The following is a 57,671-nucleotide window of genomic DNA, read 5'->3' as shown; positions in this document are numbered from 1 at the left end:
CCGCCGAGTACGGCAGTGATGGTGGGGATCAACCAGAACCACAGTCTCAAGGAGGGCGGGTAGTCCCGCCAGCTCTGGATGCTGCCAATGAGCCGCGCACGCAGGGCCTCGGCGGTGAACGCCTCGCGGGGCCGTGTCAACCAGGTTTGCGGTGCGGGGCGCACGGAGGTATCGATCACTCGGCCCATGCTACCTTTTTCCTCCGATAGCTCCCTGGAAGTGGCACGGGGCCGGTCGCAGAGCCCGGGAAGCCAGTCCTATGCAGGGCGCGGGTCGCGCTCATCGAAAGCGGAGTTAGGCTGGACGGGTGACTGAACAGCTGAGCTCCCCGGATGAAGCCCTCGATCCTGCCCCTGCGGAGCCCGTGGAAACCCTCGCGGAGCCCGTGGAAACCCTCGCGGAGCCCGTTGAGCCACAGCCCCTTCCCGCGCTTCCCGACGGCGTGGGCCGGATCGTTCTGGCCGCCACCCCCATCGGGAACGTCGGCGATGCCTCCAGCCGGCTCATCGAGTTGCTGCAGACCGCCGACATCGTCGCGGCGGAGGACACCCGACGCTTGCATCGGCTGGTCCAGTCGCTCGGTATCACCGTGTCTGGCCGTGTGATTAGTTACCACGAGCACAATGAGGCCGCCAAGACTGAGGAACTGCTGGATCACGTCAGGGCCGGCAAGACCATCATTATGGTCAGCGACGCCGGGATGCCGGCCGTCTCCGACCCCGGCTTCCGCCTCGTCGAGGGAGCCGTGGCAGCGGGGCTCTTCGTCACCGCCTTTCCGGGACCGTCCGCCGTGCTGACTGCGCTGGCGCTTTCGGGGCTGCCCACGGACCGTTTCTGCTTTGAAGGATTCCTGCCGCGCAAAGCCGGTGAACGCAGCTCACGGCTTGCGGACCTTGGCAACGAACGCCGCACAATGGTGTTCTTCGAGGCACCACACCGGCTTGAGCCCATGCTCCGCGCCCTGCACGAGCGGTTCGGTTCGGACCGACGCATCGCCGTGTGCCGCGAATTGACCAAGACCTATGAGGAAGTCATCCGGGGAACCGTCCGGGAATTGCTCGAATGGGCTGAAAACAACGAGGTTCGGGGCGAGATTGCCGTAGTGGTGGCAGGCGCACCCGAACAGGCGCCGGGCAAGCCGGAAGACCACGTCGCCGCGGTCAACGAACTCATGGCCAAGGGCGTCAGGTTCAAGGAAGCGGTGGCTGCCGTTGCCGAAGAGGCCCGCATCAGCAAGCGTGAGTTGTACTCTGCTGTGCTCGCGGCGCGTTAGGGCTGTGCTCGCGGCGCGTTAGGGCTGTGCTCGCGGCGCGTTAGGGCTGTGCTCGCGGCGCGTTAGGGCTGTGCTCGCGCGTTGGAGAGGGGCTCGCGCGTTGGAGAGGGGCTCTCCGCGTGCTAGTCCGCGCTTCAAGCCCATGGCTGTGCAACTGCACAAACTCTTGCTCCCGCGGCAGTGCGCGAAGGCGTAGACACTGCTTCGCGGGGGGCAGTACCGTGACAGTAATTCCACAAAATCAAGTGTTGGTGCATCTCTACAACGTGCCCCAACTGACGAAGGAGTCACTGTGACTGTTACCGCCGATCGCGAAAGCGAACTTCTCGCCTCCGTTCCCACGGGGCTGCTCATCAACGGCCAGTGGCTGCCTGCGGCATCCGGCAAGACGTTCGACGTCGAGGATCCCGCCACGGGCAAGGTGCTCGTGAGCATCTCCGACGCCGGAGCAGAGGATGGCGCCGCCGCACTGGACGCTGCTGCCGCCGCGCAAGCCTCCTGGGCGCGCACCGCTCCGCGCGAGCGTGGCGAAATCCTGCGCCGTGCCTTCGAACTGGTCACGGCACGGGCCGAAGACTTCGCGCTGCTCATGACTTTGGAAATGGGTAAGCCCTTGGCCGAGGCCCGCGGCGAAGTAGCCTACGGAGCCGAGTTCCTCCGCTGGTTCTCTGAAGAAGCCGTTCGCGTCAGCGGTCGCTACTCTGCCGCCCCGGACGGGAAGAACCGCATCCTGGTCCAAAAGAAGCCGGTTGGACCCTGCCTGCTGATCACCCCGTGGAACTTCCCGCTGGCCATGGCTACCCGCAAGATCGCCCCCGCCGTCGCAGCAGGCTGCACCATGGTGCTCAAGCCCGCCAACTTGACCCCGCTGACCAGCCTGCTCTTCGCTCAGGTCATGCAGGAAGCCGGCCTCCCGGCTGGCGTGCTCAACGTCATCCAGACCTCCACGGCAGGCGCCGTCACCGGGCCCCTCATCAAGGACGACCGCCTGCGCAAGATCTCCTTCACAGGTTCCACCGCCGTCGGCCAGGCCCTCATGCGCGAAGCCGCGGACAAGGTCCTGCGCAGTTCCATGGAACTCGGCGGCAACGCACCGTTCGTGGTCTTCGAGGACGCTGACCTGGACAAGGCCGTTGAAGGCGCCGTCGCGGCCAAGATGCGCAACATGGGCGAGGCCTGCACGGCAGCCAACCGCTTCATCGTGCACGACTCCATCGCCGATTCCTTTGCCGACAAATTCGCCGCCAAGATCTCGGCACTTAACACAGCGCGCGGTACCGAGCCGGACTCCACAGTCGGTCCACTGATCGACGGCAAGGCCCGGAACGGCGTGCACGCCCTCGTGTCCGACGCCGTTGCCAACGGCGCGATCGCCGTCACCGGCGGTGCCCCGGTGGACGGCCCGGGATACTTCTACCAGCCCACCGTGCTCAAGAATGTCTCCGCGGACGCCCGCATCCTGAAGGAAGAGATCTTCGGACCGGTGGCCCCGATCATCACGTTCAAGAGCGAAGACGAAGCCATCAAGCTGGCCAACAACACCGAATACGGGCTGGTCGCCTACGTCTACACTAAGGACCTCAATCGGGGCCTGCGCGTGAGCGAAAAGATCGAGACCGGCATGCTCGGCCTCAACGCCGGCGTCATTTCCAACGCCGCGGCACCCTTCGGTGGCGTCAAGCAGTCGGGTCTGGGCCGTGAAGGCGGCTTCGAAGGCATCGAGGAATACCTCACCACGCAGTACGTCGGCATCGCTGATCCTTACGCTGACTAACAAAGCCTTCGGCAGACCTCTCGCAACGGGGACCTGCCGCTGAGTGAGGGCAGGGCACCGGAACCCAGGGTTTCGGTGCCCTGCCTTTGCCGTTCCAAACCCAACTGACTCACAGTTGTTGTCGTTTTCGGGGCCCAGAACGACATCATGCGGGGGCCCACGCCGCCAGGGTTCCCTGGCCGTGGGACCCGCCGGCAAGGGTCCCTGCCTGAGCTTGCGAAGGCTTGGAGCCGGTGGGGACTAGTTGGGTTAGCGCCGCCAGCGGATGGAGCCGAAAAGCCTTTGCGAGGATGCTGCCACCCGGCGTGCTGCCGCCGCCAAAATGCCACCCAGCCAGTGGAAGGGCGACCACAGCAGCTGGAACCACCTGGACATCAAGGACGGCGGGAACCAATCGGCACGGAGGACCGCGATCCAGGAGGCGTTGCGCCGGAACGCGGCACGGACCGCCACGATCCGGGCTGCGGCCGCGTTCGCTTGCTCCGCTGCGCCATTCGCTGCGGGATCGCCCGGGGGACCGTAACGCTGCCGTTCGAAATCGCCGGCGAGTGATGCAACCGCCTGCTGCCCGGCGTTGTCGGCGGCAGTCTCGTCAGCAGCTCCCGCCAGCGCAGCGGCCGATGCCCCAAGCACAGCCGAGTTGCGCAATCGTGCCGCGAAGTGCCGCGGCGTTTCGCTGGGCACGGGAGGTATGCCGTAGTCGGTGGCGAGATCCTGAAGCTCGGCCCAGGCCAGGGCAGGGCCGTCCCCGGATGGGGCCGGCCCGGCGCCGCCTCCGGAACGGATCTGCCCGGCCCGTGGCGGCTTCAGGCGCCGCGCCCTGATGGCGGAGCGGACCAGCCGCGGGGAGGCTGCCATCACGGCGAGGAGGAGCGCCCCGGCGACGACGTACAAGACAGTTCCGAAGCCGGTGGACGTGCCCGTTCCGACGCCAGGCCCCGCAAGCGGCGGGACCGCCGAAGCGCTCGGTTGCGGGGTCGAGGATCCCGGGGTCAGGTTTTCGTCGTGCAGGTTGGTGCTCGGACTGCCCGCCGACGCCGGTTCGGATGCATAGGGCGGGACCACGCCGCGTGAAGGGGTCGGTTCAAACGCGACCCAACCCACTCCTTCGAAATAGAGTTCAGGCCAGGCATGGGCGTCACGGGCATCCACCTCGAACTCCGGCAGGGGTTCCTGTCCTGCGACGGCAACGGTAACCCCGGTGGAGTGGCCTGGCGCGTAGCCGACGGCGATGCGGCTCGGGATTCCCGCGAGCCGCGCCATGACGGCCATGGCAGAGGCGAAGTGGACGCAGTAGCCGCTCTTCTGTTCGAGGAAATCCGCGAGCACGGACATACCGTTGCCGTCATAGCCGCCTTGGACCGGAGCCTGCAGGGAGTAGCTGAACTGGGACGAGCGCAGATAGTCCTGGATCGCCATCGCCTTGGCATAGTTACCATTGGCGCCTGCAGTGACGGTCTTGGCGGTGTTCTTCACAATGTCAGGCACATTGCTTGGCAACTGGATGAAATCCTGCGAAATGGAGGTGGGCCGGGCATTGTCCTGGCTGAGCAACGCCGACGTCAGCGTGGGCAGCGCCGAATACACCGTGTACTGCTGGTTCCTCGTGTTGGTGTCCTCGGCGCGGATGCTGAGGGTTTCGGGATCCCAGGACCAGCGTCCGCTCAGTCCGTTCACGGCCGTTGGGGCATACGGAACCGGCAGATAAGGGCTGGTGAACTGCCCGGTATCGACCACCGTCAGTTGGCGCACCAAATCGGAGGGGAGCGGGTAGTCCGGTGCCATGCGGCCTGGTCCGAGGCGCCGGGAAGCTTCACGGTCGTCCGGCGCCCAGGTATCGCCGTCGAACCTGTCAATGGTGACGGAGCGCAAGTACACGGGGGCCGTGGAACTCGTGGCGTAGGTGATGCGGCCATCGCCAGTGGGGTTCCGCAGGCTGTTGCCGAGCGTGATCATCGGGTTCAAGCCGTTGGAGACGCCCCAGGGGTTCAGGCGCGAGCCCACCGGAAACGTTCCGCGCTCGAAGCCTGGAATCGCAAGAGGCAACAGGAGCCCGAGGACCAGGGCCACGGCACCGATCACCATCGATCGTTTGAGCTGCCCTGTGCCGCGCGCGTTGTCCGTCGGTAACCGCGAATCTGGTGCGAACCACTGGCTGCACCCCAGGATCAAGATAAATCCGATGGCCGCGGCAAGGAATCCGAGCAACCCCGCGCCTTGCGGCTTGATCGTGGCCGGGAAAACGAGGACGGCCAGGAGGCCCAAACCGCTCGTGGCAGGCATCCCTAGCGGCACCGCCAAAGCATCGATGAGGACAACCACCAGGCCAAGGCTCGCGCACGCGACAAACACGATTCCGGCGTTCGGGGCCACGGGGGCAGTTTCCGAGACGAGCGTTTCGCCCGCGCGTTTCAGGAACTTGCCGAACTGGTCAAATGTCTCACCGGCGGGGACGAAGCCCGCGATGCTCTGTTGCCGGAAGAAGGTGAAGGCCAGGATGAACGCCAAGGAGACGAGCCCGCCCAACGTGGTGAGCAGCGAATGCGCCCTCAATGCACGGAGAGCAGCCAACGTCATTGCGACGGTGCACACCGTGGTGATTGCCGGAACAAGCCATGCCCAGCCCCTGAAGACTCCATTGAGTGAGAGCGCCGTCCCGAGCACGGCGATGGCGATGGCTGCGGACATCGCCCACGGGTAGGCTCCCGGCCCCGGCTTTCGTGTGCGGGGCGCCTGTCCTGGGCCACGGCGCGAAGCGTCACCGGTGCTCGCCGACGCCGCGCTCGGGGTCCGTCCTGGCGTCTCGTGCCGGGATGTGGTGGTCATCGCGGTACCGCCGCTCCGCGCCTGACGTCCATCGCTGCGGCAGCCGCGGCGAGGATCTCTCCTTGATCGAAACCGGCCCATGCGGCGGGAAGGTCGGTTCTCGAGTTGACGGCGACTGCCCGCCAGCCGCCCAGCTTCAAGGCGTCGATGATCGGCTGGGCATGGCGGGGATGGTCTGTGACCACCAGTGCAAAGGCATTGGCTCCGTAGCCAGCGGCGGGCGCCAACGCCCGGGCCTCGGCGAGCGGCATATTGCCGAGCAAAGCGAGAATGGGGCCACGCAAGCGGTGTGCTGCCAGTTTGTCCATCAGGTGGTCGTCGAAGGGCGCCTCAGCACCGTCAACGACGCCGGAGGCTTCCTTGCGGTGCTCACCATGGACGTGCCGTGCGCCAGTGAGCTGAATTGCTGCAAGGCTCTCGCCAATGGACTGCAGGCCGCCCAATCCGCTGAATTCCTCGGTTTCGGGGTCCGGCGCAGAGTGGGAACTACGGAACGCAGGATTACCCGCTGCATCGAGGAACCTCAGCGAGTAGTTCCGATCGGCAAGGTGGGCGCTGATCGACATGGCCGCCGTCACTACCCACTCGAAGTTGTCGCTGCTGACCAGTTCAAAGGCGTCTTCGTGGGCCGGACCGAACGTGGCCCCGGAACCCGACACAAAGGCGGAATAGCGCTGGTCCAGGATGATGGTCGCCTCGGGCGTAGTAACGGATTCTTCCTGCCGCACCATGAGTTCTCCATGCCGCGCGGTCGCTGCCCAGTGGACGCGCCGCATAGGGTCGCCATGACGGTATTCGCGGGTCATGACGTCGTCGTCGCTGGGATTCGCGCGGATTCGGGTGGCAGTCACCCCGTCGTTTCCGCGCGCGCCCGCGAGGCCCGTGGCGGGGAGCTCGACGGCGGCAGGCGTCACGGTGAGGATGTCGCCGTCGTCGATCGCGTGCCGGTGCAGCGACAAGCCGAAGGGATCGCAGAACTCAGCCGTGACCGGGCCGATCCTGAACTGGCCGCGCTTGCCGGAGCGCAAATGGTACTCATAGCGGCTGGTGCCGCCGGAAGCGGCACGGGCCGGAAACCGAAAGGCCGGAGGTTCACCGAAGCGCGGCGGCAACTGCTCCTCCATGATCACCGGCCCCGTGGCTGCGCCCGTCCGTGCCACGGCAAGCCGCACCGTTGCCGTGGAGGACGTTTCAACGGAAGACGGGTTGAATTCGCGGAAAACCTGAAAGCGCGGCTTGAGGACGCGAACCCCGGCAAGGGATACAAGCGGCAGCACTATCAGCAGGATGCCGAGGGCCAGGAGGTCGCGCCTGCCCATGATTTGGGCCAGGAGCAGGGAACCCACCCCGCTGGCCAGCAGCCCCCAGCCACGGGTGGTGAACAGATGCTTGGGAAGTAGATCCATCAGTGCCATGTGTGCCCCCTCTGGACGCCCGCTTAGTTGCCGCGGTGTTCCGCGCCAGCATCCTGGCTGACGGGGAGGGAGCCCAGGATCGCCCGGATGATGCTCTGTGGTGTGTCACCGGAACTCGCGGCCTTGCGGTCAAGGATAATGCGGTGCGCCAACACCGATTCGGCCACGGACATGACATCGTCCGGAAGGACGAAATCCCGTCCGTCAAGAGCGGCAGTCGCCTTGGCCGCCCGCAGTAGTTGCAAGAGGGAGCGCGGGCTGGCTCCGAGACGGAGGCGGGCGCTGTCCCGTGTCGCCCGGCCCAAGGCAACCGTATATTCCTTGACGGATTGGGAGACGAAGACCTGCTGCACCGAGGCGATCATTGCGGCGACATCCGAAGAAGTGACCACGGGAGTGACTTTCGCGAGGGGTGAGACCGCCTGATGCGTCTCGAGCATCTCGATCTCGGAAAGCTTGTCAGGGTAGCCCATGGAAATTCGAGCCATGAACCGGTCTCGCTGTGCTTCAGGCAAGGGATACGTCCCTTCCATCTCAATGGGGTTCTGCGTCGCAACCACCATGAACGGCTCAGCCAACTGGTAGGAGTGCCCGTCCACCGTCACCTGGTGCTCTTCCATGCATTCGAGTAGGGCGGACTGGGTCTTGGCCGAGGCCCGATTGATCTCGTCTCCGATCACGATGTTGGCGAACACCGCGCCCATCCGGAACTCGAACTGCCGTGATGACTGGTTGTAGATGGAGACGCCCGTGACGTCTGAAGGAAGAAGGTCCGGGGTGAACTGGATCCGGCTGACTTTGCAATCGATGGTGCGCGCGAGGGTTTTGGCGAGCAGGGTCTTGCCGACCCCCGGAACGTCCTCCACGAGCAGGTGGCCTTGGGCCAAGAGCACGGTCAAGGCAAGTTTGGCGGCTTCGGCTTTGCCGTCGATGACTTTGTTGATTGCCGCCAAGATTTTCTCGCTGGCAGCGTGGAATTGCGCAGGATCCATGACCGGCGGCTTGTGACCGTTGAACGTCTCGCGTTCGGGCGGCAAGGCAACAACAGCCTCGTCCCGCAGCAATGGCTCATCAACGGTACCGTGTCGCTTTGAATCCATGGACAACCCCTCAGCCATGACAGAACCCCTGCCGGGCCGCGGTGCCCTGGCCGGGAAATACCGCCTTTTGTACCAGACTACCCAGCCTAGGCCCGCCGCAGACAGAGGTAGATCCCGCAGGGAGGGTCGCGAAGGGATATGAGCCGGGTCAGGAAGGGATACAGGGGGGATCCGGAGGGTTTCAGGAAGGAAAGATAGGGTGGGAGCATGTGCAATTCCCTCCCACCGGCTCCCTACCGCGCGCCTGAAACCGGCGAATCCCGCAAGGAATACCCGCCGGCTCCCGAGCCGTTGCCGGTCCCGGTGATGGACAACCACACGCATCTCGACTTCCGGCACGGTCTGCTGGAAATAGCGGTCGCGGATGCCTTGGACGCCGCCGAGGCCGTGGGTGTCCAAGGGGCGGTGCAGGTGGGCTGCGACCTTGAGTCATCGCGGTTCACGGTCCGAGCGCTGGACGCGGACCGGCGTCTCCTCGGTGCAGTCGCCATTCACCCCAACGACGCCCCTGTCTACGCGGGCCGTGGAGAGCTGGAATCAGCGCTCGCCGAGATCGAAGAACTGGCGGCCCATCCCAGGGTCCGCGCGATCGGCGAAACCGGGCTTGATTTCTTTCGCACGCACGGCGACGGCCTGGTGCACCAGCGCCATTCTTTCCGCCGCCACATCGACATCGCGAAGAGGCTCGATCTCACCCTCCAGATCCACGACCGTGATGCCCACGACGACGTCGTCCAAGTTCTCCGGGAAGAGGGCGCCCCGGAGCGGGTAGTGTTCCATTGCTTCTCGGGTGATGCGGAACTGGCACGGATCTGCAATATGAACGGCTGGTACATGTCCTTTGCCGGCACCATGACCTTCAAGAACGCTGCAAACCTGCGGGGCGCGCTCGCCATCGCAGATCCGGAACTCGTGCTCGTCGAAACCGACTCCCCGTTCCTGACGCCGCATCCCCATCGGGGCCGCCCCAACGCGAGTTACATGGTGCCTTACACCGTTCGTTCCATGGCTGAGGTGACAGGAACCGAGCTCTCCACGTTATGTTCCCAACTGGCTCAAAACACTGTGGCAACTTACGGATCATGGGACTGAGCTGCAATCGACCTGCATACTCAGTATGTAAAAATCTTGGTCACTTTATAACGCTTCGGTTACAGTGGGTAACAAGTAGCCGGGGTCGGGGAAGGCCTTCGGACAACTAACTCCGTTCGCAATGGGTGTTTTCAGTTGAATTGAGTGTGGCGGCGCACAACTCCGCTGCAGTCCTCGTGCATGGCTTCGGCCTGTACTCAAGGACCGCGGCAGGAGGCCCCTGTGCGCTTTTCCCCGTGCCCGGATGGTCCAAAAGTTACGGGCAAACATGGTTAAGTTCTTCACCACGGACGGCAAGTTCAGTTTCGTCAAAGTCGGTGCGCAGCTGCTGGTGCTTTCGGCATTGGTGCTCGGAGTGGTTGCTTTCACAGGCAACAACAAGTCAGTCACCCTCAACGTCGACGGCAAAGTGAGTTCCGTCCAGACCTTCGGCAACACCGTTGACCAAGTGGTCAAGGCAGCCAAGGTCGATCTGAAGGCCGAAGACCGGGTTTCCCCGGCTTTGGATACCTCGGTGCAGAACGGCTCCATCATCAACGTCAACCTGGCCAAGGCCGTCACTGTCAGCCTTGACGGGGCACAGCGGACGGTCAACACAACCGCCCCCAACGTCGAGGGGCTCGTTTCCGAGCTAGGCGTCGCGAGCGCTTCGGCCGTCTCCCAGCCAAAAGACACCCAGCTGGCAGTTTCCGGATCGTTCGTCTCGATCATGACGCCCAAGACCGTCAGCCTGATCGTGGACGGGCAGAGCTCCGCAAAGACCACGACGGCGGCCGACGTCGCCACCGTCCTCGGCGATGCCGGCGTCGTGCTCGGCCCCAACGACCGTGTTTCTCAGCCCAACTCGGCCCCCGTTGTCCAGAACATGGTGATCAAGGTTTCCCGTGTGGACACCAGCAAGACCGCCACTGAGACGGAAAACGTTCCATTCGATACCGTCACCACGGAAGACCCGGCCCAGTTCACTGACCAGAAAACCGTGACCCAGGAAGGCGTCCTCGGGTTGCTCAGCAAGAAGTTCAAGCTTGTCCTGGTCGATGGTCGTGAAGCATCCCGGACCCTGGTCTCCTCGGACGTCACGGTCAACCCCGTTTCCGCGAAGGTGACCGTCGGTACCAAGGAGCGCCCCAAGCCCGCCGCGGCAGTCGCCTCCGGACCAACCGGCGCGCCGAACGAGGCCATGTGGGACAAGATCGCCCAGTGTGAGTCCGGTGGAAACTGGGCCATCAACACCGGCAACGGCTACTACGGCGGCCTGCAGTTCGACATCCAGACCTGGATCGGCTCCGGCGGTGGCGCGTATGCTCCCAACGCAAGCCAGGCCAGCAAGGCCCAGCAGATCGACATCGCCAACCGCGTCTACGCGCAGCGCGGCCTTTCTCCCTGGGGCTGCGGTTGGGCAGCTTCCCGCTAAAGCGTCGGTGAAATTGGCCGGGTCCGGAATCTCCGGGCCCGGCCTTTTCGCAAGCGAAGATGGCGGAACGGCGCTGCCGCGAGTCGGGCAGACGATACGATACCTAGGTGACTGAACCGAATTCCGAACACGCCGCCGTCGCACCCCTCCTGGGAGCTGCGGACATCCGACGGCTCGCCGAAGAAATCGGTGTCCGCCCAACCAAAACACTGGGCCAGAACTTTGTCATTGACGGCAACACCATCCGGAGAATCGTCTCGGCCGCCGGTATTGACCCCCAGGAAACCGTCTTGGAAGTCGGGCCAGGACTGGGCTCTTTGACGCTAGGCCTGCTTGACGCCGCCAAAGCTGTTGTCGCCGTCGAAATTGATCCGGTACTCGCCGGCAAGTTGCCGGAGACGGTGCGCGCCTGGCGCCCGGACGCCGTGGATGATTTCCACCTTGTCCTCTCCGATGCCATGAAGGTCACGGAACTTCCTGTACAACCCACCGCCCTCGTGGCCAATCTGCCCTACAACGTGGCGGTGCCCGTGGTCCTCCACCTGCTCCAGCATTTCCCGAGCCTGCAACACGGGCTCGTCATGGTCCAGGACGAGGTGGCGGACCGGCTGGCCGCGGGCCCGGGTTCCAAAATCTACGGCGTCCCTTCGGTCAAGGCTGCGTGGTACGGCCACATGCGCAAGGCCGGAGTGATTGGCATGAATGTCTTCTGGCCGGCCCCGAAGATCCACTCCGGACTGGTGTCCTTCACGCGTGGCGCCCCTCCGGCGACGCACGCCACCCGCGAGCAGGTTTTCGCGGTCATCGATGCCGCGTTTGCCCAGCGCCGTAAGACGCTCCGGGCGGCCTTGGCAAGTTGGGCTGGAAGCGCCGCCGAGGCCGAACGTTTCATCGTGGCCGCCGGCGTTGATCCAACTGCCCGCGGAGAGGTCCTCGATATCAACGCGTTTGTCCGGATCGCCGAGGCCCGCCACCCCCTGGACGCATGAATCCGGCAATCAGCGGTGTGAACCGCGGCCGCTTCGTCGCACGGACTGTACGGGTCCGTGCGCCCGGCAAGGTGAACGTCTCCCTCAACGTTGGCCCGTTGCGGCCCGACGGCTACCACTCGGTCGCCAGCGTGTATCTCGCGGTGTCCCTGTACGAGGAAGTAGCCGCTACGAGTACTGAGGGGCCGGGAATCACGGTCAGCATTAGTCCGGCAAGCACTTTGGACCTCGATGGGGTGGACATTCCCCTGGATGAGCGGAACCTGGCCCACAAGGCTGCCGCCATCATGAGGGACGTCTCGGAGAAGGCCACGGGCGTGCATTTGGAAATCACCAAGCGCGTCCCGGTGGCGGGAGGCATGGGAGGTGGCTCCGCTGATGCAGCGGCGACCCTCTTGGCCTGCGACGCCCTCTGGAACAGTGGCTTGTCACGCGAAGAACTGGCCCATCTTGCGGCTGAGTTGGGCGCGGACGTGCCGTTCTCGCTGCTTGGAGGCACCGCCGTCGGGCTTGGCGTCGGCGACGACCTGTCCCCGGCCCTCGCAAAAGCGCAGATGGACTGGGTCCTCGTCTGCGCCGACTACGGACTCTCCACGCCCGAGGTCTTCCATACCCTGGACAGGCTCCGGAATGCGGAAGGACTCGACATCCCCGAACCGGTGGAGGTCGATGCCAAGATCCTGCAGGCACTGCGCAACGGAGATCCGGACGCCCTGAGCAAGGTCCTCATCAACGACCTCCAGCGCGCCTCGATCGAGCTGGCACCGCAATTGCGGGACACTATCGGGCTAGGGGAGTCGAACGGCGCCCTCGCCGGGATTGTTTCCGGCTCCGGCCCCACTGTGGCCCTGCTGGCGCACAACCCTTCCGCGGCCCAGGGCCTCGCTGACGACCTGCGGCATCTGGGGCACAACGCCCTTGCTGTTCACGGCCCGGTTCCTGGCGCCCGGATTATCTCCGATACCCTCCTATGACAACTCGCGCTGGCGATTCGACCAGTAGCAATTCCCCTGATTATTCACACTAGAAAGTAGTACCCAGTGGCCCACCTGCTCGGCGGTGAAAACCTCACCGTTTCGTTCGCAACCCGCACCATCCTCGACGGCGTAACCCTTGGTTTGGAGGACGGCGACAGGATCGGCATGGTCGGGCGCAACGGTGACGGTAAATCCACGCTCATGCGCTTGCTGGCATTGCGCTCGACGCCGGATTCCGGCCGCGTGACCAAACGTGGCGACGTCAATGTCGGCTACCTCGACCAGTCCGACGTGCTCGACGGCGACCTCACGGTCGGGGCCGCGATCGTCGGTGACCAAGCCGACCACGAATGGGCCGCCAATCCCAAAATCCGCGAAATCATGGGCGGCCTCGTGGCCGACGTCGACTGGCACGCAAACGTGCATGCCCTCTCTGGCGGACAAAAGCGCCGGGTCGCCCTGGCCAAGCTGCTCATCGAAGACCACGACGTGATCATGCTCGACGAGCCCACCAACCACCTCGACGTGGAAGGCGTCGCCTGGCTCTCTCGGCACTTGAAGACCCGCTGGCGGGCCAACCAGGGCGCGTTCCTTGTGGTGACCCACGACCGTTGGTTCCTGGACGAAGTTTGCAACCGAACCTGGGAAGTGCACGACGCCATGGTTGACCCGTTCGACGGCGGCTACGCGGCCTACGTACTGGCCCGCGCCGAGCGCGACCGCAGCGCATCCGTCGTCGAGAGCAAACGGCAGCAGCTCGTCAAGAAGGAGCTGGCGTGGCTGCGTCGTGGCGCCCCGGCCCGCACGTCGAAGCCCAAGTTCCGCATCGAAGCCGCCAACGAGCTGATCGCCGATGTTCCGGATCCGCGCGACTCCGTGGCCTTGAGCAAGATGGCAACCGCGCGGCTCGGCAAGGATGTACTGGACCTTGAAGGCGTCTCCCTGGATTTTCTGGGCGGCGACGCCGGCCAGAAGCTCTTCGACAACGTCACCCTGCGCTTGGCGCCGGGGCAGCGGCTCGGGCTGGTGGGTGTCAACGGTGCCGGGAAGTCCACACTTTTGCGGCTGCTCAACGGCGAGATCGCCCCGACTTCCGGCAAGGTCAAGCGCGGCAAGACTGTTGTCACCGCCGTCCTCAGCCAGGATGTTAAGGAGCTCGACGACGTCTCGGACCTTCGCGTGATCGAGGTCATCGAACGCGAGAAGCGCTCCTTCAGCGTGGGTGGCAAGGAATTCACGGCTGGCCAGCTAGTGGAGCAGCTCGGCTTCACGAAGGAAAAGCAGTGGACGCCAGTGACCGACCTTTCCGGTGGGGAGCGGCGCCGGCTCCAACTCCTGCGCCTGCTGGTGGGCGAACCCAACGTCCTCATGCTCGACGAACCCACTAACGACCTCGACACCGACACTCTGGCAGCCGTCGAGGACGTCCTGGATGGCTGGCCAGGCACGCTCGTCGTCGTCAGCCACGACCGCTACCTGCTGGAGCGCGTCACGGACTCCCAAATGGCACTCCTGGGCGACGGCAAGCTGCGCGGGCTTCCGGGGGGAGTGGACCAGTACTTGGAGTTGCGCGAAGCTGCGCTTGCGAGCGGCGCGGTGACCGGCGGCACGTCGAGCGGAAGCGGTGGCGCGGGCGGTGGCAGTAGCCCGACGGCGGCTAGCGGCTCGGCTGCTCCCGTTTCCGGCCCGAGCGAGGCAGAGAAGCGCGAAGCGCGGAAGGACCTGAACAGGATCGACCGGCAGCTAAGCAAAATCGCCCAGCAAGAAGAGAAACTCCACGTTCAGATGGCGGCCAAGTCCCAATCCGGCGATTTCGACGCCCTTGGCGAACTCAACGCCAAGCTCCAGGAGCTCCTCGAAGAAAAAGAAGGCTTGGAGCTCGAATGGCTCGAGGCGGCCGAGGTGCTGGGGGAGTGAGCGGCCCAGTTAACCCGGACTGTGTCGCTCACCTTGCGTGCCGGAGCCGGCCCTTCCGCGTCGCTTAGACACAACGCAAGGGGCCCGGTCGCTCGCTGAGCGAGCTCCTCGGCCCGTTGCGCTGCGATGCGCTCCTTTCGGAAGAACCGCCTCCGGCGGTTAAGGGGCGGCGGACTGCCGCCGTCGTCCGCCAGACGTGAGATGGGGACGGGGTCCGTGGAACTCAAGGCGGTGAAACTTCGGCAATTCTCGACTCCCAAATGTTCTGGCGACTCGGGACGTGTAATTCGATGCGCGGATTCCGGTGTCGACAGGAATTTTGCGCGTCGGCGGGGCATCCGGCGTCGAGACTAAGGCGCGCCGAACGGAAGATTGGCACGAGCGGTGCTGCGGGCCTTCGGGTAGGAGCGCATCGCGAGGCATCGGGCACTGGAGGTCGCTCAGCGACCGCAGGTGCCCATTTGCCTTGTGTCTAAGCGACGGCGAAGGGCCGCTGCTCCGCGTAGGCGACTACGGACACGCGCGAAAGTGCCGCTGCGCCGCGTGGGCGACAACGGAAACGTTCGAAGGGTCGCTGCACTGCGGAGGCGACCAAGGACACGCGCGAAAGTGCCGCTGCGCCGCGTGGGCGACAACGGAAACGTTCGAAGGGTCGCTGCACTGCGTAGGTGACCACGGAAACCCGCGAAGGGACGTTGCACTGCGGAGGCGACCGAGATGCAGCAAGCCAAGGCAACCAGAACCCCTAGCCCTCGCTCCGCAGCTCCGGCTCCTTTTGTAGGCCAGTCAGGCCGTTCCATGCCAGGTTGACCAGGTGGGCGGCGACTGCGCGTTTGTCGGGCTCGCGGTGGTCCAGCCACCATTGGCCGGTCATGGCCACCATGCCTACCAGCATTTGGGCGTACATGGCGCCGTCGGCAGAGCTGAATCCGCGCCGGGAGAATTCGTCGGCGAGCAGGTTTTCCACGCGGTCTGCCACGTGGGCGAGCAAGGTGGAGAAGGCGCCTTCGGGTTGGGATGGTGGGGCATCCCGCATGAGGATCCGGAAGCCGTCGCTCCGCTCTTCGATGTAGCCGAGCAAGGCGAGGGCCGCCTGTTCAACGAGGACGCGTGGTTTGGCTTCGGCGGCGAGGGACTCGTTGATGGCGTCGAGCAGGATCCGGAATTCGAACTCCACAACCTGCGTGTAGAGGCCTTCCTTCGAGCCGAAGTGCTCGTAAATTACCGGCTTGGATACTCCTGCGGCGGCTGCGATTTCGTCAATCGTGGTTGCATCGAGGCCGCGGGCCGCGAAGAGGCCCCGGCCAATCTCGATGAGCTGGGAACGGCGCTGCGATCCAGTCATCCGGGCACGTACAGCCTGGCCTGAGGGCGGGTGGTTGATCACCCTGGAACCCGTCGAGCGCGGAGGAAGTCCTGTGCTGTTGCTCACGCATCCATCATGCCTTATGTCAATCGTGAAGCGGCTCCTGGAGGGCAGGTCGGCACCCGCAGAAAGGACTCGGTGATGCGCCAAGTCGCGAACATCGCAACGGTCATGGCAAACTAGATTCTTGTGTGTGCGACCCGGTCAATCGGGAACCCCGCGGGCCTCGTGTCCGCAAGGGCCCGCGCACACGGTCCGCTCTGGTGTAATGGCAGCACCCCGGCCTTTGGAGCCGTGGAGTATAGGTTCGAATCCTATGGGCGGAACTTGTCGGTGGTCTGCCGGCACCGCCTCTGAAGGCACTGTCTCTCCCGAAGCCGTCCCTTGGCTGCGCGGAAGGCTGTGAATCGGCAAGAGTAGGATAGAGCAGATGCCGCAGCCGGGTTCGCCCGGACGTTACCGAGCAAGGAGAGCGACTTCGTGAGCCCCGATACTACTGGCCCCGCTGCTGTAATCGTCCTAGCTGCCGGAGCCGGTACGCGCATGAAGTCGCGAACTCCCAAAATTCTCCACGAAATCGGTGGACGTTCCATGGTGGCACACGCCATCCTTGCCGCACGTTCCATCGACCCCCAGCAGCTGGCGTTGGTAGTCCGCCACGAGCGGGACCTCGTCGCCGCGCACATTGAACTGATCGACCCCGACGCCGTCATTGTGGACCAGGACGACGTTCCCGGAACCGGACGTGCCGTCGAGGTAGCCCTTAACGCCCTGGACGCGAAGGCCGAACTCATCGGGACGGTAGTGGTCACGTACGGCGATGTTCCGTTGCTGACCGGCTCCCTTCTCTCCGAGCTTGTCGCAACGCACGAGTCCCAGGGCAACGCAGTGACGGTCTTGACTGCGATCCTCGACGACGCCAATGGGTACGGCCGCATCCTTCGTGCCGAAGACGCCACTGTGCTGGGCATCCGCGAACACAAAGACGCCAGCGACGCCGAGCGCTCCATCCGCGAGGTCAACTCCGGTATCTACGCTTTTGACGCACGGGTTCTCCGTGACCAGCTGCACAAGGTGACCACCGAGAATATCCAAGGTGAAAAGTACCTTACTGACGTCCTCGAACTGGCGCGCGACGCCGGCGGCCGGGTTTCCGCCGTCGTCACCGAAGACCGCTGGCAGGTGGAAGGTGCCAACGACCGCGTCCAGCTGGCCGCGCTCGGAGCCGAGCATAACCGCCGGATCGTCGAAGCCTGGATGCGTGCCGGCGTCACCGTGGTTGACCCCGCCACCACGTGGATCGATGCCACCGTGACCCTGGACGAAGACGTCCGCCTCCTGCCGAACACGCAGCTTCACGGCGCAACCACGGTGGCGCGCGACGCCGTCGTCGGCCCCGACACGACCCTCACCGACGTTTCGGTTGGCGAAGGCGCGAAGGTTATCCGCACCCACGGCTCAGGCTCAACGATCGGTGCCCGGGCCAGTGTGGGCCCGTTCACGTACCTGCGCCCGGGCACGGTCCTGGGGGAGACCGGTAAGATCGGCGCCTTCTATGAAACCAAGAACGTGACCATCGGCCGGGGCTCCAAACTGTCCCACCTCGGCTATGCCGGCGACGCCGAGATCGGCGAGGACACCAACATCGGCTGCGGCAACATCACGGCCAACTACGACGGCGAGAAGAAGCACCGCACGGTGATCGGTTCCGGAGTGCGGACTGGCTCCAACACCGTCTTCGTGGCCCCCGTGACGATTGGCGACGGCGCGTACAGCGGCGCTGGCGCCATTATCCGCAAAGACGTTCCCGCCGGAGCCCTCACCCTGAGTGTTGCTCCTCAGCGGAACTCTGAAGGCTGGGTCATCGCCAACCGGCAGGGCAGCAACTCGGCCCGGCTGGCGCAGGCTGCGCAAGCCGCGCAGGGCTCCTCTGCCATCCCCGATTCCTCAAGTACTCCGGCAACCACAGAACAGGGCACAAAGGCATGAGCGAAATTACCGCACGCGGCGAGAAGAAACTGGTTCTCGCCGCCGGACGGGCGCACCCCGAGCTGGCGCAGGAAATCGCCAAGGAGCTGGAAACGGAACTCCTGCCTATCGACGCCTACGACTTCGCCAACGGTGAAATCTATGTGCGTTCCGCGGAGAGCGTCCGGGGCACCGATGCCTTCGTCATCCAGGCGCACCCTGCCCCGCTGAACAACTGGCTCATGGAGCAGTTGATCATGATCGACTCCCTCAAGCGCGCTTCTGCCAAGCGGATCACCGTAGTCTCGCCGTTCTACCCCTACGCCCGCCAGGACAAGAAGGGCCGCGGCCGTGAGCCGATTTCCGCCCGCCTCGTGGCGGACCTCTACAAGACTGCCGGTGCGGACCGGATCATGTCGGTTGACTTGCACACGTCCCAGATCCAGGGGTTCTTTGATGGCCCGGTGGATCACCTCATGGCGATCCCGCTGCTGGCCGACTACATCCGCACCAAGGTCGAAGCAGACAACATCACCGTTGTTTCACCCGATACCGGCCGCGTCCGTGTGGCCGAGCAGTGGGCCGAGCGCTTGGGCGGCGCGCCGCTGGCGTTCGTCCACAAGAGCCGCGACCTCACGGTACCGAACCAGGCTGTCTCGAAGACCGTCGTCGGGCAGATCGAAGGACGCACGTGCGTCCTGATCGACGACATGATCGACACCGGTGGAACGATCTCCGGCGCCGTCCAAGTCCTGAAGAACGCCGGTGCCAAGGACGTCATCATCGCCTGCACGCACGCAGTGTTCTCCGAACCGGCGGCGCAGCGCTTGGCAGATTCCGGCGCCCGCGAGGTTGTTGTCACCAATACGCTGCCGATTCCGGCTGACAAGCGCTTCCCCCAGCTCACCGTGCTGTCGATCGCGCCGTTGATTGCACGCGCCATCCGCGAAGTGTTCGACGACGGCTCGGTCACCAGCCTCTTCGACGGCAAGGCCTAACGGCTTCTTCGGTTTTCGGCAATCGCGGGCGCGACTGCTAAACTCTTGGGGATACCTTGGCGAGGGAGAGCACATCCGGGTTAATGCCGGATTGCGGGTCTCCGTTATCGACTGGGTCTGAATCTCCTTCAACGAAGGCGGACTGGCTGCTCTTGTAGCTGGCATTCCGTCGGGCGTGGAAGGTCACCACAGACCTCCGCCCTTGCTGATCGACTTGCCTGGCATTTTGCCGGCGCCACAGTAATCAAGGAGTACACATGTCTGAGCAGAAGCTCGCAGCAGAACTGCGCACCGAATTCGGCAAGGGTTTCGCCCGCCGCGCCCGTTCAGCCGGCCAGATCCCGGCTGTCATCTACGGTCACGGCGCAGAGCCCATCCACATCAACCTGCCGGGCCGCGCTACCACCTTGGCCGTCCGCGTTTCCAACGCCCTCCTGTCCCTGGACATCAACGGCGAAGAGCACCTGGCCCTGGTCAAGGACATCCAGCGCGATCCGATCAAGCAGATCATCGAGCACATCGACCTCCTGACCGTCCGCAAGGGCGAAAAGGTCACCGTTGACGTTTCCGTCCACGTTATTGGTGACGCTGCCATCGGCGCCGTGGCCAACCAGGAAGCCACCACGGTTTCCCTCGAAGCCGAGGCTACCCACCTGCCGACCTTCGTTGAAATCAGCATCGAAGGCCGCAAGGCCGGCGAGCACGTCCACGCTTCGGACATCGTCCTTCCGAGCGGTTCGGCACTGCTGACGGATCCCGAGACGCTCATCATCAACATCTCGGAGGCCGCTTCGGAGGCCGAAGAAGAGGCCGCTCCTGCCGCTGAGTAGTCGTGACGTTGAGTAGTCGTTTCGACTAGACGCGGCGTAAGCCGTTGCGAGTGGCCGGGTCCCTTTGGGTCCCGGCCACTTCTCTTTCGTTCAACCCTCTTTGATTCCCTAGGATGACTCCATGACAGACACTTGGCTGATTGTCGGCCTTGGCAATCCCGGCAATGAATACAGCCACAACCGCCACAACGTCGGCCAGATGGTCCTGGACGAACTTGCTTCGCGCATGGGCGGAAGGTTCAAGGCCCACAAGTCGCGGGCCCAAGTCGTAGAGGGCAGGCTCGGAATAGGGGGCCCGCGGGTGGTGCTCGCGAAGCCAATGAGCTACATGAACGTTTCCGGCGGGCCGGTTTCCGGCCTTGCCAAGTTCTTTGATATCGCTCCGGACCACGTGATTGCGGTGCACGACGAAATTGATATTCCCTTCAACACCGTCAAGTTGAAGATCGGCGGTGGCGAAGGTGGCCACAACGGCCTGCGGGATATCTCCAAGGCTTTGGCAACTAAGGACTACTTACGGGTCCGCGTGGGCGTCGGCAGGCCGCCGGGCCGGATGGACACCGCGGATTACGTCCTCAGGGATTTTGGATCCACGGAAAAGAAGGAGTTGCCATTCCTCCTTGATGAAGCGGCGGACGCAGTTGAAGTATTGATGACGGAGGGGCTGCTCGCCGCCCAGCAGAAGTTTCACCCCGTCAAGGCCTAGTCCCCACCGCCCCCCTTGCCTCGCTTCGCTCGGCCAGGGAACCCCGGCGGCGTGGGCCCACCCACCGCCCCCCTTGCCTCGCTTCGCTCGGCCAGGGAACCCCGGCGGCGTGGGCCCACCCACCGGCTGGCTTTGGAGACGCTGATCTTGGCAGTGTGCCCGCGAGGGGATTCCTGGAGTTCAGCTGAATCGCGAGTACTCATTTCAATTGTTTAACAAGTACGCTGATGGTGCGCTGGCTGACTAATTGATTCGGGGGGATCGCTATGATACTTTGCAAATCACTGCTGAGGTTGAAGGGAAATACCAAAGCAAACGACCCGCTGAACGTCACGTCCGCCAGAGCTACGAAGGTAGCGTGATCTAAATTGCGAGCAACACCGGAATCTGAAATAGGGCGGCACCCAACGGAGCGGCAAGCCCTTGGCGCTGCAGAACGTCGGAAATGGTCGTCGCTGGTCCGGCAGGATCTTCAGAACACGGTTATTGATGCGCTCGGCGAACCATCTTTGTATGGCGTGGTAGTAGTTGGAGCACCGGGCGTTGGCAAAGCGACGTTCGCGCGCTCCGTAGAGGCAAGGCTCACCCCTAGGACCCACGTGCTGCACGTCCACGGTTCAACGGACGCCACAACTCCTTTCGGGTCCCTTGCACATCTGGTGGCCCGCCTGCCCGTTGAAGCTGCAGATTCCCCCGGGGCCATCATCCACGGCATATCGCAAATGATTAGTTCGGACGCCGCGGGACGCGAAGTGCTGCTGGTCCTTTCGGAACTTCCTGCTTTGGATAGCATGAGCACGGCCGTTTTAGTGCACTTGTTAATTAGTGGAACGGCAAAAGTCCTCGTTACTGTCCGCCAAGTCACCGACATGCCGGAAGACCTGATCAGGTTGCTGAAGGATGGACTGCTCCACGAAGTCCAGCTTCAGGTCTTTTCCCGGGCAGAAGTGGCTAAATTGCTCACTGGCGTCCTTGGAAAACGAGTGACCGCAACTGCTGCAAGCGCCTTGCATGCGTCCAGCGGTGGAAATCCCTTGGTGCTCCAAGCCATCGTCACCGAACAGCTTCGCTCGGGCAACTTGCACCTGGCCGGGCAAGTTTGGGCGATGAAAGGCGAAATCCATCTTTCTTCCGCAGAAGTTCTGACCGACCTGGTCCGTTCCCGACTTGCACGGGAGAGCCCCGCGATCCAGGAAGCACTGGAGTTGCTTGCACTCATTCGGACCGCCCCGCTCGCCGTGCTGTTGGACGTCCTGGAACCTGAAGTGGTTGCCGAGATGGAGTGGTCCGGCTATCTCCGCATCGAACCCTCAGGCGCCCGCCGCGTGGCGCTGCGTGACGAGTACATGGGTGAGGTCATTCGCGGGTGGATGGACCTGCCACGGCGGAACGAACTTCGCCGGCTGGCCGCCGGGGTGATCGGCAGCTTTACCCGGGACCTGGACGCCGAGGCCCTCCTAGGTTTTGCCTCCTCCACGCTGAACGTACGCGAAACGTTGGAACCGGCCGTAGCCCTCGCCGCTGCGACCGCCGCGAACAGGCAATTCGATCCTTGGTTTGCCTTGGAATGCGCCCGGCAGATTGGGCGGGAAGACAAGGAATGGGTCGCCGCGGCCCAGCAACGCTGTGTTTCCCACGTCATCCTGGCCGAGCACGAGGCTGCGGTCGCAGCTTTGAAGGACGTGACACCCGAGCAACTTCGGCGCCTCCCGGCGTACGACTATGCGGACTATGTCCAGGAGCTATGCAGCGCGCTGTTATGGGTTCCAGGTGGCCACCTTCAAATACCTGGTCTCGTCGCCGAGGCCGGGGAGGATCTTGCCCGCCGATCGCAAGAAGGTGGCACTGACGCCGGCGAACTTGAACGAGCACGTGGGATGCTCAAGCTCGCCAGCTTTGAGCTTCACGTCCATCAGGGTGAGTATTCGGAAGTTGCCGAGGCATTGGAGCAGGAATACCGGGAAGGCAGTGACCTTCAACAAAGATTGAGTTGCGGAAGCCTGCTGACGATGGCCTGGGCGGTACTTGGCCGGGAGATGGAAGCAATCGAACTGGCGCGCGAGCTGAAACACAAGATACAGCGCGCAAAGGCACGGCCGCGCCTCCACAACTGGTTGTCCGAAGGCCTGTTTGCCGCCCTCCTGTGCAGCGGACAGTGGGAAGAACTAGCCCGCATGCTGACGGCGACGCTGGACCAGCAGCCGAAGAACATCCATTATCTGGGGGGCGCCGCAGAGCTCGCCTTGGGCGTTTCCTACACCTACGCCGGACGGGCCGCAGTGGCGATCGACACCCTGCTGGGAGCCCAAGCGCAGTTGGAAATCAGACGCAACTACTACGGACCCGCACTGGCCTACTCTGCGTTGGCCTTCGCCTATGCGCAGGCGGGCGACGTAAAGGAAGCCCGGACGTTTCTCGAATTGGCGGAAAAAGGGCAAGGGGAAACGGCGTGGTTTCCCGCATGGATGGCTGAATTCTGCGTCAAGATGGCACGGCGCTGGTTGAAGGATCCCGGGGCGAAGCAGAGCCTGATCGAGTCGGCCAACCGGGACTTGGAGCAAGGGCGGACCACAACGGCGTCCATCAGCCTCTTCGGAGCCACCGTCCACGGCACAGACGAGGAGCTTTTGCTTCTGGAGCAGGTCTCGTCCCGTCGCCAAGGCAAGATGGCGGCCGTAAACCGGATGGTGGCCGAAGGAAGCCGGAAAAAGGACCCGAAGACCCTGCTGCTTGCCGCTTCCGTTGCCCAGGAGCTCAATTTGGACGCAGTGGAGTCGCGCTGTGCCGTCCTGGCACTCGACATCGCCCGGGAAGCTGGCGATTCATCGTCCGCCAGGCTCGCTCAGCAACGCTTAGACCGCTTGGTCGGCACGGTGCCGGTACTGCCCCTGACACCGCATACTTTCGGACCCGAACTGACTGAAAGAGAGCGGCAGGTTGCAAAGATGGCCAGTCAAGGGTTGAGTAACAAGGAGGTGGCCAACCAGCTGCAGGTTTCCGTCCGAACGGTTGAAGGCCACCTCTACCAGATCTTCACGAAAATGGGCATCTCATCAAGGAGCGAGCTTGAAGGAACCGCGCAGGCATGACAACGCTGCGGCGGTGCATGGGCCTGTCGGAGAAAGTGGTACCAGGCCGCTTGAACCTTGGCTGGACTATGGGCACTTGCTCCCTGGAATCACGGCCGCAATCCGTGCGGATGACTGTTCAGCCGTCTTCATCGTGGGCGATTCCGGCCTCGGCGCGTCGTCCCTGTTAGCCCAGCTCGGCAGCATCTTTGGCAAGGAGTTTGCGGAAGTCCCGATTCATGGAAGTCCGTCGCTTTCTGCAGTCCCTTATGGAGTCTTGGCACCGTATCTTGCCCAACTTTCCGTTGCCGACATTTCCTCCCGCGTCGCCGTGCTGCGCGCCCTCTGGGCTCACCTCGAGAGCATCCGCATGGGTACCGGACCAGCGTTGCTCCTGGTCGATGATGCGCACTACCTGGACGATGCCACCTGCGGGATGCTTACTGAGCTTGTTCAAGCAGGATGGGCCAAGATCGTGGCGGCATGCGTCCCCCAGCCCGGGGTTCCGGGGCCACTCTTGCGCTTGTGGCACGAGGGGACTGCCGAGTGGTTTGACCTGGAGCCCTTGACCGCCGAACAAGGCCATGAACTGTGTGAAGCTTTGTTGGGTGGAGTCGTCCTGAACAGCACCAGCCATGGATTCTGGACAGAGGCCGGAGGCAATACCCTACTCTTGAAGACGCTTGTGCGGGAAGCCGAAAGCTCGGGTTCGCTTGTCCAACGGCACGGTGTTTGGCTCAAGACAGCCGCAACTCCCATCCACACTGTGAAGCTGGAAGCCGTGGTCAAGCTTCAGCTCATGCGCATTTCGGCAGCGGGCCGGGATGCCCTGAGCTTGATTGCGCTGGCCGAGCCAGTGGACGAGAAGCTGATCAACGTTGTCGCCGGTGAAAGTGCCGTCCAGGAGTTAGTGGACCAGCATTTGATCAAGCCCTCCGCCAATGGGTTGCCGACCCTCCGGCTCGTCTCTCCCATCTACGGAGAGGTGCTTCGCAGCGTCGTCCCTGCTGCCCAGAGCCTGCAATTGCACCGGCAGTTGATTTCCCGCATGGATGTTTTGGAAGACAACCCGGATTCCCTCCTCCGTATGGTTACATGGTCCCTTGACTGCGGCGCAGACGTGCCCGATCGTCTCTTGATCAGGGCCGCGGTCCTCGCCGGGAGGCTTCTTCAAAGTGAGACGGCATTGCGCATGGCGACCGCAGTTCAGGACATGCAGTGGCAAACGGTTGCCCAGGCCGTCATGGCGAGATCGTACTTCAACCTAGGCCGCCGCGACGAAGCTGCGGCAGTCCTGACCCAAGAAACACTGGACGGCGACGCCGGACCTTCTCACGTAATATTCGGCAGCCTGCTTCGCGCGGTCACGCGTGCCGCTGTGGGGCAACCCGCCTCCTTGATCCTGGCCGATACCGAAGTATTCCGTAAATGGGGCGAGCAGCAGCCAGGCCTCCAGGGTCAGCAGGCACCGGACGCGAAAGCCGCGGTGCCGCTCGCAGTTGCCCTCATGAATGTGGTCGCTGGTTCCCTGGACGGTGAATACCGGCGGATGGGCCCCCAGCTGGAACGCGTTCTCCTTCAGCATGGATCCGTCGAAGGTTCCCTGGCAGTACTGTTCAAGGCCCTGGCGTTGTCCCTAGAGTCCGAGCGGCTCTGCGCCCTCGGCTTCGGCGGCCAAGGGAAACAGCGGGCGTTGGAGGCTGCCGCGGTAGCACAGCCCCAGGAGAACGACATATTCTTCATCCCCGAGTTCATCGCCGCCCGCCATGTCATTTGTGCCTTGGCTGACGGGGACTGGGCCGATGCTCAGTTGCTTCTTGACAGCTACTACGAATCGTCAGGCGTCGCCCTGGCTTCCTTCGGGGGGGCAGCTTACGTAGTGCTCGGCTATATTGCCATCAGGCAGGGAAAAGCCGGCGAAGCCCTGCCGCTGCTCACGGCCGGCCTCGAAGCCCTGAGGGACAGCGATCCGCAGAATCTCTTCGGTCTGTGTGCCGCCCTGGCATTCTATGCAGCAGCTGGCGCAGGATTGCCTGAAGCTGAACGTTTCAGGGCGGACTACAAGTCCTGGGGGAAACACGGCATGCATCTTCTCGCGGCCCAAGCCAGGAACTTTTTCGAAGCCGCGATTGAACTCCTCAAAGGTGACGGCTCCGGCATCTCGGGGTTGTATGCCAACGCTGACGATGCAGCGAAAGAAGGCGCCACCTTCCTTGAACTACATGCCCTGGAGCTTGTGCTTGGCCTAGGAGACACCAGCAGGTTGGACCGGTTTTGTGAAACTGCGGCTGCAACGGAGGGCGCATGGGCCCAAGCCCTCGCTGAGTACGGGATGGCACTCAAACTCGGGGGCGCTGCCCGGTATTTGTCCGCGGGGGAGAAGCTTCAATCGGCCGCTGTCTACCACCTGGCCGCGCGGTCCTACAGCTTGGCGCTGGATGCCCCGGACCGCGGCCGGACCAAAGAGCTCACTGCGGTCGCGCGCGCGGGGCTGGCGCATTGCAACGAAGAACTGGGCCAAGGGGGCGAGGAATCCCAGCACGAATCGGTGACTCCAAGACTGACCAAGAGGGAACGGGACATCGTAAATCTGGCGGTCCAAGGCCTCAGCGACCGGCAGATTGCGGACACGCTGCTTATCTCGGTCCGCACTGTCGAAGGACATCTGTACCGGTGCTACTCCAAGTTGGGGATCACCGGCAGGGACGAACTCGCCGGGGCTGTGGCCGGCGCGCAGGGAACACCAGAGGCCAGCTGAACCGGAGGAAGGACGCAGGGCAGTAGTAGTGCACTCTCGATTCGACGGAACGCCACTGCCGGCGCCGAGTAGCCACCACCCGCTGTAGGGGTACTCATACCCGCATACGAGTATCGGCCAGTATGAAAGTCGAGTACTCACTACTGGTGTAGGGCTGGCGGCTAGCTGGTTAATTGGGGGGTGTCACCACTCGATCACTGGGGGTCTCGCTCATGTTGACAGCAGGCAGTGCATCTACGGTCCACGCCGTTCGGCCCGGAAACGGGTCACGGTACCAGGCACTCGACACCTCTTCGTCTCCATCCTCGCCGGAGGGTGCGGAGGGCAAGTCGGTGGTCCCGATGGCGTGGCCGCCGATTGGACCCAGGGCCGCTGTTGACGACATAGCACTCGCGCTCGCGGCATCCAAAGGTGGCGTACTCGTTACGGGGCCGTCCGGGAGCGGCAAGAGCTACTTGACCACCCGCGCGGTGAACGAAATTCGCGGGCGTTCATTCGTCGTCGTCGTTCGTGGCAGCGCCGCGCTGGCGAGATCACCGTACGGCGCCCTCAATATTCTGTTGAGCGATCTTGACCCGGGATACTTGGCCCATCCCGTCTTGGTACTGTCAGCTCTCACCGCTCTGCTCAGGGAGCGTGCCGAGGGAAAGCCAGTGTACCTGGTCATTGAAAATGCGGCAGAGCTCGATGAGCTGGCGGCAATGACGGTGGCCCAACTCGCGCGGAACGGCACTGCACAGCTTGTCCTGACCTGCACGGACCCGCAGCGGCTCTGTGGCGAGATTACGCGGCTCTGCGGCGACGGCTTCCTGAATCGAATAGACCTCAAACCACTGACTTTCCAGGAATCCCACTCCTGGCTCGAGGCAGGGCTGGGAGCAAAGGTCTCGCCATCCGGTGCCCATGCCCTTTGGGCAGCTAGCGGAGGCAACCCCCACTACCTCAAGATGCTTGCGGCCGAGCTCGCCGAATCGGGTGCACTCCTGAAGCGCGACGGCGTCTGGGTTCTCACGTCACGCAGTGAACTCCACGGCCGGGCAATCACGGATCTCATCACCACGCGGCTTGGCCGGATGGGCAGCGGCGAGCGCAAAGTCCTGGAGATCCTCTCACTGGCAAAGGCCGTCCCCCTAGAGTCGCTGCTGGCGCTTGCGTCACCGGACGATGTGGATTCCCTCGAGAAAAGGGGCGTCCTTGTGGTCGATGATTCGCTGCCAAGGATGGCCAGGCTGCAAAGCCAACTCGTGGGTGACGTGGTCAGGGCAAATGTTCCTCCCGGTCGCAGCAACGAACTACGGGATATGTTGACCGAAGCGACGAATCCATCCCTCCGCCAGCGCTCGATGCTGCTACACATGGCTGCTTGGGCACTGGATTGCGGAGCCAAACTCGGCACGGAAGAAGCCCTTGAAGCTGCCTCCGTGGCGAATCGGCAACTTGATGCGCGGTTGGCCCTGCGCTTGGTCCGGTCCATTCCAAACCACTCCCGGATGCCCGCGGCAGTAGCCGAGGAAACCCACGCGTTGCTGACACTCGGTGACGTCGCCGGGGCCCGGAACGTCCTGAAGCAACACCAGGAAGGACCCGGGGATGAAGCCACCCTTTCCGGGTGGGTGCGGCTCAAACTGGCCGAAAGCTCGGTCCTCCTGGCCCGAGCCGAAACCACCGCGCAGGCTTGCGAGACGCTGGCACACGTCCGTCAGCGCCTCGACGGAACCACGACGGCCCGTGGCGGACAGGACGTCGCCAGACAGGACCTCGCCGGGCTGCGGGAAGAACTTGTCCTGGCCGAATCCCAAGCAGCCAGCTATTCGGGTTCCTACGCAGAGATGGCAGCAAAGCTGGAGGAAGTACTTCAAGACTTTGAGTCCCACGGTGCGGAGTTTCGTCTCCTTGCCGGAAGCTGGCTGTGCGAGGCATGGGCATTGACGGGTCGGCAATCCGAGGCGGCGGACATGGCGGAACAGCTGATGGGCGACTGTCATGATCCTGCTGTCTCGATCGCTGCAGCCCGCCGTGCGACATCGCGTCTCAGGTTCGCCTTCGTCCTTGCCGGAAGGTGGGACAAGGCCGGGGGAATAGTCCAGCCGGACGACGATGCCCTGGTTTCGTCCGCCGAGGCACTGCCAACGGCGATTGACCTTCCCAAAGCGATCTTCCGTTGCCTCCAAGGACGGGCCCAAGACGGCATGGAAGCGCTCATTCCCGTGATAAGCCAGCTGCGTGTCCAGGACAACGAAGGCATGCTGGATGTCGCCTGCACCGCGGCCGCCTACGCGTCGGCATTGCAGGGTGAGCACGACCAGGCCTTGCGCTACCTGAAGGAAGCGTCTACCCAGCAGCGCCGGCCGACGTGGCGGAAAGAACGGACGCAAAAGTACCTCGCGGCTTTGGCCCGGGAGCGGCTCCAAGGCCCCGACACCGCCGTCGAGGAGCTTCTGCGCCTGGCCGACGCCGACCGGAACGAGGGTGCTCCCGGTCACGAGATATTTTGCCTTAGTTCGGCCGTTCGGCTGGGAGCGGTGGCCGCCGCTCCACGGTTGTTGGATTCGGCACTCAGCTGCCAGGGGCGATTCGCTGAGCTGTGCGCCGCGTATGCGCGGGCGACGATATCGGGAAGCACTGAGCTTCTTCTTGACGCGGCACAGTTGGCCGCAGACATGCAGAACGACAGGTTCGCCTTCGATATCGCCGAGACTGTGTTGCACCGGGAACAGGGCCAGCTGGACAAGACGGTTATCCGGAAGGCGCGTCAGCTCGCCGAGACGTGCCGGCAGCGTTTGCGTACACCGCAAAGCGGCCCCCAAGAGGGATTGAAGCTAACAGCACGCGAGCTGGAGATCGCCAAACTGGCGGCGAAACGTGAAAGCAACAAGGGCATCGCCGCGAAGCTTCACGTTTCAGTACGCACGGTGGAGGGGCACCTCTATCAGATCTTCGGCAAGTTGAAGATCGTAGAGCGCTCGGAGCTGAGCTTTGCGCTTGGCAGCGTTGAAGGTGGTGCGCTATGACTGAGATGGTTTCCACCGAACCGTTGGTTGGACGATTCAGCGTCATGGCCGCCGTCGTCGACTGCCTTCTTGATGTCAACGGCCCGGGTGTGCTGCTTTTCGGCGACGCAGGCATCGGCAAGACGGCCTTGATTAACGAAGTGGTCCATGAACTGGGGCAGCGAGTCCGTCCCTTCAGGGTCTTTGCCGGCCCAACCTTGTCATCGGTCCCATTTGCCGCTTTGGCACCACTGCTGACCGCTTTGACCCCGAGCCAGATCAACGAACCGCTGTCCGTCCTCAGGGCCGTCGTCGCGGCGTTGAACCCGGCAGGCCAGCCCCACCCTGCCCCCGCTGTGCTGATCGTGGAAGACGCACATCACATCGATGACAGCAGCGTGGCTGTCCTGGCGCAACTGGCGGCAGCGGAAGCCGCCAAAGTCGTCTTTTTGTGCCGTCCATATCCTGCGCCGCCGGCAGAGGTCTTTTCGATGTGGTCCGAGGGACTCGTGGACCGATTCGACTTGCAGCCACTCAACGAGCAGGAGGTCAACCAATTTTGCGCCCAAGCCTTGGATGGGCCCGTCGTCCAAGGCACCAGCGCCGTCCTCTGCAAGTACTCCGGCGGAAACCCGATGTTCCTGCTGGAGCTCATTGACCACGCCAAATCGCTAGGCCAGTTGGTTTGCCGTAACGACGCTTGGATGCTTTCAGGTGAGCTTCGGGGAACCAGCGTGCGTTTGATGGACCTCGTGAGGAACCAGATCCTCATGCTGGAACCCGAACAGCGTGAAACTCTGGAGACCGTGGCCTTGGCAGAGCCCGTTCCGCTGAGTGTGGTGCAACAGGCAAGCGATTCGAACGCCGTGGACGAACTGCAGGAGCTGCATTTCATAGAGATCGGATCCGACTCTGCCCGGCATGTCCGTCTGGCCCAGCCGCTGGTCGGCGAAGTCATCCGGCAGTTGGTTCCCACTGCGCACAGCATGACCATCCGACGGCGCATCGTGGACCTGATGGAGGCAAGACCGCAGACCATGGACGGCCTGCTGCGCTACGTCTCGTGGGGATTGGAATCCGGCACCAAGGTTCCGGATGCCGACATCCTTGAAGCGACACAACTGGCCAATCGGCTGTTCATCCCCAGTTACGTGGAACGAGTGGCCGGTGCGATCAAGGATCCGTCCCTGAGGCTGGCTGCCCAAGTGGAGGTGGCACGGGCAAAATGGTACCGCGGCGACATCCGCGGATCGGTGTCGTCGCTCGCCGGGGTGGTGGATCGGACGAATGATCCGCGGACGATCCGGCAGGCATCGATGTTGGCGGCCCAACTTGCCGGGCGTCAAGGCCTGGGGCCGAACGCCATCAAGCAGGCAGCTTACGAATGGGAGGCGGCCCTCGCCAGGCTCGCTGAGTCTCCGCAAGGCATCGACCCCGGGGAACTGGAGCGCGGAAAGGTGGGCAGCAGGCTCCTTTCCCTGCAAGGCCTTCAAGCCGAGGGCCACTATGTCGAGACGGAACGTGAGCTCCGCCAGATGTGGAACGAAACCGACGACGACGAGTCCCGGCTGGTTTCGGGCACCCTGCTGGCAGAGGCCTTGGCGGTCACGGGGAGGCCTCTCTCTGCCCTCCAGATTCTGATGGGAATACAGGAGATGGTCGCTACGGGCGGCGACTGGAGCCTCCAGTATGCGGGGTTTGTCATGCGCAGCTACGTCCAGGCCCTGCAACAGGCGGGTGAGTTTGACGTCCTCGAAGTGTTCCTCCGGAATCATGTTTCCCAAGCACCGAACTCGCTGATCTATTCGGGCGGGATGCTCCACCTGGCGGCCGGAATGGTGGACCTGCGGAGGGGAGACTTGGGCGTGGCGCTGCCGCGGCTTCGCCAAGCGGTCAGCATGCTGCGGGTCTCCGACATCGGTAGTGACCTGCCCGACGCCGTTGCTGCCGCCGCGTATGCGGCGTCGATCCTGAAACGCCGCGATACTGCTGCGTCGTACTCAAGCGAGTACGACGCAATGATCCAGGAAGGTGTGCATCCGTCGCTGCTGGCCCAAGGACATGTTGCAGTTGCGAGAGCCGAACAGACCGGCTCGCAGACGGCGATCTCGAGGCTCATGTCCCTTGCGGATTCGGCAGCCGCGGACGGAGCAATAGGCGCCGAGATCGACATCCTGATGTTGGTCCTGAGACTGGGAGACCCGAGCGTGGCGCGCCGGCTGACAGCGGTAGCCGAGGGCAGTGAAGGCCGAGCTGCGGAGTTTGCCCTGAGTGTTGGGCTGGCACTCGCGCACAAGGACGCGGATCGCCTCATTGAGCTGAGTGAATCGGCCGCCAGGGAGGGCCTGGAACTTGCAGCAGCTGATTGCGCCGCCCATGCCCTCCGGATCCTGGAAAGCAGGGGGGACAAAGCGCGCCAGCTTGAGGGACAGCGACTTCTCAAGCGCCGCACCGCTGCCCTCGACAAGGCCGGTCCGTCTGTTGAGGGGGGCTCACCCGATCTCCAGAAGCTCACCCGGCGCGAGCAGGAAATCGCGACGCTTGTGCAATCGGGATCAAGCAACAAGGACATTGCCGTCCGCTTGGGCCTGTCATTGCGCACCGTGGAAGGCCACCTTTACCGGATGTTTGCCAAGCTCGGCATTAGCCATCGTGAAGACTTGATGAACGGCGCTCACGGTATGGAGAGCCTGAGCTAGCCGCCCCCGGAACTCGGGGGCCACTGCGCTGCGGCCACTCCACTCCGGTGCCCGCGCTTCCCGTAGTCTCCTTCCGCCGTCGTTCGCCCTTCCCAAACTCCCGATCCCTCGGGTACGGCGGCGGATGCGGGCCCTGTCCGAAGCGCTCTGCGCGGGATTCGAGGCCGTGTGGGCCAAAAACGAGTACTGAATCGAGTGGTTAAAAGTGCTTGGACGGGTAGTCAACGCCCTCGGACGGGACAGCGCATCCAAAGACGGGTAGAGCCCACTCGCGCCCGCCCTAGGGGTTGGTTAATACGCTCTTCTTGATGGCAACCGCCACTCAATTGGGGATAAGTGGGTCTCGAGATGAAACGCAGGAAGAATTCTTTGCTACAGGAAAACCAACCGGTAATCCGGCGAGAAATCAGCTCCAATGCGACCGGTCTCCCGCATTCTGCGGGTACCCCCACAAGCGAGCCGGCGACGCGCGGTCGCGTGCCTTCTGAGACCAGGGCACACCCCGTTTCGTCGCCGGCTTTTTTTCACACTGGAGACAACAGGCACCGGGAGGTCGACTGACCATGGCACCGAACACGAAGGTAAAGACCCTCAAGAAGGAGCTCAACGGAAGCTCTCAGTCCGTGCACGCGCCGGCACCGGCGTGGCCGGAGGGCCGCTCAACGCAGACCACAACCACGCAAGACCAGACATTCACGTTCGACGTGGCGATCGTAGGCATGGGCTATGTTGGCCTGCCTACGGCCTTGGCTATCAACGCCTCCGGCCGCCGTGTTTTGGGCCTGGATGTCTCAGACGCCCGGCTGGCCGTGATCCGCGAGCAACGGGCAGATCTTCTGGATTCCGACAAGGAACGGCTCAGCAACGCACTGCTTGACCCGACGTTCATGTTGAGCAGCGACTTGTCATTGCTTGCCCATGCGGCGGCAGTAGTTGTTTGTGTTCCTACCCCGGTTGACGAGTATTTGGTCCCGGACCTCGGTATTCTTCGGGCGGCCTGTGCCTCCGTAGTCGACTTTGCCACCACTGGCCAACTGTTGATGCTGACCTCGACGACGTATGTGGGATCCACGCGTGACCTTCTGGCTTTGCCGTTGGCAGCTAAGGGGCTTATCCCGGGCAGGGACGTGTTCGTTGCATTCTCGCCGGAACGCATCAATCCCGGGGTGGACTCGTTCTCGCACGAAGACGTGCCCCGGGTAGTTGGCGGCGTGACCCCGGCCTGCGGTGAAGCTGCGGAGCGGCTTCTGAGCGCCAGCACCAAGCTGGTTCACGTCGTTCCGTCCGCGGACGTCGCCGAAATGACCAAGCTCGTGGAAAACACCTTCCGGGCCGTCAATATCGCCTTGGCGAACGAATTCGCTGATATCTGCCATGAACTCAACATGGAGGTCATGGATGTCATCGATGCGGCTTCTACCAAGCCCTACGGATTCATGCCGTTCACCCCTGGTCCTGGCGTCGGCGGACATTGCATCCCGTGCGACCCCCACTATTTGCTGTGGCAATTGCGCAAAGCCCGTTTGACGGCACCAGTGATTGAGCAGGCGATGGCAGGCATTGCGGGCAGGCCGCACCAGGTGGTGGAAAAGGCCCGCCGTATCCTGTCGGACCGCAACCACGGTGTTTCCGGCGCCCGCGTGATGGTGCTTGGGGTTGCCTACAAGCCCGATGTCGAAGATCTTCGGGAGTCCCCGGCGTTGGAGATCATCGCGGCCTTGATCGCCGACGGAGCGGAAGTCGCGTACTCCGATCCCTGGTGCCAGACGGCGCCCGACGGCCATGGCAGCACACTCCATTCCGAGCTGTCGCCTGCTGATTGGGGTGCGGATCTGGTGATCCTGCACACGAGGCACAGCGAGGTGGACCTTGACTGGCTGGCCGGAGCACCGGCAGTCCTGGACACAACGTACCGCTTGCCCAAGGCCGACAACGTAACCCGGCTCTAAATCCAGCAGGTTTTCGACGGAAGCAGGAGTAATGAAAACAGCAATCACCGGCGGTGCCGGATTCATAGGCAGCCACCTCGTTGAGCATTTGTTGGCGGCCGGCGACGAAGTCGCGGTCTTGGACAACTTGTCGACAGGGCGCCTGGAGAATCTCAAGGGCGTGATCGGCCACAGGAACTTCCACTTCGTGGAGGGCACCATTCTCGATCGGGACGCAGTGGACAAAGTTGTGGCAGGTGCAGACCGGGTCTTCCACCTTGCGGCCGCCGTTGGCGTGAACCTGATTGTCGACCACCCTTTGGAGAGCCTCCGCACGAATATCCATGGCACCGAGGTGGTCCTGGACTCGGTCCTGGAGTCGCGTGCCTCTCTGTTGCTGGCATCGACGAGCGAGATCTACGGCAAGAACACTTCGGACAGCCTTTCGGAGGAGGCGGACCGCATCCTGGGGTCGGCGCTCAAGTCCAGGTGGACCTACGCTGCGGCCAAGGGCATCGACGAGGCCTTTGCGCATGCATACTGGCGCCAATTCGGCTTGCCGGTTGCTATTGTGCGGCTCTTCAATACGGTAGGACCTCGTCAGACAGGTCGCTATGGAATGGTTGTTCCGCGGCTTGTGCGCCAGGCGCTCATCGGTGAGCCTCTGACGGTGTATGGAGACGGCAACCAGACCAGGTGCTTCTCCTACGTGGGTGACATCGTTCCCGCCATCACCCGTATTTCCGAGGAACCGCTTGCTTACGGGAACGCGTTCAACCTCGGCGGCAGCCACGAGATTTCCATCCTGACCCTGGCCCGACGGATCGTTGAACTCCTGGGGAGCGAAAGTCCCATCACCTTGGTTCCCTATGAGCAGGCTTACTCGGAGGGGTACGAGGACATGCGCCGGCGGGTCCCGGACAACAGCAAGTCTTTCGAGCTTGTTGGCTTCGACCCGAAGACCACCCTGGATGAAATCATCCTCAACGTCGCCGCCGACTATAAGCCGGCAAAAGTGCTGGATCCCTCGGGTTGGAAGGTCACCCTGGCTTCCTGATGCGCGACAAAAGGTGCCGCGTCGGCTGGGGCGGCGTCGTTCAACTGAACAAGTACCTTGGAAGGAAAGGTTGAGCTCAATGCAACATTTACAGGGAAAGGTCATGGTCTCGGCTCGACCTCGTCACAAGGCTGAACGGTTGCGGCCGCCGGGCACATCGCGTTGGCTCGCAGGTGTTGTGAGCGTGCTGATGTCCACTTCTGTCTTCGGAATAGTGGCACCGGCCGCCCACGCGGCCCCGAACACCATCATTACCCTGACGTTTGACGACGCCAACGCAGATCAAGTCGCTGCCGCAGGAATCCTCAAAACCAATGGGCTTAAGGGCACGTTCTTTACGCCGTCTGGCTTCCTCAACGCCCCGAACTACATGACAACCCAACAAGCGTTGGCACTGCAGGCGGATGGGAACGAAATCGGCGGCCACACGGTGACCCACCCGGACTTGGCCCAAATGGGCCCGGACGAGGTCAAACGCCAGATCTGCAATGACCGGGTCAACCTTTACAATATGGGCTTCCACAACGTCACGAGCTTCGCGTACCCGTTCGCGTCCCTAACCCCTGCCGTGGAAACAACGGTGGCGGATTGCGGATACAACAGTGCCCGGGGGCTCGGCGACCTGGAAAGCAAGGTGCCCGGAAGCGCCGGGCTTGGCTTTGCCGAAACACTTCCCCCGGCTGACCCTTACAGCACGAAGGCTCCGGACGAGGTGGACAACACCTGGACCCTGACTGACCTGCAGAACCTGGTCACCAAGGCTGAACCGGGCGGCGGCTGGGTGCAAGTAACCTTCCACCACATCGGCACCGGCGTCGATCCGGGTTCAGGCATTGCCGACCCACTGACCGTGTCCACTGCCCTCTTCACGCAATATGTACAGTTCCTGGCGGCGGAGAAGGCAGCTGGCCGGATCGCCGTCCAAACCGTCCAGCAAACCCTTGGCGGGGCAACCAAACCGCTTGTCCCCGGGCCGGCGGCACCGCCCGCGGTCACTGCGGGGAACCTGATCAAGAACGCCAGCATGGAGACCGCCGGACCGGTAGCCTCGGGGCTGCCACAGTGCTGGGCACAGGGCAACTACGGCAGCCACACGGCGACCTTCACCACGGTAACCCCTGGCCACGGGGGTACGGCGGGGACCCACGCCGAGCAGCTCGTGATGTCCGCCTATGTCAGCGGGGACGCCAAGCTCTTGCCGACCCTCGACCTAGGAGAGTGCGCGCCAAGTGCAACCCCTGGCCACACCTATGACATGAAGGCTTGGTACACGTCCACTGCAACGACGCAATTCGAACTGTATTACCGCACGGGATTGGGCACGTGGCAATACTGGACCGCTAGTCCGTATTTCGCAGCGTCAACCGCATGGAGCCACGCTACGTGGACTTCACCGGCGCTTCCGGCGGGTGCTTCGGCCATCAGCATGGGCCTGAACCTGCTCGGCAATGGCACCCTGACCACGGACGATTTTGAACTCTACGACACATCAGGCATCAGGCATTTCACGGATGTCACTCCCACCACGGCGTTCTACAACGAGATCAGCTGGCTATCTAACAACCTGATCACGCAAGGCTGGCCTGACGGCACCTTCCGTCCTCTCACATCCATTACTCGCGAGGCCATGGCGGCCTTCCTCTACCGGTTCTCAGGAAGCCCTGCGGTTCCCGCGAATGCACGGACGTTCTCCGATGTGCCGGCCGGCGCACCGTTCTACAACGAGATCCGCTGGTTGGCTTCCGCCGGCATCACCACGGGCTACCCGGACGGAACCTTCCATCCCTGGGAAGCTGTAAGCCGCGAGGCGATGGCAGCCTTCCTCTACCGTCTCAGGGGTAAGCCTGCCGTGCCGGCGAACGCACCGACGTTCCCAGATGTGCCGGTTGGCGCACCGTTCTACAACGAGATCCGCTGGTTGGCGGCCACAGGCATCACCACCGGTTACGCGGACGGAACGTACAAGCCAGCCCTCGCCATCAACCGTGACGCCGTGGCTGCGTTCCTGTACCGCTACAACATCGATTTTCCTAAGGGCTGACGGCGGTAGCAGTCCATAGGGAAGTGTGGGCGGCCGGTCTCCGAAGGCTATCCGGAGATTGACCGCCCACGGCCACGTACACTGCGAGAAATAACGAAGCCAGGTCTCAAGGGAGTGAATGGTGAACACCGCGAGGTCCACGGCGATGCGTCGAAAACGCGCATTTGTGGCCACTGCATTTTGCATGGCCCTGCTAACGGCAGCTTGCACCGGGCCGGCACCGGGGCCAGGACCGAGTCAGTCATCGACGGCTGGCCGATATCCTTGGCACACGGGGATCGTGGCCACGACTTTTTGGGTTGGGGAGATCTTCGACCCCAAGGCGGCAGATGGCAGCCAGGTGGTGTCCACCTACGATTCCCAGTGGATGCAGAGCTACGGAGGCTGTGACGGTGTCATCAAGAACGGTTGTACCACCGAGGCGAGAACGCAGGCCAAGGGATTTGCGCCTAGCAGTATGACTCCGAAGCAAAACCCCTTTTACCTGGATCTTCCCTATGACGACGTCAACGATGCCACAGCTTTTGCCGAACGAGCCAAGGTGATTCCCTGGGCCAACGACCCTGGCTTTGCAGGTAAAGAACAGGACCGTTCCTTCAGCTACATGAAGAACCAATGGGTCAGGATTCGCAAGGACGGCCATGAATGCTATGGACAGATCGAAGACGCCGGTCCCGGCCAGTACCACGACAAGGAGTACGTTTTTGGCTCCAACGATGCCCGGCCCGTCAACAAGAACTTCAACGGTGCAGGTATGGACGTCTCGCCGGCGCTCAACGGGTGCCTCGGCTTTTCAGAGCTCGACGGCGAGTCGGACAAAGTCGACTGGCAGTTCGTGCCGCGGGATCAAGTTCCTGCGGGGCCGTGGCTGGACATCGTCACGGTCAGCCAAGTGAAGTAGGCCCAGTGATTCTTAATCCGACGAATAATCGCTCGAAAACTGGAGGTATCCATGGAATGGCTCAAGAGGTTGTTTCGGCGCGGTAACGGCCGGCATCTTGCCCGCCCGGCCGAAGCTAAAGGACGGGCCTGAACGGAACATCCCGGCCATGCGTGAACCTTTGTTGAGGGGCTGGGTCAGTGCAGTTTGCCTTTGAGTCCTGCGCCCAACAAATCAGAGAAGCGTTGGTTTCCTTGGTTGATGCCGCTGCAAATGTGGCTGGCCGGCCCTTCCGCGGCGTCTTGTGGGCAGGACGTGTCCCGGTTCAGGGACCACATGGACACCCGTGCTACTCCCTTGCTGAGGCCAAAAGCGTTCAACCCGCGCGCTGCATCCAATTCAAACACTTCGCCCGGGAGGTCGTTCCGGCCGATCATGGGGGTCAACCCCATCTTCCTCCAGATCTGATCGCTGTTGAGTGTCATTCCTGCACGCTGGTAGATGATGCTGAGCTGCTCGTGGGTGGCCTGGGCCGCTGAGGTGCTGGCATCGAGCATGCTCTGCGACGCACTCCGGCTTGAGCCGTAGTTCATCGTCATGATGTTGACGCCAGCCAGCTGGACGCCGGCGGCGAGCATTTGATCGACGGCGGACGTTCCGGCGTCGGTCAATCCTTGGGGCGTGACGGGGAGAGTCAGCCAGACAGAGAGAGCGTGTCCCTCTTTGCTTCGCTCCTTCTGAAGCGCGGCGACAACTGCGGCGCGGCGCTGCCAGGCGGCGCCATCGGCCAGATTGTTGCCTTCGATATCAAAGTCGATGGTCGCCGGATTGTAGCGTTCCAGGACGGCCCGATAGGCCCCTTCCAGGTCTGCGACGTTCTGGCAGGAGCTGGCGAGCTCACTGTTCACCGAACCACCGAAGGACACAGCGATCGCGCCGCCGTTTGACCGTAGCTTGGCGATGCGTTCCTCGAGCTTGAGCGAAGTCTTCGCGGCGTCGAGGCTGTAGGTGCTGCCCCAGCTGGGTGTGCAGGCTTGACCAGCGTCTGCCACCACGAACGCCAGCATGACATTCTTGGTCGCCTCGCTCTGGGGTGTATCGAAGGGGTACTGCGGGACCACCGTGACATCAACATAGCCGGAAAACCATGGCTGCTGGAACGCGCCGTTTGCGTCGGTGGCGACGCGCCACACGAAAAAGCCCCCTACCCCTGCTACCACCAAGGCTGCGGCAATGTAGGCACGGGCAACGGTTGACAGCCGGCGGCGTCTGCGGGGTTGGTCCGACGAGCCACGGGCGTCCCGTGCGTTGCCTGCCTCAGCCGCAACGGGAATGCCGCTTCCCGGTTTCTTGGACACTCTCTTCCGCCATCCTTTGATACCCGCTCAGAAATCCCGACTGCCTTGATGCACCATTTGACCACGAACAGATCGGATTCGCCCGTGCTTTCGTCCTGGCGTTTGCTCCGGCCGATTCGGTACGTGGCGCACGAGTAGTCGCGTTGTTCGGAGCCCAAAGGTTGAGTGTAAAGACGGGTAGAGCCTACTCGTGTCCGTGGTCTTCCGACTCCCTAGGCTGAACGTGTCAGTTGGTTGAGGGCAACGGGGGAAGACAGGTCTCACAATGGAAAAGGACGCTCTGGTCCGAGCGGCATCAGAACCCAGCGGAATCATCCGAGAAAGCGTGTGGCTCGGGTTCGAGCCCGTTCTGGGGAGTTCCGGCATGTTCGCTCCCAATGACCCATCGCCAATTGACAGTGCTGCCCCGTGGCAGCACGCCCTCATAGAGGGGGCCCCTGAACGGGGGCCGGTGGTGAATAAGCCTTTGAGACCGAGGCTTCCCCCAGTCGCCACCGGCCCCTTCAGGAACCTGCGCACTGAGGCTCGGCGATGAGCTCCGGGAAGAAGGACTTCGCGTCCGGCCCGGTCCACACGTCCAGGAAACGGGCAGGCCTGTGGGCCGCCTCTTGGGTCTCGGTGTTGCTCCTGTTGACGGGCGCAACGTCGCTGCTCAACGGAAACCAGACTCCGGCCGGCTCCCAGCCTGCCGCCACGGCTTCTGCCGCCCCGCTGTCTTCTGTCAGCCTGACGTTTGATTCAGGCCGGTCAAGCCAGATGGAGGCGGCCCGGATCCTGAAGGACCATGGACTTCGGGGCACCTTCTTCATCGACTCAGGATTTGTCGGCGCACCCGATTACATGACAGTGGAGAATCTCCACAGTTTGGCGACTGGCCAAAATGAAATCGGAGGCCATACAGTCACCCTTGCCGATGTGACCGCGGTGGAACCAGATGAAGCTTCACGCCAGATATGCAACGATCGGGCGAACCTCACGGACTGGGGCTTTAAGGTCACCTCCTTTGCGTATCCGTTTGCGGCTTCAACGGCGAAGTCGGAGGAGCTCGTTGCTGGGTGCGGCTACAACAGTGCCCGGGGTCTCGGCGAGATACACAGCCCCTTGGACTGCGCCACCTGCGCCCAGGCAGAAACGGTCCGCCCCGCCAACTTGTTCCGGACGAGGGCAACGTCCGAGGTGGGCAGCGGCTGGACGTTGGCCAACCTCCAGGCAACGGTTGTGCAAGCTGAACAGGCGGGGGGATGGTTGCAGCTGACTTTCTACGACATCGACAACAACGGCAGTCCTCGCTCCGTCAGTCCCGCGTTGTTCGAACAGTTCGCCACCTGGCTGGCAGCGAGGACCCAACAAGGGACCATGGCTGTACGCACGGTTCATGACGTGATCGGCGGAGTGGCGAAACCGGTGGTGAACGGGCCGGTGGCGGCGCCGGCTGCACAGGGCAAGAACACGCTTCGCAACCCGGGGCTGGAAATCGCTGGAAAGTACGGTTTGCCGCAATGCTGGCAGGTTTCGTCCTACGGCAAGAATGTGGTGGTGCTGAGCACCTTGAACCCGGGACACAGCGGTGCGATAGCGCGTCGGCTGGACGTGACCGAATACTCGTCCGGCGACGCCAAATTGCTTCCCGTCCTCGATCTAGGGGCATGCGCGCCGAGTGTCACCGCGGGCCACAGCTATTCACTCCGTGCGTGGTATCAGTCCACTGCGAAGACGCAATTTGAACTGTATTACCGTAACAAGCTGGGCACGTGGACCTACTGGACAGCCAGCCCTTGGTTTGCGCCAAACACCAGCTACGAACAGGCAATCTGGGAAACGCCGCCCGTTCCGTCCGGAGCGGAAGCCATCAGCTTTGGACTCAACCTCTTCAGCGATGGCCAGCTTGCTACCGACGATTACGAAATGTACGACACAGTTGGAGCTCCGTCGCCGTGATAGTTCTTTCAATCGTTTTGGTTCTGGGGATCAGCACGATTTTCTGGTCCGTTGCCGGGCTCTTCCGCTTGGCGAGTGAGCAGTCGTGGCGGGCCCAGGTATGGTCCAACCGGATCCGTGGGTGGATTTCGTTGCTGTGGGGCGGGGGGACGCCGGCCCCGCAGCGCCAACGGGCCCGTCACCGTTCACAGGGAGTCCGAATCTACCCGTCGAATGTCGCAGTCCTCATAGCCGCCCACAATGAGGCGCTCGTCATCAAAGAGACAATCCTTGCCGCGTCCGCGTTGGTTCCCCGGCGCAACATCCACATCGTCTCGGACATGTCCACAGACGACACCGCAGCTATTGCGCGGGCCGCAGGAGTCAAGGTCCTCGAGCTTGAACCGAATCGGGGCAAGGCAGGCGCGCTCGCAGCGGGGATCGCCCATTTTAATCTGTGCAAGCGGTTCAAAGTGGTCATGCTTCTGGACGCGGACACCCGCCCAACCCCGGATTACCTCGAAACGGGACTGCCGCTGTTTGCCGATCCCACGGTGGTCGCCGTCGCGGGACGCGCCAAGTCAATCATGAGTCCGCCATCTCCGACGGCGATTGGCCGCTTCCTGGTGGCGTACCGGGAGCGCTTGTACATCGTGGTCCAACTGCTGCTCAAATACGGCCAAGCAGCTCGAGGCGCCAATGTTGTTTCGATCGTTCCGGGATTCGCCAGCATGTACCGGACCAGCGCGCTCGCCGAGATAGAGGTCCTGGCGCCGGGACTGGTGATCGAAGACTTCAACATGACGTTTGAGATCCATGCGAAGAAACTGGGACGGATTGCATTCCATCCGTCCGCCGCCGTTGCGTACACACAGGATCCAGACAATCTCAAGGACTACGTCAAACAAGTGCGGCGGTGGATCCTTGGCTTCTGGCAGACGGTCAGACGGCACGGACTGCAATTCGGCAGGTTCTGGTTCGTCCTGGGGCTATACATCGTTGAGCTCGTCGCCAGCTGCATCTTCTTCGTGCTCCTGGTGCCAGCCTTCCTGCTATCGTCCATAGCTGCCGTTGAAGTATGGATCTTTGGCAATCGATCGGAAGTTTTTGTGTTCCTCTCCGGTGTCCTGCGGCCTCAGGACGTTCTCATCGGGGTTTTCCTGCCGGATTTCTTACTGACAATCCTTGCCGCCGTTTCGATGCGCAGTCCGCGCCTCCTGCTGATGGCTCCCTTGTTTCCGTTGATGCGGATCCTGGATGCAATCATTTGCCTCCAGGTGTTGCCCAGGGCGTACTCGGCGATTTCGTCCGGAGTTTGGGTCAGCCCGGTCCGAAGGATTCAACGCCAGTCCCAGGAAATGGGTGTCGCCGGATCGCCGGCGGCACGGGTCGGCTAGGACAACGGACAGCCGAGGTGACAGGTCCCGGACACGCGAACGCCCGTGCCACGCAGCCATGACGGCTGGGACACGGGCGTCCGCCCGGTTCCAGGGGATCGGATCTCTTCGCTGACCAAAGGACAGCTGACCGAGAGGCCCTGGAAACGCGTGTGGGCCCTTGCGAGGCGAAGGTGGCGGTGGGGATTAGTTGGTGACTCCCGCAGTGGTGACAACAGTCAGCCACGGGCCGGCGGGCACGCTGGCGCGGTCCACGAAACGCCAGGAAACATGGTCGTTGTCCCCGTCCAACTCTGCGAAGCCGAGGCAGCCGTTCAGTGCCGGGGACACGTCCATGCCGGCGCCTTGGCTTGGGTCGCCGGAGAACTGCTTGTTGGCGGGACGGGCGTTGTTCGCGCCGAACACGTAGGCGGAGTCATGGTAGAGGGAACCGCTGGAGGGGCCCGCATCTTCAACTTGTCCGTAGCAGACGCTGCCATTGGGGCCGGTGATCTGGACCCAGGCGTTCTTCATGTAGCTGTAGTTCGAGTCCGCGCAGTGGTTGACGCCGGTTGCGGCGTTGTCTGCGGCAGCCCACGGAATCACCTTGCAGCGCTCAGCGAAGGCCACGCTGTCGTTGACGTCGTCGTAAGGCAGGTCCAGGTAGAACGGGTTCTGCAAAGGCTTGGGCTGGTGCAACGGGAAGTATCCATTGCTGGCCACGCGCTTTTCAGTGACGCACTTGAAACTCGTGCCTGTGCCGGAGCTGACACCGTCGCAACCGCCGTAGGGGCTGCCGGGGCAGCCGCTCGCGCTCATGGGGGTGGTTCCGAGGTTGACGCCGGTGTGCTGGAGGGCCCACTGGCCGTTGAACGTGGAGCAGACCTGGGAGCCATCCGAGAGGCTCGCGTTGAAGATTTCGCCAACCCAGAAGCTGGTGCTCACGATGTTGGTGTGCAGCGGGTAGGTACCGCCCGTCGCTGGGAGGGGGGCAGGCGTCGCAACGGGTGCACTGGCGGCCGTTGCTGCCGAAGACGGCGTGGCCGCGGCGGGCTGGCTCGACGGCGTCGCGGCCGGAACATTGCTCGGCGTCGGCGTCGGTGTCGGAGTCGATGTTCGCTTGGGGGTGGAGGAAGCGGAAGGCGTCTTGGACGCGCGGTCGCCGCTCCAGGAAGAGGTGTTGTGTGAGGATTGGACGGCTGAAATGGTTGCCAGGCCGCCGAAGGCCAGGAGCAACACGGCGATGAGTGCTGTGAACAGGTGTTTCATATTTTGGGTGACATATCTGTTGGGGACATGGACATATGAGACCGAGGCAATCGGGTAAGGCGATCTGCAGGCAAAAAGGCTGCAGGGTCGTACACGGCCAAGGGGTGTGCCACGACAGAGCTGTTTCGAAATAGGCTGCGCTCCGACTCCCCAGAAGTAGCCAGCCTGAACTTGCTCTTGCGAGACCAGCTTACACAGTCAGATCACAGGACGGTAACAGCGGCCACACATTTGGTCAGGAGTCGAGGACGGAACTCCCTCCAAAGGCCGCGTGGAAGCTCGAGGATTTCGTGCAAGTAGCCCTGGAAAACCAAGTAGTTACCACTCAATCCAGGACAGAAACCCGCGGGTAACGTTTGGAAATGACACCGGTCCGTGCCGCGGCCGTCAGGAACACGTGTCCGGCGGCCCAAAGATGAGACAGGACCATGGACGATACTGAAGGGACCCAGACCTCGCCCCCGATCATTCGGGCAGCAGAGCTTCAAGAGATTGTTATTGCCCTGTCAGGGCCGGAGCCAGCCGGGATAGTCATCTCAGGCCCGAGCGGTTCGGGAATGACTACTCTCTTGGACGCCGCGGCTTCAGTGCTGCGCGGGTCGTTCAGCGTGATTGCCCACAACGTCTCCGAGTCATTCGCGGATATCCCGTTTGGAATCGCCATGGCACTTGTTCCCGAGCTGCCGGCCCGCTCCAAAGTGTGGCCCGGTTCCATTGTGGCGGCTTGCCGCAAGGCAGTGCGCGCTGCTTCGGCAGCTGGATCCCCGGCCTTGCTCGTCCTGGACAACATCGATTTCCTGGACGACATGTCCCTTTGGCTCTTAAGCCAGCTCCTTGTTGAACCGGACATCCGCATGATTGCCACCCACCGCTCAGACCGGCCGTTGAGGATGGAATTGATGGAGTCCGTCGTTTCACGCCAGCTTTCGGTGGTGACCCTCGACGACCTCACGCCGGAGCAGCTTCGCGAATTCCTCGATGACCGTCTCGGCGGGCACGCCGCGCGCAGCCTGGTCCGGGACATCCATGCCCTCACCGGGGGGAACTTGCAGACCGCGAAGTTGCTGTTGGACGAAGCCGCAGCGCGCGGAGAGATCGTGGAACAGGCTGATTCCTGGATGCTGTCCGGACCGATCCGACTGGACGGTTCGCAAGCCCTCGAATTGACCCGGCACCGGCTTGAGGGTTACTCCGTGCCGCAGCGTCAGGTGGTGGACCTCCTGGCAGCGGGGGAGCCGATACCAATGGCCATCCTTGAACAGCTTGTCCAAAAGCGGGCTATCGAAGCGCTCCGGGGCGACGGAACCATCCGTGTCCAGAAGGACACCCGGGAGACGGCTTCCCTCAGTCACGGCATCGAAGGGAGGCTTGCCCGGCAGCAGCTGGGACCTGCCCGGATCCTGGCGCTTCGGCGAAGCATCTACGAGATCTCCGCCCCGGCTGCTGATGACTCGCTCTGGACGCTGTTCCGTCGGGTGGACTTCGAACAGGAAAGCGGTTTGCCGGTGCCAGACGCTGATCTGCTGGCCGTGGCCATTGCGGCGAACGACATTCACGATAACCGGCGGGCCCGGCGGTCCGCGGATGCGGTGCGAGCGCCGGAACTCGGACTGGTTGCCGGGCTGGAGCTGGCAAGGGCCCTCTATCAAACAAGGGATTTCCCCGGGGCTGTCACAGTCCTGAAGGGTCTGGTTGCAAATACCCCTGACGTCTTGACAATGGACTTCGCCCAGGCCGTGTGGCTGCTGTTGCATGCCCTTTTGCCGACTTCGCCGGGGGCAAAGGTGCTGCAGGCGGTCCTACAGGACGCCCGACGGCGGTTGGAGGCTGCCGCCGCAGCAGTCCAGCCGGACGAGCCGGCCTATCTTGACCAGGCGGCCGTCCGGGACGAACTGGATGTCCTCCAGCTGTACCTCGATGCGCAGAACGGTAGCTGGCCTTCAGCCAGTGGTGAGCTGTTCCAAAGGCTTTGCCGCAGCCAATTGCTCGACCCTGGGCTGCGTTCCGAGCACCAGCCGCCGCCGCCTACCCAGGCCGCCGTGCTTTTGATGGCGCTCGTCTCCCAAGGGCTGGCTGTCAGCGGGCGGTTCTCGGACGCCGTCGCACTCTCGACGTCGGCCCTCGAAAGTTTGGGGAGGCTGCCACGGTGCCCGGTGGACTTCCTGTCCGCTGTGCTGACCATCCACGGATCGAATTTGATCTGGCGCGGACAATGGGGTGGTGCCGAAATGTTCTGCGCCGGCAGTTCCAGCTACAGCAACCGGATGAGCTATTTCGGTGGGGCGGCCCACCTCTACAGGGCACTTGTGTTTGCCAGGCAGGGGAGCCTGGAATTGGCTTGTGAACAGTTCCGCCAGGCCAAGGCCCGGTTGGACGAAGCCGATCCCGACGGGCTTCTGCCACCGGCCCTCGGGGGACTTGCCGCCGCCGCGTGGTTGCTGGGCGATGTCAACCAAGTACGTCGCGCACTGGCGGCCTACGATTCGCGCCGAAGTTCAGGAAACTATCTTGCGTCGCAGCTCGCCGAAAGCTATTCATCCGCGGCACGGTCAGTGCTGGTTGGTGCGGAACATTCACACAGGAAGCTCTTGCAACTTGCGGGTTCGGCTGCCAAGAAGGGACACCGGGCCCTCGAAATGCTGAACCTGGGCCTGGCCGCACGTACCGGCAGCCGTGGCTACCGGCAGGTGGGGCCAGGGGTGTCCGAAGTTGTGTGGAGCGTCGAGTCCGGAGTGCCGTCGGGACAGGAAGCAGGACAAGAAATGGGACAAAGACCAGGGCTGGGAACACAAGAAGCAATCACGGGTGAGCCCCAACAAGACCGGGCTTCCGACCACGAGGAGGTGTTTGCCTATGACGAACCCGACGCGGAGGGCCCGGAGGCCGGGTCCTCCATCCTTCCCGGCGTCGTCAAGCTTTCCCAGCGTGAACGCGAAGTGACTGCCTTGGTGGCCTCCGGGCTGAGCAGCGCGGAAGTAGCCGCTCGATTGGGTATCGCAGTGAACACTGTCAACGCGCACCTTCAGCGGGTTTACGGGAAGCTCGGAGTTTCGCGGCGGCAGAAGCTCTCTGAACTCTGGGACGAGTTGGCGAAGCCGGAGGAGTAAGCTGCGCAGCTCCGCGGATGAGGCAGCGAAGCCAAATGGTGGGACAATTACTAGGTGACGCCGCCACTCCTGGCGGTCTGCCGCTGGCGATTGCCACGTATTCCTATCAAGGAGCACCGGTTTTGACGATGGTTTCCACCCCCGCGTGGGGAGATGCCCAGGTTTCCGCACTCGATGACGATGAAGTCCGTCGCATCCGCAATGATTTCCCTGTTCTTGAGCAGGAGATCAATGGCAAACCGCTGGTCTATCTGGACTCGGGTGCCACCTCGCAGAACCCCCGGAGTGTGCTGGAGGCGGAGCAGGAATTCTATGAGCAACGAAACTCCGCGGTCCATCGCGGTGCCCACCACCTCGCTGTAGAAGCCACGGACTCTTTCGAAGACGCGCGGGCCACCGTGGCGCGTTTTGTGGGCGTGCAGGATGATGAGCTGATCTGGACCGCGAACGCCACCGCGGGCCTGAACCTTTTGGCCTATTCTTTTTCGAACGCCAGCGTGGGCCAGGCAGGCGCGGAAGCCGAGCGCTTTGCCCTCAAGCGTGGGGACGAAGTGCTTGTCACCGAAATGGAACACCACGCCAACCTGATCCCTTGGCAGGAACTGTGCCGGCGGACCGGCGCCACCCTCAAGTACATTCCCCTTGACGACGCCGGTGCGCTGCGGCTCGAGGAAGCATCGCGCCTGATGACCGCGCGAACCAGGATCCTGGCCTTCACCCACACGTCCAACGTGCTCGGCAACATCAACCCGGTGGACGTACTGGTCCAGATGGCCCGGGAAGTAGGTGCCTTGGTGGTTCTGGACGCCTGCCAGTCCGCGCCGCACCTCCCCCTGGACTTCAAGGCCTTGGACGTTGACTTCGCCGTATTTTCCGGCCACAAAATGCTGGGACCTACGGGAATCGGCGCGGTCTACGGCCGGAGCGAACTGCTTAACGCGATGCCACCTTTCCTGACTGGTGGTTCCATGATCACCACGGTGACGATGGAGCAAGCCCGGTATTTGCCCGCTCCCCAGCGTTTCGAGGCTGGAACGCAGCCTATTTCGCAGGCTGTGGCCTTGGCTGCGGCGGTGAACTACCTCAGCGAGACAGGGATGCAGCGGGTGGCCCTTCGTGAGGCGGAGCTTGGCCAAAGGCTTGTCACGGGCCTCAGCGCCATCCAAGGCGTGCGAGTGTTGGGTCCCGAGCCAGGAGAAGAAAGGACCGGGCTTGCCGCGTTCGACGTCGCCGGAGTGCACGCGCACGACGTCGGGCAGTACCTCGACGATCTGGGTATCGCTGTCCGGGTGGGCCACCATTGTGCGCAGCCCCTGCACCGCAGGCTGGGCCTGACTGCCTCCACCAGGGCCAGTACCTACCTCTACACGACGTCCGAGGAAGTCGACCTGCTGGTTGAGGCAGTTGCCAAGATCCGGCCCTATTTCGGGGTAACGGCTTCGGGGGCCACGTCATGAGTGGTCTGGACTCCTTGTACCAACAGCTGATCCTGGAGCACTCCAAGATCCGCAGCGGGGGAGACCTGGCTGAACTGCCGGCCGCCGCAGCGGGTTCGGTCGGCACAGCGGGTTCGGTCGGCACCGCGGGTTCGGTCGGCACCGCGGGTTCGGTCGGCACAGGGCAGAGTCACCAGCTCAATCCCATCTGCGGGGACGAAATCACCCTGAGGCTCAGTGTCGGCACCGCCGGAGACGGACAGGCCGTCACGGAAATTCACTGGAATGGCGATGGCTGTGCAATTTCGATGGCGTCAGCGTCCATACTCAGTGAAATGGCACCAGGCATGTCCCCGGCGTCCCTCCGCCGGACCATTGACCATTTCCGCGAATTGATGCGCTCGCGCGGCAAACTGGAAGCGGATGAGGAACTGCTACAGGATGCTGCAGCGTTGGCCGGGGTCGCCAAGTACCCGGCCCGGGTAAAGTGCGCCATGCTCGCATGGGTGGCTGCGGAAGACGCGTTGCGCCAAGCCGAGGCCAATCAAGGGGTGTCCGAGGCTCTCTAGCGAAGCAGGCCGAGGTCGAGTAGTGTCCACTCTATTGTGGACTCGCAGGCCGGACTTAGCCTCGAACCATGATCACCTTGGAGAGCAGGCGCGAATGGCGCCGGAGCCAGCATCGGGTCCGCAGGGCGGAGTTTGTGGTTGTGGGATTGTTGCTCGCCCTCGTTGCGGTAACCATTCTTGCCGCCCTTATGGGCGCGATCCGCTGAGGCAAAGGCTGGAACTCAGTCAAGCTGCGCCGATGACGGCTGGGCTTGGCCGCACGACATGGGAACGCGCCGCACGACATGGGAACGCCGCACGACATGGGAACGCAGAGTCAAAGAAAGCTCGGACCCGCGAAAGCCGGTCCGAGCTTTTGTGTACCGTTGGCATCGCCATCGCATCACTTGGGTACCGCTGCGATGAGCACCGAAATCGACATGAGACCGAGAACCGCCCAGACGAAGTACAACGACCAGTTCTTCGCTTGGGCCTTCCTGTGGGCCCCATGCCACACTCGTTCCATACTATTCGCGTCCATAGCAGCAAGGTATTCCTGCCAATGGGGCTCAAATAGCGTGCCAACCACCCCACTTGCAAACGGCAATACTCGATTTGCAATGTCCGCTACTCGTGTGTGGACCGGGCGCCTCAGGCGCGGGTAAAGACGTCAGGCACGCCGTCGCCGTCGTCGTCCCTCTGCTCGTCCCGCGCCACGCGCCGGTAGTGCCCGTTGCGGGCTTTGAGCACGACGGCGGCTAGCACCGCCGCGGTGAGGGAACCGGCCAGAACGGCTACTTTGGCGTGGTCATCATGCGGGGAACCGGTGCCGAAGCCGAGCTCGGCGATCAGGAGGGAGACGGTGAAACCGACCCCCGCCAGCATGGCGAGCCCTGCGACGTCGATCCATGCCAGGCCGTCGTCCAGCCGCGCGCGAGTGGTCTTGGTGATGAGGAACGTGGTGCCGAAGACGCCCGCCGTCTTGCCCACCACCAGGGCGAGCACTATGCCTACCGCCACCGGATCGCGAAAGGCAGTTCCCAGGCCTTCGGCGCCGCCCAAAGCCACACCGGCAGAAAAGAAAGCGAACACCGGCACGGCAAAGCCTGCCGACAAGGGACGCAGCCGGTGTTCGAAACTTTCGGCGAGTCCGGCCTCAGGCTCTCCCTTCTTTCCCGAGGTCACAACGGGTACGGCAAAGGCCAGCAGGACCCCGGCCACGGTGGCGTGGATGCCCGAAGCATGGACGAAGGCCCACGTGGCCCCGGCAAGGGGGAGCAGGAGGTACCAGCTGCGGACGCGCTTCTGGACCAGAAAGGTAAAGAGGGCCAGCGGCACGGCGGCGGCCAGGAGCAGGAGCGGCTCAAGGCCACTCGAATAGAAAAACGCGATGATGCCGATGGCGATCAGGTCATCCACCACGGCCAGCGTCAGCAGGAACGTGCGCAACGCGGCTGGCAGGTGCGTATTAATGACGGCAAGGACGGCCAAGGCGAAGGCGATGTCCGTGGCCGTGGGTATGGCCCAGCCCTTGAGGGTTTCGGCGCCCGAACCGAGGTTGAGGGCAACGTAAATGAGCGCGGGCAGGGCCACGCCGCCGACGGCTGCCGCGACCGGGACGATCGCTTTTGCAGGCTTTCGCAATTCGCCGGCCACGAATTCGCGCTTCAGCTCCAGCCCGGCGATGAAGAAGAACACGGCCAGGAGCCCATCGGACGCCCAATGGCCCAGGCTCAATTCCAGGTGCCACGGGGCGTAGCCGATCTTGACGTCGCGCAGGGTGAAATAGCCGTCGGCAAGGGGAGAATTTGCCCAGACGAGGGCGGCAACCGTGGCTGCGAGCAAAAGTGCGCCGCCAACGGTTTCGGTGCGAAGGATGGCCAGGATGCGTTGGTACTCGGGGAAGCTCGAGCGGCTGAAAACCTTGGAAGGGGCAGCCGGGTGCGGGCTGTTCGCCATGATGGCTCCTGTGGAGGTTGGGAAGCTTGGGGTCGACAAAACTGTTGCCGACCAGACTTCCCGGCGCACCTGACTTCCATTTTAGCCGAGGGGAGTGCTGCCCCGCCGAGGACCCAACTAACTAACAGTAGGCGTCGCTATGAGCGTCCAGAACGACACCTACTGCGAGTCAGCTGGGTGCGGAAGAAGCGTTACGTGAGCAGGCCCGCTACTCCGATGACCGCCGTCGCGAGTCCAAGCACCATGGAAATGCTGACCAGGACGACGTGGACCGTGAGGAACTTGGTGGCTTTCCCGTTGGCGTCGCGGGCACGGGGGTCCGTCATGACGCGCCGCAGGAACTGCGGCCACACGATGAGCGACCAAGCGCCGGCGACGATCAGCACAGTGGCGAGGACCGGTCCCAACTGCACGCTAGTGGCTTTCGAGCCAGGCCTCGGCCTGCTGTGCCTGGATGTTGAGCGCCTTGCCCACCATCGGCTCGGCCGCGTCGGCGATCTTGCCACCGAGGAACGGAACCGATGACGTGACGGCACCTTCGAGCTCGACGCGGGTGTTGCCGCCGTCGGCCACAAGGCGCTGCGCCGCGGTGACATCAAGCGGGGCGCCGGAGATCTTCAGGGAGATGTTGCTGGTCCGGGAGCCATCGGCAGTCGGGGCGTCCCACTTCTCGGTCTGGGTGACAGTGAGCTTCTCGCCCACGAACTTGCGGGCGATCTCCGGGAGGCGCGTGGTGGGCAGGGTGCGGACCGTGATGGTGGTGAAAGCGCCGGCGGTGTCGCCGTCGATCTGGAATGACTCCAAAGTGCCGCCGACATACTCGCTCGTGTGACGCAGGAAGTCTTCGTCGATGAAAGTAGCGGCTACGCGGTCGACGCCATAGGGCAGGGTGGTGGATGCGTTCAGGGCCATGGGGGTCCTCCGTGGAATATCTCGGTTGAAAGCTCTTGCGGCTCCCAAACATCCTACGGGGTGGGCGGGGTAGGCTAGGAACGCCCCGGGATTCGAGAGAATTTCGGGTTTTCGTGCTGCATTCCCCACCCCAGGAGAGCCATCCATGAGCCCCAAAGGCCAGCCGTCCGCGGTCAACTCCGGAATCGACCGCACAGGCACCGGTGCGTGTCTCGACGGTTTGCGGCGTGCCCTGGGCGAGGATCGGACGTTCGCGCGGGTCAGGCCGGAGGCAGCACGCGCGTTCAGCGAACGCAGCAGCGACTACCAGATCAGCGCCCCCGCAGGCTTGAGGGCGGCGTTGCTCGCCGAAATGGCCGACGGCCTGGCCTCCCAGGATCCTGAGGGAAGCGCGGTGGTGTTGGCGGTGACGGCCACGGGCCGCGAAGCGGAGGACCTGACCGAGGCGCTGGCGGCTTACCTCCCCGCGGATTCCGTGGCGGCCTTTCCCAGCTGGGAGACGCTGCCGCACGAACGGCTCTCCCCACGCTCGGACACGGTGGGCCGCAGGCTCTCCGTACTCCGCCGCCTGGCCCACCCGGAGAGTTCGACGGCGGGTCCCCTGCGGGTGGTGGTGGCGCCGGTTCGCGCCGTGGTCCAGCCGGTGGTGGCGGGCCTCGGAGAACTGGTCCCGGTGACGTTGAAGGTGGGGCAGGAAATGCCCTTCAGCGACGTGGTACGCCGCCTTGCCGACGCTGCCTATTCGCGCGTGGACATGGTTACCCACCGTGGTGAATTCGCCGTCAGGGGCGGCATTTTAGACGTTTTCCCACCCACCGAGGACCACCCGATCAGGGTGGAATTCTTCGGCGACGAGGTGGACCAGATGCGCTGGTTTGCGGTGGCCGACCAGCGGTCGCTCTCCGGTCCGGCCGTGCATCACCCCACCGAACTGCATGCCCCGCCTTGCCGGGAAATCCTCATCACGCCATCGGTCATGTCCCGGGCCGCCAAGCTCAAGGCCGACATGCCAGCCGCCGCGGACATGTTGGAAAAGATCGCGGGCGGCATCGCCGTCGAGGGCATGGAGTCCCTGGCTCCGGTCCTGGTAGACGCCATGGTGCCCTTCGTGGACCAATTGCCGGCCGGGTCCATCGGTGTGGTCATCGAACCGGAGAAGGTCCGCACCCGCGCGCACGACCTCGCGGCCACCAATGAGGAGTTCCTGGAGGCGGCTTGGTCCACAGCGTCCGACGGCGGGACCGCGCCCCTTGATCTGGCCTCGCATGCGGCCGCCAGCCTCCACGAGGCAAGCTTCCAATCCCTGACTGATACGCGCAGCGCGGCGCTGGCCCACGGCGTCTCCTGGTGGTCCATCACCTCCTTGGCGACCGACGAAGAACTTGTCCTCGATATCGACGTCCTGAACCTGCACGCCCGTGAACCGCGCGGCTACCAGGGCGATGTCGCGGAGATGCTCGAATTCATCGGTTCCCACGTGCGTGACCAATGGCGGATCGTGGTGGCCACGGACGGACCCGGTCCGGCCCAGCGTCTCGCCGAGTTGTTCCATGATGCCGATATCCCGTGCTCCCGTGTCGAATCCCTGGCCCACGAACCACAGGCCGGCATCATCGAGGTGACCACTGCCGCCGTCGGACGCGGTTTTGTCCTGGACGGCCTCAAACTGGGGCTGCTCACGGAAGCGGACCTCCTGGGCCGCACGTCCGCCGGATCCACGAAGGACATGCGACGCATGCCCTCCAAGCGGCGTAACGCCGTCGACCCCCTCCAGCTGCACGCCGGTGACTTCGTGGTCCACGAACAGCACGGGATCGGGAAGTTCGTGGAGCTGATCCAGCGCAAGGTGGCGGGCTCCTCTGCTGGTCCTTCCGGGGGAGACGCCGGTCTTCGCGAGTACCTCGTGCTCGAGTACGCGGCATCCAAGCGAGGTGCCCCCGGCGACCGGCTTTTCGTGCCCACGGACCAGCTGGACCAAGTGACCCGCTATGTCGGGGGCGACACGCCGTCCCTGAGCAAGATGGGCGGGGCGGACTGGGCGAGCACCAAGTCCAAAGCGCGTAAAGCTGTCAAGGAAATCGCGGGCGAGCTCATTCGGCTGTACTCGGCACGCATGGCCTCGCGCGGGCACGCCTTCGCGCCGGACACGCCGTGGCAGCGGGAGCTTGAGGAAGCCTTCCCGTACGTCGAGACGCCGGACCAGCTGACCACCATCAACGAGGTCAAGGCCGACATGGAACGGGAGATCCCCATGGACCGGCTGGTCTCAGGAGACGTCGGATACGGAAAGACCGAGATCGCCGTCCGCGCCGCGTTCAAGGCCGTCCAGGACGGCAAGCAGGTGGCGGTCCTTGTTCCCACCACGTTGCTCGCCCAGCAGCACTATGAAACGTTCACCGAGCGCTTCTCCGGCTTCCCCCTGCGCGTCAAGCCGCTGTCCCGTTTCCAGGGCGCAAAGGAATCCAAGGAAACCATGGAGGGCGTCAAGAACGGCTCTGTGGATGTAGTCATTGGCACGCACCGACTGCTGTCCAAGGACTTCGAGTTCAAGGATCTCGGCTTGGTGATCGTGGATGAGGAGCAGCGCTTCGGTGTGGAGCACAAGGAAGCCCTCAAAAAAATGCGCACCAACGTGGACGTCCTCGCCATGAGCGCCACTCCCATCCCGCGTACCTTGGAAATGTCCCTTACGGGTATCCGCGAAACGTCCACGCTGGCCACACCGCCGGAGGAACGGCACCCGGTGCTGACCTACGTCGGCCCGTTCACCAACAAGCAGACCTCCGCGGCGATCCGGCGTGAACTGATGCGCGAAGGTCAGGTCTTTTTCGTCCACAACCGCGTGTCCTCGATTGAGCGCATCGCCGCCCAGATCCGGGAGCTCGTTCCAGAAGCACGGGTTGAAGTGGCGCACGGACAAATGTCCGAGAGCCGCCTGGAAAAGATCATCGTGGACTTCTGGGAGAAGCGCTTTGACGTCCTGGTCTGCACCACCATCATTGAGACCGGCCTGGATATTTCCAATGCGAACACCCTGATTGTGGACGGCGCGGACAAGTACGGTCTCTCGCAGCTCCACCAGTTGCGCGGCCGCGTGGGCCGTGGGCGCGAACGCGCCTATGCCTACTTCCTGTATCCCTCGGAGAAGCCCCTGGGCGAGGTGGCCCTTGAACGGCTCAAAGCCGTCGCGGCCCACAACGAATTAGGCGCCGGCATGCAGTTGGCCATGAAGGATCTCGAAATCCGCGGCGCGGGCAACTTGCTGGGCGGGGAACAGTCCGGGCACATCCAAGGGGTCGGCTTCGATCTCTACATCCGCCTGGTGGGTGAAGCCGTGGCCGAATATCGTGGCGAGGCCGAAGAGAAGGCCGCCGAGATGAAGATCGAGCTGCCTGTCAATGCCCACTTGCCGCACGACTACGTGCCGGGCGAACGCTTGCGCCTGGAGGCCTACCGGAAACTGGCCGCAGCCATCACCAACGAGGCCATCGACGAGGTCCTGGCCGAACTCGTGGATCGTTACGGTGAGCCGCCGCTGCCCGCGAAGAACCTGATCGCCGTCGCCCGCTTCCGGGTAGGTGCCCGCGAAGCCGGGCTGTCCGACGTCGCGCTACAAGGCAATTTCATCCGCTTCTCTCCCGCACAGTTGCCCGAGTCCAAGGTCATGCGATTGAACCGCATGTACCCGGGCTCGCAGGTCAAACCAGCCCTCGACTCCGTGCTGATTCCCAAGCCCAAGACGGCGAGGATCGGCGGCCGCGACCTGCAGGACGCCGAAATCCTGGAGTGGGCCAACACCGTGATCGAAGCTATCTTCTTCTCGGCTTCGCCGACGTCCAGCGCTTCGCAGACCGCAGGCTGAACCGATGATGGGAGGACACCACGCCGCGTCCGGGGCCGCGGCGTGGATAGCTATCGCTTCAACCGGCCCGTACGCCTTGGGGTGGTACCCGCTGGACGCCACCGGGATACTCATCGGAGCGATGACGACGGCGGGAACTGCTTTGGTGTGCGACTGGGACCACCGCTCAAGTACCATCGCCCACTCGCTCCCGCCGCTGTCCAACGTGATTGCCGTCGGGATCGAGAAGGCCAGCGGGGGCCACCGGCAGGGAACCCATTCATTGCTGGGCGCTTCGGCTTTTGTGGTGCTCGCGGCCATGGCTGCCCAGTTCCAGCTGGATACTCCCGTGGGCCGTCTGTCCGTGGGTGCCGGATTCTTGTGCATGTTCATGATCAACCTGGCCGCCAAGGCCCTCAAGCTTTTTCCGAATTCCGGCTGGCTCGTCAATTGGGTCTTCGCCCTTGCCATGGCCGGACTGGTGACGTGGTTCGCGCCGCACCAGTGGAGCTGGTTGCCCCTCTCCATGTTGACCGGCGTCGTTGTCCACATTGTGGGTGACATGATCACCACCGGGGGAGTACCGCTGCTGTGGCCCATCGTCATCAAGCCGCCGAAATTCTGGCGCAAACTGCCCCTCGTCAGCGGAATCTGGCGGGCCAACGGCGCATTCTCCATCCCTCTTCTCGGCAAAGCCGGTTCGCGGCGGGAATGGCTTGTCCTGATTCCGGTGGGCGGCTATGCCATGGTTGGGCTTGGCTTGGCGGCCTGGACGCTGATCCGAAGCCAGTGGCCAACCGTCCAGGCCCTGTTGCAGGGCCTGGACGGTTGATAGTGGATCCCTAGAATCCGGAGGCGATCCCGGCGGTGAAGGTACCTGTCAGGGGATTGCCCGCGATATCCGCGGCGTCTGCCGGTGGGGTGTAAACAGGCAGGCTCGAGGGGACGCCGCCACCCTTGCTTCCGTTTGTGCCGTTGTCGTTGAGCGTGATCACGAGTGTCCCGGTGGATTGGGTCCAGGTGATCGGGGCTGAGAACGTCCGGGCCTGGCTGGCGTTCGAGTTGTAGTCCCCGTTGAGAAGCACACTTCCGAAAGCAGGAACCAAGCAGCTTCCGCCGCTGGTCAGTGTCAGTGTGTCATTGGCGGCGCTGATGCTGACGGTGCCCGTGGCGGAGTGGGTGGCTGACGTTGAATCCCAGGCACTGCACAGGGTGTGTGCGTCCATATCCGAGGAAAAGACGATGGTGAGCGTGTCTCCTTTATCGGCTACGCCCGACGATTTGCCATTGGCCATCGTTATGGATGAAACCGTGGGAGCCAAAGTGTCCTTGGACAAGGCAACCGTGGTTGGCTGGCTCGTGTTGCCAGCAGCATCCTTGGCCACGGCGCTGTACGAGATGGTTCCGTCATTCAGATTTGCGAGGCTTAGGCCGCTCGTGCTCCAAGCACCGGATCCGTTGGCCGTGACGGTCTGGCTGGCCGAGTTTGTACCGCCGGCGTCCGTGACCGTGAGGGTTACTGAGGCCCCTGCCTCCGCCGTGCCAGTCACGAGAACGTTGCTCTTGTTGGCGTTGTTCACCCATGCCGGTGCGGAGATCGAGGGGCGATCCGGCGCGATGGTATCGATCTTGACCGTTTGGGTCTTCGGAGTGCTGGTGTTCCCTGCGACGTCCGAGGCGAAGTAGGAGACGGTATGGGTGCCCTCGCCGCTGACATTCACTGCCGCTGTGGCCGCGTTGACGGTCACCGTGCTGCCGCCGTCGATCGTGTACTTGATGGTCGCGACGCCGGAGCCGCCCGGGTTGTCGACGGCGCTGAGGTTCACGGTCACCGGGCTGGTGTTGTTGAAACCCGCCGCGTTCGGCGTCGGGGATATTGACG

Annotated in this window: 39 protein-coding genes and 1 tRNA gene (2 of these 40 running past the window's edge); 28 read left to right on the top strand and 12 right to left on the bottom strand. The window is 63.3% G+C overall.

Annotated features, from left to right (window positions below; genetic code table 11):
* Window positions 1–179: the 5' portion of a dolichyl-phosphate-mannose--protein mannosyltransferase gene (locus HNP00_RS04470; RefSeq protein ID WP_395893777.1), read on the bottom strand. 1,468 nt of this gene lie to the left of the window's left edge; 179 of the gene's 1,647 nt are visible here — the first part of the coding sequence; its start codon is at window positions 177–179; its stop codon lies beyond the left edge, outside the window.
* A 206-nt stretch (window positions 180–385) separates the two neighbouring features.
* Here HNP00_RS04470 and rsmI point away from each other — a divergent pair, with 206 nt between their 5' ends.
* Window positions 386–1,273 (top strand): 16S rRNA (cytidine(1402)-2'-O)-methyltransferase, encoded by an 888-nt coding sequence (gene rsmI, locus HNP00_RS04465; RefSeq protein ID WP_311770503.1) that lies wholly within the window; start codon window positions 386–388, stop codon window positions 1,271–1,273.
* 292 nt (window positions 1,274–1,565) lie between these two features.
* Window positions 1,566–3,047: an NAD-dependent succinate-semialdehyde dehydrogenase gene (locus tag HNP00_RS04460; protein ID WP_184736354.1), complete on the top strand. Its 1,482-nt coding sequence runs from the start codon at window positions 1,566–1,568 to the stop codon at window positions 3,045–3,047.
* A gap of 249 nt (window positions 3,048–3,296) precedes the next feature.
* On the opposite strand, the gene HNP00_RS04455 is transcribed toward HNP00_RS04460, so the two are convergent.
* Genes HNP00_RS04455 through HNP00_RS04445 form a run of 3 tightly spaced genes read right to left on the bottom strand, consistent with a single transcriptional unit; the run spans window position 3,297 to window position 8,388 of the window.
* Window positions 3,297–5,873: a DUF3488 and transglutaminase-like domain-containing protein gene (locus HNP00_RS04455; protein WP_184736352.1), complete on the bottom strand. Its 2,577-nt coding sequence runs from the start codon at window positions 5,871–5,873 to the stop codon at window positions 3,297–3,299.
* The gene (locus HNP00_RS04450; protein WP_184736350.1) at window positions 5,870–7,288 is read right to left on the bottom strand and encodes a DUF58 domain-containing protein; all 1,419 of its coding nucleotides are present in this window, start codon (window positions 7,286–7,288) and stop codon (window positions 5,870–5,872) included. The genes HNP00_RS04455 and HNP00_RS04450 overlap by 4 nt, the downstream gene beginning before the upstream one ends.
* A gap of 23 nt (window positions 7,289–7,311) precedes the next feature.
* Window positions 7,312–8,388, bottom strand: coding sequence for a MoxR family ATPase (locus HNP00_RS04445; protein ID WP_184736348.1), 1,077 nt, complete (start codon window positions 8,386–8,388; stop codon window positions 7,312–7,314).
* A 207-nt stretch (window positions 8,389–8,595) separates the two neighbouring features.
* Between HNP00_RS04445 and HNP00_RS04440 the strand changes: the two genes are divergently transcribed.
* From HNP00_RS04440 to HNP00_RS04420, 5 genes are all read left to right on the top strand, one after another.
* Window positions 8,596–9,480, top strand: coding sequence for a TatD family hydrolase (locus HNP00_RS04440; protein WP_184736346.1), 885 nt, complete (start codon window positions 8,596–8,598; stop codon window positions 9,478–9,480).
* Between the two features lie 268 nt (window positions 9,481–9,748).
* Window positions 9,749–10,894 carry a resuscitation-promoting factor gene (locus tag HNP00_RS04435; protein ID WP_184736344.1) on the top strand — a complete coding sequence of 382 codons (1,146 nt, stop codon included), beginning with the start codon at window positions 9,749–9,751 and terminating at the stop codon, window positions 10,892–10,894.
* Between the two features lie 107 nt (window positions 10,895–11,001).
* On the top strand, window positions 11,002–11,883 hold the full coding sequence (rsmA, locus tag HNP00_RS04430) for a 16S rRNA (adenine(1518)-N(6)/adenine(1519)-N(6))-dimethyltransferase RsmA (RefSeq protein ID WP_184736342.1): 882 nt from the start codon (window positions 11,002–11,004) through the stop codon (window positions 11,881–11,883).
* Window positions 11,880–12,857, top strand: coding sequence for a 4-(cytidine 5'-diphospho)-2-C-methyl-D-erythritol kinase (locus HNP00_RS04425; protein WP_184736340.1), 978 nt, complete (start codon window positions 11,880–11,882; stop codon window positions 12,855–12,857). Before rsmA ends, HNP00_RS04425 begins: the two co-directional genes overlap by 4 nt.
* Before the next feature lie 66 nt (window positions 12,858–12,923).
* Window positions 12,924–14,777 (top strand): ABC-F family ATP-binding cassette domain-containing protein, encoded by a 1,854-nt coding sequence (locus HNP00_RS04420; protein ID WP_184736338.1) that lies wholly within the window; start codon window positions 12,924–12,926, stop codon window positions 14,775–14,777.
* A 745-nt stretch (window positions 14,778–15,522) separates the two neighbouring features.
* Here the strand turns inward: HNP00_RS04420 and HNP00_RS04415 are convergent.
* Entirely contained in the window at window positions 15,523–16,122 is a 600-nt protein-coding gene (locus HNP00_RS04415) for a TetR/AcrR family transcriptional regulator (RefSeq protein ID WP_184736732.1), read from the bottom strand.
* Window positions 16,123–16,397: 275 nt separating this feature from the next.
* Between HNP00_RS04415 and HNP00_RS04410 the strand changes: the two genes are divergently transcribed.
* The 13 genes from HNP00_RS04410 (at window position 16,398) to HNP00_RS04350 (ending at window position 38,087) form a co-directional block, all read left to right on the top strand.
* Window positions 16,398–16,469, top strand: a tRNA-Gln gene (locus tag HNP00_RS04410).
* A 154-nt stretch (window positions 16,470–16,623) separates the two neighbouring features.
* Window positions 16,624–18,132, top strand: coding sequence for a bifunctional UDP-N-acetylglucosamine diphosphorylase/glucosamine-1-phosphate N-acetyltransferase GlmU (gene glmU, locus HNP00_RS04405; RefSeq protein WP_184736336.1), 1,509 nt, complete (start codon window positions 16,624–16,626; stop codon window positions 18,130–18,132).
* Window positions 18,129–19,109: a ribose-phosphate diphosphokinase gene (locus tag HNP00_RS04400; protein ID WP_184736334.1), complete on the top strand. Its 981-nt coding sequence runs from the start codon at window positions 18,129–18,131 to the stop codon at window positions 19,107–19,109. Before glmU ends, HNP00_RS04400 begins: the two co-directional genes overlap by 4 nt.
* A gap of 257 nt (window positions 19,110–19,366) precedes the next feature.
* Window positions 19,367–19,939: a 50S ribosomal protein L25/general stress protein Ctc gene (locus tag HNP00_RS04395; RefSeq protein WP_184736332.1), complete on the top strand. Its 573-nt coding sequence runs from the start codon at window positions 19,367–19,369 to the stop codon at window positions 19,937–19,939.
* Between the two features lie 121 nt (window positions 19,940–20,060).
* The gene (gene pth, locus HNP00_RS04390) at window positions 20,061–20,645 is read left to right on the top strand and encodes an aminoacyl-tRNA hydrolase (protein WP_184736329.1); all 585 of its coding nucleotides are present in this window, start codon (window positions 20,061–20,063) and stop codon (window positions 20,643–20,645) included.
* Between the two features lie 599 nt (window positions 20,646–21,244).
* Window positions 21,245–23,734, top strand: coding sequence for a LuxR C-terminal-related transcriptional regulator (locus HNP00_RS04385; protein ID WP_184736327.1), 2,490 nt, complete (start codon window positions 21,245–21,247; stop codon window positions 23,732–23,734).
* Complete coding sequence (locus HNP00_RS04380) at window positions 23,712–26,471, top strand: LuxR family transcriptional regulator (RefSeq protein ID WP_184736318.1); 2,760 nt, start codon at window positions 23,712–23,714, stop codon at window positions 26,469–26,471. Before HNP00_RS04385 ends, HNP00_RS04380 begins: the two co-directional genes overlap by 23 nt.
* Window positions 26,472–26,683: 212 nt before the next feature.
* On the top strand, window positions 26,684–29,482 hold the full coding sequence (locus tag HNP00_RS04375; protein WP_184736316.1) for a LuxR family transcriptional regulator: 2,799 nt from the start codon (window positions 26,684–26,686) through the stop codon (window positions 29,480–29,482).
* Complete coding sequence (locus HNP00_RS04370) at window positions 29,479–32,160, top strand: LuxR C-terminal-related transcriptional regulator (protein ID WP_184736314.1); 2,682 nt, start codon at window positions 29,479–29,481, stop codon at window positions 32,158–32,160. The genes HNP00_RS04375 and HNP00_RS04370 overlap by 4 nt, the downstream gene beginning before the upstream one ends.
* A gap of 563 nt (window positions 32,161–32,723) precedes the next feature.
* Window positions 32,724–34,109 (top strand): nucleotide sugar dehydrogenase, encoded by a 1,386-nt coding sequence (locus HNP00_RS04365; protein WP_184736312.1) that lies wholly within the window; start codon window positions 32,724–32,726, stop codon window positions 34,107–34,109.
* Window positions 34,110–34,140: 31 nt separating this feature from the next.
* Complete coding sequence (locus tag HNP00_RS04360) at window positions 34,141–35,145, top strand: dTDP-glucose 4,6-dehydratase (RefSeq protein WP_184736309.1); 1,005 nt, start codon at window positions 34,141–34,143, stop codon at window positions 35,143–35,145.
* Between the two features lie 190 nt (window positions 35,146–35,335).
* Entirely contained in the window at window positions 35,336–37,186 is a 1,851-nt protein-coding gene (locus HNP00_RS04355; protein ID WP_260404755.1) for an S-layer homology domain-containing protein, read from the top strand.
* 280 nt (window positions 37,187–37,466) lie between these two features.
* Window positions 37,467–38,087, top strand: coding sequence for a hypothetical protein (locus HNP00_RS04350; protein ID WP_260404754.1), 621 nt, complete (start codon window positions 37,467–37,469; stop codon window positions 38,085–38,087).
* A 176-nt stretch (window positions 38,088–38,263) separates the two neighbouring features.
* Here the strand turns inward: HNP00_RS04350 and HNP00_RS04345 are convergent, their stop codons facing one another.
* Complete coding sequence (locus HNP00_RS04345) at window positions 38,264–39,424, bottom strand: chitinase (RefSeq protein WP_311770494.1); 1,161 nt, start codon at window positions 39,422–39,424, stop codon at window positions 38,264–38,266.
* 531 nt (window positions 39,425–39,955) lie between these two features.
* Between HNP00_RS04345 and HNP00_RS04340 the strand changes: the two genes are divergently transcribed.
* Both HNP00_RS04340 and HNP00_RS04335 read left to right on the top strand, forming a co-directional pair.
* Complete coding sequence (locus tag HNP00_RS04340; RefSeq protein WP_184736305.1) at window positions 39,956–41,362, top strand: polysaccharide deacetylase family protein; 1,407 nt, start codon at window positions 39,956–39,958, stop codon at window positions 41,360–41,362.
* Window positions 41,359–42,738, top strand: a complete 1,380-nt coding sequence (locus HNP00_RS04335) for a glycosyltransferase family 2 protein (RefSeq protein ID WP_184736302.1) — start codon at window positions 41,359–41,361, stop codon at window positions 42,736–42,738. The genes HNP00_RS04340 and HNP00_RS04335 overlap by 4 nt, the downstream gene beginning before the upstream one ends.
* Window positions 42,739–42,924: 186 nt before the next feature.
* On the opposite strand, the gene HNP00_RS04330 is transcribed toward HNP00_RS04335, so the two are convergent.
* Window positions 42,925–43,986 (bottom strand): hypothetical protein, encoded by a 1,062-nt coding sequence (locus HNP00_RS04330; RefSeq protein WP_184736300.1) that lies wholly within the window; start codon window positions 43,984–43,986, stop codon window positions 42,925–42,927.
* 428 nt (window positions 43,987–44,414) lie between these two features.
* On the opposite strand from HNP00_RS04330, the gene HNP00_RS04325 reads away from it, so the two are divergent.
* The 4 genes from HNP00_RS04325 to HNP00_RS04310 all read left to right on the top strand — a co-directional run bounded on the left by HNP00_RS04325 (window position 44,415) and on the right by HNP00_RS04310 (window position 49,304).
* Entirely contained in the window at window positions 44,415–47,093 is a 2,679-nt protein-coding gene (locus HNP00_RS04325; RefSeq protein WP_184736298.1) for a LuxR C-terminal-related transcriptional regulator, read from the top strand.
* Between the two features lie 122 nt (window positions 47,094–47,215).
* Entirely contained in the window at window positions 47,216–48,550 is a 1,335-nt protein-coding gene (locus HNP00_RS04320) for a cysteine desulfurase (RefSeq protein WP_184736296.1), read from the top strand.
* Window positions 48,547–49,098: a Fe-S cluster assembly sulfur transfer protein SufU gene (gene sufU, locus HNP00_RS04315; protein WP_184736294.1), complete on the top strand. Its 552-nt coding sequence runs from the start codon at window positions 48,547–48,549 to the stop codon at window positions 49,096–49,098. The genes HNP00_RS04320 and sufU overlap by 4 nt, the downstream gene beginning before the upstream one ends.
* Window positions 49,099–49,166: 68 nt before the next feature.
* Window positions 49,167–49,304 (top strand): hypothetical protein, encoded by a 138-nt coding sequence (locus tag HNP00_RS04310; protein ID WP_184736292.1) that lies wholly within the window; start codon window positions 49,167–49,169, stop codon window positions 49,302–49,304.
* Between the two features lie 176 nt (window positions 49,305–49,480).
* Here the strand turns inward: HNP00_RS04310 and HNP00_RS04305 are convergent, their stop codons facing one another.
* The 4 genes from HNP00_RS04305 to HNP00_RS04290 all read right to left on the bottom strand — a co-directional run bounded on the left by HNP00_RS04305 (window position 49,481) and on the right by HNP00_RS04290 (window position 51,948).
* Window positions 49,481–49,618 (bottom strand): hypothetical protein, encoded by a 138-nt coding sequence (locus HNP00_RS04305; protein ID WP_184736290.1) that lies wholly within the window; start codon window positions 49,616–49,618, stop codon window positions 49,481–49,483.
* 110 nt (window positions 49,619–49,728) lie between these two features.
* Window positions 49,729–51,036 (bottom strand): Na+/H+ antiporter NhaA, encoded by a 1,308-nt coding sequence (nhaA, locus tag HNP00_RS04300; protein ID WP_184736288.1) that lies wholly within the window; start codon window positions 51,034–51,036, stop codon window positions 49,729–49,731.
* A 191-nt stretch (window positions 51,037–51,227) separates the two neighbouring features.
* Window positions 51,228–51,449, bottom strand: a complete 222-nt coding sequence (locus tag HNP00_RS04295) for an SCO4848 family membrane protein (RefSeq protein ID WP_184736286.1) — start codon at window positions 51,447–51,449, stop codon at window positions 51,228–51,230.
* Between the two features lies 1 nt (window position 51,450).
* Window positions 51,451–51,948 (bottom strand): DUF2505 domain-containing protein, encoded by a 498-nt coding sequence (locus HNP00_RS04290; RefSeq protein WP_184736284.1) that lies wholly within the window; start codon window positions 51,946–51,948, stop codon window positions 51,451–51,453.
* A 145-nt stretch (window positions 51,949–52,093) separates the two neighbouring features.
* Between HNP00_RS04290 and mfd the strand changes: the two genes are divergently transcribed.
* Complete coding sequence (gene mfd / locus HNP00_RS04285) at window positions 52,094–55,810, top strand: transcription-repair coupling factor (RefSeq protein ID WP_260404753.1); 3,717 nt, start codon at window positions 52,094–52,096, stop codon at window positions 55,808–55,810.
* 4 nt (window positions 55,811–55,814) lie between these two features.
* Window positions 55,815–56,621, top strand: a complete 807-nt coding sequence (locus HNP00_RS04280; RefSeq protein WP_184736282.1) for a metal-dependent hydrolase — start codon at window positions 55,815–55,817, stop codon at window positions 56,619–56,621.
* Window positions 56,622–56,631: 10 nt separating this feature from the next.
* Here the strand turns inward: HNP00_RS04280 and HNP00_RS04275 are convergent, their stop codons facing one another.
* Window positions 56,632–57,671, bottom strand: partial view of an OmpL47-type beta-barrel domain-containing protein gene (locus HNP00_RS04275; protein ID WP_184736280.1) — the 3' portion only. It continues 487 nt past the right edge of the window; only the last 1,040 of its 1,527 coding nucleotides appear in the window; its start codon lies off the right edge, out of view — the gene reads right to left on this strand; its stop codon occupies window positions 56,632–56,634.

It is taken from the genome of Arthrobacter sp. AZCC_0090 (genome assembly GCF_014207375.1).
Lineage (GTDB): Bacteria > Actinomycetota > Actinomycetes > Actinomycetales > Micrococcaceae > Arthrobacter.
This window is presented reverse-complemented; position numbering and strand designations above follow the sequence as displayed.

What these genes read in the sequence shown, in the direction of transcription:
- HNP00_RS04455 (WP_184736352.1), bottom strand. Translation starts at nt 5,873, where the DNA reads ATGACCACCACATCCCGGCACGAGACGCCAGGACGGACCCCGAGCGCG.
- HNP00_RS04450 (WP_184736350.1), bottom strand. Translation starts at nt 7,288, where the DNA reads ATGGCACTGATGGATCTACTTCCCAAGCATCTGTTCACCACCCGTGGC.
- HNP00_RS04445 (WP_184736348.1), bottom strand. Translation starts at nt 8,388, where the DNA reads ATGGATTCAAAGCGACACGGTACCGTTGATGAGCCATTGCTGCGGGAC.
- HNP00_RS04440 (WP_184736346.1), top strand. Translation starts at nt 8,596, where the DNA reads ATGTGCAATTCCCTCCCACCGGCTCCCTACCGCGCGCCTGAAACCGGC.
- HNP00_RS04435 (WP_184736344.1), top strand. Translation starts at nt 9,749, where the DNA reads ATGGTTAAGTTCTTCACCACGGACGGCAAGTTCAGTTTCGTCAAAGTC.
- HNP00_RS04425 (WP_184736340.1), top strand. Translation starts at nt 11,880, where the DNA reads ATGAATCCGGCAATCAGCGGTGTGAACCGCGGCCGCTTCGTCGCACGG.
- HNP00_RS04415 (WP_184736732.1), bottom strand. Translation starts at nt 16,122, where the DNA reads ATGACTGGATCGCAGCGCCGTTCCCAGCTCATCGAGATTGGCCGGGGC.
- HNP00_RS04400 (WP_184736334.1), top strand. Translation starts at nt 18,129, where the DNA reads ATGAGCGAAATTACCGCACGCGGCGAGAAGAAACTGGTTCTCGCCGCC.
- HNP00_RS04395 (WP_184736332.1), top strand. Translation starts at nt 19,367, where the DNA reads ATGTCTGAGCAGAAGCTCGCAGCAGAACTGCGCACCGAATTCGGCAAG.
- pth (WP_184736329.1), top strand. Translation starts at nt 20,061, where the DNA reads ATGACAGACACTTGGCTGATTGTCGGCCTTGGCAATCCCGGCAATGAA.
- HNP00_RS04375 (WP_184736316.1), top strand. Translation starts at nt 26,684, where the DNA reads ATGTTGACAGCAGGCAGTGCATCTACGGTCCACGCCGTTCGGCCCGGA.
- HNP00_RS04370 (WP_184736314.1), top strand. Translation starts at nt 29,479, where the DNA reads ATGACTGAGATGGTTTCCACCGAACCGTTGGTTGGACGATTCAGCGTC.
- HNP00_RS04365 (WP_184736312.1), top strand. Translation starts at nt 32,724, where the DNA reads ATGGCACCGAACACGAAGGTAAAGACCCTCAAGAAGGAGCTCAACGGA.
- HNP00_RS04360 (WP_184736309.1), top strand. Translation starts at nt 34,141, where the DNA reads ATGAAAACAGCAATCACCGGCGGTGCCGGATTCATAGGCAGCCACCTC.
- HNP00_RS04355 (WP_260404755.1), top strand. Translation starts at nt 35,336, where the DNA reads ATGTCCACTTCTGTCTTCGGAATAGTGGCACCGGCCGCCCACGCGGCC.
- HNP00_RS04340 (WP_184736305.1), top strand. Translation starts at nt 39,956, where the DNA reads ATGAGCTCCGGGAAGAAGGACTTCGCGTCCGGCCCGGTCCACACGTCC.
- HNP00_RS04330 (WP_184736300.1), bottom strand. Translation starts at nt 43,986, where the DNA reads ATGAAACACCTGTTCACAGCACTCATCGCCGTGTTGCTCCTGGCCTTC.
- HNP00_RS04325 (WP_184736298.1), top strand. Translation starts at nt 44,415, where the DNA reads ATGGACGATACTGAAGGGACCCAGACCTCGCCCCCGATCATTCGGGCA.
- sufU (WP_184736294.1), top strand. Translation starts at nt 48,547, where the DNA reads ATGAGTGGTCTGGACTCCTTGTACCAACAGCTGATCCTGGAGCACTCC.
- HNP00_RS04310 (WP_184736292.1), top strand. Translation starts at nt 49,167, where the DNA reads ATGATCACCTTGGAGAGCAGGCGCGAATGGCGCCGGAGCCAGCATCGG.
- HNP00_RS04305 (WP_184736290.1), bottom strand. Translation starts at nt 49,618, where the DNA reads ATGGACGCGAATAGTATGGAACGAGTGTGGCATGGGGCCCACAGGAAG.
- nhaA (WP_184736288.1), bottom strand. Translation starts at nt 51,036, where the DNA reads ATGGCGAACAGCCCGCACCCGGCTGCCCCTTCCAAGGTTTTCAGCCGC.
- HNP00_RS04290 (WP_184736284.1), bottom strand. Translation starts at nt 51,948, where the DNA reads ATGGCCCTGAACGCATCCACCACCCTGCCCTATGGCGTCGACCGCGTA.
- mfd (WP_260404753.1), top strand. Translation starts at nt 52,094, where the DNA reads ATGAGCCCCAAAGGCCAGCCGTCCGCGGTCAACTCCGGAATCGACCGC.
- HNP00_RS04280 (WP_184736282.1), top strand. Translation starts at nt 55,815, where the DNA reads ATGATGGGAGGACACCACGCCGCGTCCGGGGCCGCGGCGTGGATAGCT.